This is a genomic window from Niveispirillum sp. GW835-FHT14G11 (assembly GCF_058793615.1).
The window spans coordinates 183,709-240,170 of record NZ_JBXAFZ010000005.1 but is presented as its reverse complement, the minus strand read 5'-3'; the positions used below and the strand labels follow the sequence as shown (position 1 = coordinate 240,170).

Here is a 56,462-nt window from a genome sequence, read left to right as displayed (position 1 = left end):
GGTCGGCAATCTCCAGCGGCAGGCGCAGCAGAATATAGCTGGCGGCCGTGGCCCCGGCATCGGCCGCCGCCTCCAGGATCGCTTCCAGTTCATGGTCGTTCAGTGCCGGGATCATCGGGCTGGTCAGTACGGCCACGGGCACGCCGGCAGCGGTCAGCGCCCGCACCGCCGCCAGCCGTTTGGGCGGGGTGCTGGCGCGCGGTTCCATGGTGCGGGCCAGATCGCGGTCCAGCGTGGTGATCGACATCGCTACCTGCACCAGCCCATCGGCCGCCATGGGTGCCAATATGTCCAGGTCGCGCAGGACATTGGCCGATTTGGTGATGATGCTGACCGGCTGGTTGAAGTCACGGCAGACGGCCAGGATGTCGCGCGTGATCCCCTCCTCCCGCTCAATCGGCTGATAGGGATCGGTATTGGCCCCCAGCGCCAGCGTGCGGCAGACATAGGAGCGGGAGCGTAGTTCGCGGGCCAGCAGCGCCGCCGCGTCACGCTTGGCGAACAGCTTGGTTTCGAAATCCAGTCCCGGCGACAGGCCCAGATAGGCATGGCTGGGCCGGGCGAAGCAATAAACGCACCCGTGCTCGCACCCACGATAGGGATTCACCGAACTGTCGAAGGGGATGTCGGGGCTGTCATTGCGGCTGATGATGCTGCGCGCCGCGTCGGCCATGACGATGGTGCGCAGTTTCTCCGGCAGGCCGCCATCACAGCCCCAGCCATCATCGACCCGCACCCGTTGTTCCCGGTTGAACCGGGAACCCAGGTTGCTGACGGCCGCGCGCCCCCTTGTCGGCTGTGGCGACAGTTCGTCCACCGATGCCGCCCCTATCTGAAATGGAACATATAGGGAACGTAGCAGGGACGCGCGGCCGGGCAAAGCGCTTTTATGAGATCAGGCGGCGGCTGATGTGATCGACGCCAGTGCCGCCTTGGCGCCGTCGATGGCGGCGGCGCGGGCGTCCGGGCCGTAGCCGATCTTCTCCGCATGCACGAAGGTGACGTCGGTGATGCCGATGAAGCCGAACAGCTGGCGCAGATACGGCTCCTGGAAGTCGATGGCCTTGGCCGGGCCCTCGCTGTACAGCCCGCCACGCGCCTCAATCACGATGGCGCGCTTGCCGTCCAACAGGCCCTTCGGCCCGGCTTCGGAATAGGTGAAGGTCAGGCCGGCGCGCAGCACGTGGTCGAACCAGGAACGCAGGACGGTCGAAACGCCGAAATTATACATGGGCGCGCCGACCAGGATGACATCGGCCGCCTTCAGCTCCGCCACCAGACCGTCGGACAGGGCGCGGGTGGCCTTCTCCGCCGCCGTTACCGGCTCGCCCCGCAGGCCGGCCAGGGTTTCCGCCGTCACATGCGGCACAGGGGTCACGCCCAGATCATGGCGGGTGACGTTGGCACCGGGGTTGGCGGCCAGCAGGCCGGTCAGCGCCTCGCCCACCAGCAGCTTGGTGACCGACGCGTCGCCGCTGGCCGAGCTTTCGATCACGAGAATATTGGTCATTTTGATTTCCGTTCGAAGGAAGGAAGCATGTGCGATAAGTTGGCGTTGCAGGATCGGAGACGCTAGTGGCCTTTTCTGGGAAAGACTGTTGCGGAATCGGGAACAGACATGGTCGAGCTGGATGATGTGCGGGCCTTCGTGGAGGTGGTGGAGGCCGGGGGCTTCAGCCGGGCGGGCGAGCGGCTGGGCATTTCCAAGTCACTGCTGAGCCGGCGGCTGGCACGGCTGGAGGCGCAGCTGGGCGTGCCGCTGCTGGCCCGCACCACGCGCGGCGTGTCGATCACCGATGCCGGTTCCCGGTTCAAGCCGCATGCCGACCGTATGGTGGCGGAGATGCAGGCCGGTATGGATGCCATCACCGATGGCTGCGGCGCATCCGGCCTGCTGCGCATCGCCGCCCCGCTCAGCTTCGGGTTGACGCATCTGGCGCCACTGCTGGTCGAACTGGCGCTGGCCCATCCCAAGCTGGAGATCCGCACCAATTACAGCGACCGACATGTCGATATCGTGGCCGAGGGCTATGACGTGGCGGTCCGCCTGGGCCATCTGGCCGACAGTTCGCTGGTGGCGCGGCGCATCGGGCCGGTGCATGGCGTGTTCGTGGCCAGCCCCGCCTATCTGGCCAAGGCCCCGCCCCTGGAACGGCCCGAGGACCTGGAGCGGCACGAGGCCGTGCATCAAGGCGACGAGGTCTGGCGGCTGATGGATGGGGAGCGGGAGATCGCCGTGCGCCCACGCGGGCGGTTCGTGGCCGATAATGGCCAGGCGCTGCTGACCGCCGTGGTGGCGGGCCTGGGCGTCGGCCGCCTGCCGGCCTTCCTGGCGGGCCCCGCCATCGGGCGGGGGGAACTGGTCTATCTGCTGGGAGCCTATCCGATCCCGGAAGCCAGCCTCTATCTGCTGCGCCCACCGCCGGCCGCCCAGATGCCCACCAAGATCAGAGTGCTGATGGACGCGCTGGTCGAACGGTTCGGCCGCGACCGGAGTTGGGAGGGGTGCCCCAATACGCGGTGATTAGTTGTTGATCCGCGCGAACTCGCGGAAGGTGACAGCGATCTTGTCTTCCACGATCGTCACTTCACCGCGGGCCACCATGCGACCGGATACGACAATGTCGGACAGGTCGTCGATCTTGCGGTCCAGCTCCACGATGGCGCCGCGGCCCAGCTTCAGCAGGTCGCGCACGCGGATGAAGGAGGTGCCGAGCACGACGCTCATCTCCACCTCCGTGTCATAGACGGCGGAAATCTCCTGTTGTTCGGGAAGCGAGCGCACGGAACCGTTGCCGGCCATCTCGCCGAACATGGCATCGATATCGTCCTGATCGGGCATGTCGCTCCACCCCGCTAAACCTCATACTGGCGTTCACCCTAGCACGTGTTTGGTCCGTCTTGCAGCGACAAAGGCGGCCGCCTCCTGCCACGGTGCCAGGGAGAAGCTGCCCCGCGCCTGGCCCGACGGCGACGGCAGGACGAACAGGGCGATCCCTTCCCAATCCGCCGCCTGCCGCCCCCAGGGCAGGGGTGCCTTGGGACCCCGGAACAGCCGGGCACCGTTCTTGCTGGTAAAGGCGATGGCGGCCGGACGGTGGGCGCGCATCTTGGCGGCAAAGCCGGGAATGTCGAACCCGTCTGCGGTCAGGTCGACATCATTGCCGATCTCCACCTTGTTCAAATCGGTCAGGCCCAGGCCCAGTTCGTTCATGCGGGTGAAGTCGGCGGCCCGCCATCCGTCCGGCACCAGGCCGGTGCGTACAAGCGTCGGCCAGAAGGCGTTGCCGGGATTGGCATAGTACGCCCCCTTGGCCGCGGAGATGCGGGACGGGGCCGTGCCGCAGAAGACGAGGTGAAGGCCGGGGGCCAGGACATCGGGCAGGATCATGGTGGGCGGCATTATTTGCCCCCTTCGCGGCAGACGCAACGGAAAACGGCTGGATTCCGCCATTCCCCCAAAGTTGGCACGCCCTTTGCTTTTAGTTCCGGCAAGCAACGGCCCACCGGCCAGCATGAGGAAGTCACCGCGATGGAAAATTCACTCTACATCACCCTGTCCCGCCAGGAAGCCCTGCGCCGGCAGATGGAAGTGGTGTCGAACAACATCGCCAACATGAACACCACCGGCTTCAAGTCGCAGCGCATGCTGTTCCTGGAATATATGGAGCGCCCCGACAAGCAGGGCGACCGGATGAGCTTCGTCCAGGATTACGGCCTGCTGCGCAACACCGAGGCCGGTCCGCTGACCGTCACCAATAACGAGCTGGATGTCGCCTTGCGCGGCGACGGTTATTTCGCTGTCGAAACGCTGAGCGGCACCCGCTATACCCGTGGCGGCGCCTTCCAGATGAACAGCAACCGCGAGATCGTCGACCATTCCGGCCTGCCGCTGATGGATACCAACAACCAGCGCATCGTGGTGCCGGCCGACGCCAAGGACATCCACATCGCCGGTGACGGCTCGGTCAGCACCGAAGCCGGCCCGCTGGGCCAGCTGAAAGTCGTCACCTTCGCCGACCAGCAGCGGATGATGGAACTGGGTGGTGGCCTGTACGAGGCCAACCAGGAAGAAATTGCCGTCGAACAGCCCGAAGTCACCCAGGGCACGATCGAAGGCAGCAATGTGCAGAGCGTGGTGGAGATGACGCAGATGATCGACGTGCTGCGCACCTACCAGAGCGTTCAGAAGATGATCGATACCGAGCACGAACGCATCCGCGGCGCCATCGGCAAGCTCGCCCGCGTTCAGTAATCAAGCCAGCAAGAAGGATCAAGACCATGCGCAGCCTCTCCATCGGCGCCACCGGCATGCTGGCTCAGCAGCTGAATGTCGAAACCATCTCCAACAACATCGCCAACATGACGACGACCGGTTACAAGCGTCAGCGGGCCGAATTCCAGGACTTGCTGTACCAGAACCAGCGCCGCGTGGGCTCCACCTCGTCCGATGCCGGCACCATCGTGCCGTCGGGCATCCAGGTGGGCCTGGGTGTGAAGGCCGCCGCCATCTATCGCATCAACGAGCAGGGCAATATCAACCCCACCGGCAACACGCTGGATGTGGCCATCAACGGTCAGGGCTACCTGCAGATCCAGCTGCCGAATGGCGAGACCGCCTATACCCGTGACGGCTCCCTGTCGCTGAATGCCGAAGGCACCATCGTCACGGCCGACGGTTACCAGGTGATGCCCGGCGTCGTGGTCCCGCAGAACACGATCGACATCACCATCAACCCCAATGGCGAGGTCCTGGCCAAGATCGACGGCCAGATCGAGCCGCAGAATGTCGGCCAGATCCAGCTGGCAACCTTCCCCAACACCGCCGGCCTGGAAGCCATCGGCGATAATTTGCTGCTGGAAACCCCGGCGTCGGGTGCCGCTATCGAAGGCCCGCCGGGCGCCCCCGGCTTCGGCCGCATCATGCAGGGCGCGGTGGAGACGTCCAACGTCAACATCGTGGCCGAGATCACCCAGCTGATCACCGCCCAGCGCGCCTATGAAATGAATTCCCGCGTCATCTCCACCACCGACCAGATGATGCAGTCGGTCAGCCAGCTGCGCTGATCGGTTTTAGGTTCCTGAAGCGTCGCCGCCGGGGCCTGACGGCCCTGCTAGGACATTCTTGCCCACCTGACACCCGGAGTCCGTCCCATGACCCGCTTCGCCGCCCTGATGCTCGCCGCCGCCCTGCTGACCGGTACCGCCGCCGGGGCCGCCACGCTGAAGCCGGCCGCCTCGGTGATGGATGGGCAAATTCTGCTGGGCGACCTGTTCGACGGTCTGTCCCCGGAAAAGGCGGTGCATCCGATCCTGACCGCACCGGAACCCGGCCGCCGCATCAATCTGGATGCACCCGCCCTGCAGCGCATCGCGTCGTCCAACGGCATCGACTGGCATGCCGCCGGTGGGGCCGACCGCATCACTGTGGAACGCGCGTCGGTGCAGGTGACCACCGACGCCATCGTCGCCAGCCTGCGCCAGGCCTTGCGAGACGGCGGGGCCGGCGAGGGGGTGGATGTGCTGCTGGACAACCGCACGCTCAGCCTTTTTCTGCCGGCCGGCAACGATGCCTCCGTGCGCGTGGAAAATCTTGCCTATGATGCCCAGCGCGGCCGGCTGTCGGCGGAGATCGTTGCGCCGGCCACGGGCCCGGAACTGCTGCGCCAGTCGGTGGGCGGCCGTGCGGTGGACATGGTCGACCTGCCGGTCCTGGCCCGTCGCCTGACCATGGGCGAGGTGATCGGCGAAGGCGACATCACCTGGATCCGCCAGCCGCGTGACCGCGTACAGGCAGGGGCCGTCACCGATACCTCTGAAATGATTGGGAAAACTGTTCGCCGCGCCGTCGCCCCGAACCAGGCGGTCTATGTGCGGGACGTGCGGGAACCGGTGGTCGTGGCCAAGGGGCAGGCCGTCACCATCCTTCTCCAGAGCGATGTCATGACCCTGACGGCGTCGGGCAAGGCGCTTTCCGACGGGGCCCAGGGTGAGTTGGTACGGATTGTGAATACGTCCTCCAGCAGAGTGATCGAGGCCGTCGTGGCCGGTCCCAATCTGGTGACCGTCCGCCCCGCCGGCCAGGGGATCGCCCCTGTCAGCCATGTGTCGGGTACGTCCAAGAAGGCGGCCCGGTAAGGAGAACCGAGATGTCCGTCCGTACCCTGTCCACCCGCACCATTCGTTCCGCCCTGCTGCTGTCGCTGACCGTCCTGCCCCTGACCGGTTGCGTCACGGACAAGCTGGCCGCCATCGGCCAGACCCCGGCCTTGTCGGGTATCGAGGACCCCTCGCGCGATCCCAACTATCGCCCCGTGCGCCTGCCCATGCCGGACGCGCCGGTGCAGGACCGTCAGGCCAATTCGCTGTGGCGCGCCGGGGCCCGCGCCTTCTTCAAGGATCAGCGCGCCGCCCGCATGGGCGACATCCTGACCGTCGATATCCAGATCAATGACCGTGCCCAGCTGCAGAACAACACCACCCGGGCGCGCGACGGCAGCGACAGCATGGGCATCCCCAACCTGTTCGGCCTGGAGGCCAGCACCAACAACATCCTGCCCAACAGCGTCGATCCGGCCAGCCTGTTGAGCGCAACGGGCAGCAGCACCAGCAACGGCACCGGCGCCATCCAGCGCCAGGAGCAGATCAACATGCAGGTGGCGGCCCTGATCGTGCAGGTCCTGCCCAACGGCAACATGGTGGTGCAGGGCAAGCAGGAGGTCCGGGTTAATAACGAGGTGCGCGAACTGACCCTGACCGGCATCATTCGGCCGGAGGACATCACGTCGGCCAACACCATTTCGTATGAGAAGATCGCCGAAGCCCGCATCTCCTACGGCGGCCGGGGCAACATCACCGATGTGCAGGCGCCGCGCTGGGGCCAGCAGGTGCTTGAGGCCATCAGCCCGTTCTGATCCCCCTGACCATGGCATGACAGCAAGAACCCCCGGACGTGTGAGCGTCCGGGGGTTTTTCGATATACCGGTGGTCGAGAATTCAGACCGTCGGGGTTACACGTTCAGCAGCAGATTCTCCCGCTCCCAGCTGCTGATCACCCGCTGATAGGCGTCATATTCGGCCTGTTTCACGGCGCTGACGGCTGACACGAACCGGTCGCCCAGGATCTCCTTCAACGGCTTGCAGGCGTTGAACTTGTTCAGCGCGTCGCCCTGGTGGCGGGGCAGCGAGAAGGCAAGACGGTGGGCGGAGCCCTTGACCGGGTCGGATGGCTCCAGTTCCTGGGTCATGCCGATATAGCCGCAGGCCAGCGAGGCGGCGAAGGCCAGATAGGGGTTGGCATCGGCACCGGCCACCCGGTTCTCCACGCGTCGCGCCTCCGGCGGGCTGACCGGCACGCGGAAGCCCGTGGTGCGGTTGTCACGCCCCCAATGCACATTGATGGGCGCATCCGACCCCTGCACCAGCCGGCGGTAGGAATTCACGTTGGGCGCCAGCAGAGGCATCGCGTAGGGCAGGTATTTCTGCAAACCGGCGATGAAGCTCAAGAACAGGGCGGTGTCGCTGCCATCGGCATTGGCGAACAGGTTGGTGCCTGTCTTGGCATCCACCAGCGACTGGTGGACATGCATGGCACTGCCCGGCTCGTTCTGCATGGGCTTGGCCATGAAGGTGGCGTAGACCTGATGGCGGATCGCCGCCTCGCGCACCGTGCGCTTGAACAGGAAGACCTGATCGGCCAGTTCCAGCGCCTCACCATGGTTGAAATTAAGCTCGATCTGGGCGGCACCGGCCTCATGGCTCATCGTGTCGACGTCGATTTCCTGCTTTTCGCAGAAATCGTACACATCCTCGAAGATCGGGTCGAATTCGTTGACGGCGTCGATGCCATAGGCCTGGCGACCACTTTCCTGCCGGCCGGACCGGCCCACGGGCGGCACCAGCGGATAGTCCGGGTCCTTGTTGACGGCGACCAGGAAGAATTCCAGTTCCGGCGCCACGATGGGCTTCCAGCCGCGCTCGTCATAAAGCGCCAGGACGCGCTTCAGCACGGAACGCGGAGAGATATCGACAGTGGAACCGTCGGCATAGAAACAGTCGCAGATGACCTGGGCGGTGGGTTCGCTGTACCAGGGCACGACGCGGACAGTGGCCGGATCGGGCGTCATATAGACGTCCCAGTTCTCCACGCTCGTCACATCCTCGTCTTCCGGGTATTCGCCCGTGACGGTCTGGATGAAGATGGATTCCGGCAGGCGCAGACCGCGGTCGCGCAGGATGCGCAGGAATTTCTCCGCAGGCACGATCTTGCCACGCGCGATGCCGGCCATGTCGGGCACCAGGCATTCCACCTCGGTGATGCGCCGCGAACGGATGAATTCTTCCAATGTACTCATGACGATGCCGCGGGTTGGCGGCCCAGATGCACCCGTCGCAGCCGGAAAGCCGGCCTTCGGGGCTGGGAAATGAAGCTACGCCCGCAGCCCTCCACGTTGTTTCGGATGGTTGACAGTATAGGCAGAGGAAAGGGGGGGCAGGCAAGCGGCGGCTCCGCCTGCTGAGGAGATTGGATCACATTTCTCTCTTGTTGATGTTCTTGCCGGCTTCCCCGGTTTCCAGAAAGTCCAGCACCTGCTTCAGCATCACCTCGACCTTGGATACGGTTCTGATCGCGGAATGGTCCGTCCAGGTGAAATAAGGGCGCCACCATGGCTTCCCCCAGAAATGAGTGAACTCCTTCGAATTCCCGACCAGATACCCGCTTTTCAACCAGTCGTGCGGTGCTGTAATCTTTCTCGTTCCGAAGAAAACCTGAAATCGAGGCGCACCGGAATTGAGAAAATGTATGATAACGAAATCATACTCCTCTCCACAGATCCTCTCCAATGTTAATTGATATGCATCGACCTTACAGGTCGGATCCGTCAGATCCGCGTTGACTCTGACGAATCCCTCTTGAGTAAGGGGTGGCAACAAGCGCTCTTCAACCAATTCCGCAAGGAGACGGGTGGGCTTTCTTTGGCGTTTTACCCATCTGTCAAAGCGCAACTTATGTTTTTTGCTGCCACTCATTCATTTCGCTCCACATTGATAGAATATTAAAATTCTACCATGTTTATTTTTCGCTTTATGACTTTCCTGTGCCGATATTTCGATGCACACTTCCAGCCTTCGCTGGCCGACTTGGGAGAAAAGCACCCGAGTATGAAAGGATAGACGCTTGCCTGTTGGTGGCAAAGCCTACTGATCGGGAACCATCACCGCGACGCGACATAAGAGCACCAAGGACCGATACCCATGGTCTCGATACGGAAGGCCCGACGGCGGACATCTTGTGCGTCAACCCTTGCCGTGGTGGGCTTGGCATCCTACCCTTTCCTTTGAAGGGGGGGGGCCATGGCCAATTCGCTTGATCAGGTGGAGGACCTGCTGCGGCAGCGGATGGCAGCGACCGGGTGGCGGCCCTTCGTGCTGGGCATTTGCGGCGCACAGGGCAGCGGCAAGTCCACGCTGGCCGACGGGCTGGCGGCGCGGCTGTCGGCGTCGGGGCTGCGGGTGGCCGTGCTGTCGCTGGACGATCTCTATCTGACCCGGCCGGAGCGCCAGGCGCTGGCCCGCGATATCCACCCGCTGCTGGCCACGCGCGGCGTACCCGGCACACATGACGTGGCGCTGGGCCTGTCGGTCCTGGACGGGCTGGCGCAGGCGGGCCCGACCTTGTTGCCGCGCTTCGACAAGGCACTGGACACCCGTGCGGCGGCGGGGGTGCGGGTCGAGGGACCGGTGGATGTGGTGCTGTTCGAGGGCTGGTGCGTGGGGGCGGTGCCGCAGGACGATGCGGCGCTGGCGGTGCCGGTGAACACCCTGGAACGGGAAAGCGATGCGGACGGGCGTTGGCGCCGTCATGTCAATGAATGCCTGGGCGGGGATTACCAGCGGCTGTTCGGCCGCATCGACGCCCTGGTCCTGCTGGCGGCACCCGATTTCGCCATCGTCCGCGACTGGCGCATCCAGCAGGAGGAAGGGTTGCGGGCCCGGCTGCGGCGGGAGGGCAAGGCGACCGATGGCGCCATGAGCGATGCGCAGGTGGCCGCCTTCATCCAGTTCTATGAACGGCTGACCCGCCATATCCTGGACGAAATGCCGGGCCGGGCCGATCTGGTATTGCGGCTGGATCGGGCGCGCGGGCTGCCGGGCGATTGATCAGGGCGCGGCCGTCACCACGCCGGTCATGGGAAAATCCGCCCCGCGGGAGAAGGCCACGGGGATCGGCGGCTTGAAGGTGCGCAGTTCCTCGATGAATTTCGGGTCGGGGCTGCGGCTGCGTATCTCCTCGCGCAGCAGTTTCTGCGCCTCTTCCAGCGCGAAGGTGGGGGCGGAACGCTCGGCATAGGTGATCAGCCGGGTGGTCAGCACCTGTGGCTGGCCGGGATCAGCCTCCCCCCCGATACCGCGCAGCAGGGCATAGGTGAAGGCCCCGTGCTGGAGCTGCGTGAATTCCACCGCATCCTCATCATGGCGGGTGGCGGCCAGGACATGGATGCCGGCCGCGTCGGCCACCCCGGTCAGGGCGCGGCGCCCGCCGGCATCGTCGAAGGCCCGGACGGCCTCGCCCGACTGGCAGGTATCGATCAGCAGCACGATACGCTGGGCCGGCACCGCCATCAGGGCCTGCCTCAACTCACGGCCGCCAATACTGGCCCGTCGGACCTCCTCCTCCGTGGCGCCCGCCGTATTTGGAATGTCGGCTGGCAGGAAATACCAGTCCCGCTGCGAGGCGAAATGCTTGCCATGGCCGGCCAGGTACAAGATCACCACATCTTCCGGCCGGGTGGCCGACAGGCCGGCGATGGCCTCCAGGATGGCGGCACGGCTGGCCAGCGCATCCTTCAGGACGGTGGGCCGGAACCGGCGATAGAGCGTGCCCGCCCCGCGGTTCAGCCGATCAGTCAGGGCCAGCGCGTCGGGCACCGCATAGTCCAGCGAGAACTTGTCGCGCCGGTTATGGGTGTAGAGGTTGATGCCAACGGCCACCAGGTGCAGGTCGGGCAGGGACGGCGGGGCCGCATAGGGCAGGGTAAGCCCGGATGCCTGCCCCTCGATCCCGTCACGGCTGAGGCCGGTGGCCTGCACGATGTTGTCCCCCGCCACCAGCGCCAAGCGATAGCGCTCTGTCAGGGTGGACAGCCCGTCGGCCCCCGTGCCGGCCGTGCTGTCCAGGCGTCGGGTGGGGTCGACGGCCTTGCCGTTGTGACGCAGACGGATTTCCGCGATGCCGCCGCCCCGGTCCTGGGCGGTGACGGTAATGTCGACGCTGCCGGGATCGGTCGATGCCGTGCTGTCCAGCCGCACGCCGGGCGGGGTGGGAAAGGCATCCTCCACCGCCGGCGGGGCCGCTGTCTGGAACGGGGTCTGCGGGTTCAGGATGGTGGCCAGCAGGCGCGGTTCGTAATGGCTGGCGCTGAAGCCGGCCAGGCCCAGCCGGCCGGCCGATGTGGTCCAGCCGCTGCCCTCCAGCGTACCGGCCGTGCCGTCATAGCGGCCCCGATCATCCACCGCGATCCAGCCGTCGCGCGCCGGGATCAGCCGCAGCAGCCGTTGGGCCGCCGGCCCGTCCCAGATGGACAGGTCGCCATCCGCCGTGGCCAACAGCACGCGCCCGCTCGGATGGCTAGCCCCGCTTCGCACCGTCCCGTCCAGTCGCCAGGCCTCCCGCCCGTCGGCCACATCCAGCATCCGGGTCTGCCCCCGCGCATCGGCCAGCAGCAGCCGGTCGGCCATGGGATCGGCGGAAAGCAGGGTGGGGGCGCTGCGCAGCCGGGCCAGCATTCGTGCGGGTGCGCCGCCCGGCCGGGGGTCCCAGGTGACGATCCGTCCGTCGCCATCCGCCGCCACGGCCAGACCCGAAGCCAGGGGGACCAGCCGGGCCACGGTATCCCCCAGCGCAGCCTGTCCGGCTGAACTGCCCGTGGCCGCATCCCAGCCTGTCAGGCTGCCATCACGCCCGCCGGTCAACACCAGGGCGCCATCGGCCGACCAGGCCAGCGCCTGAACGCCGCCAGCCGCCAGTCTGGACAAGGTGGCGCCGGTGGCGGTATCGGTCACGCGCACCCCACCATCGGCATCGGCCAGGACCAGGCGTTGCCCGTCGGGCGACAATGCCGCCGCCGCCACCTGTCCCCGGGAGGACGGTGCTGCCATCGAACCTGGGGTCCAGAGCAGGGCCTCGCCGCCTTGCGTGATGCCCAGGGCGGCCAGTCCGTCGCGTGCCACGGACAGGCTGGCCAGGGGCGCGGTGCGCAGGCTGCCATCGCCAGCCTCCACCCCCTCATCCAGCCACCAGCTGCGGATGGTGCCATCGGCCAGTTGGGCCAGCAGCAGACGCCCGTCCGGCGACAGGGCCGTCAGGCGCACCCCACCCGCCACCCGCGCCGGCACGTCCAGCGCACCGCGCAGGGAGCGGGCGACAGTGTCACGCAGAGAGTTGGTCAGAACCTGGGTGCGGTTGCGCAGGATGTCGCGCGTCTGGGCCCAGGCATTGTCCACGGGCCCGATGGTTGCCAGCAGCAGGCCGATGGCAGCGGCAAGGCTCAGCGCCCGGTTTGCGCGCGGGGCCGGGCGGGATGCAGGGCGGCTTCCATTTGCTGGCGCACAACCTGCACCTGCTGCTGGGTACGGGTCTTTGCCACCATGCTGGTGGGGGAGGCGGCCTGCGCCGGCAATGCCGGCAGCAGCAGAGACAGGGCCAGCAAAAGCATCACATGGCGCATCGGAGAGTTTCCTTTCAGGACAGGAGGGGGAAGGGGTCATGGGGCATCGCTCCCCATCAAGGGAACGGCCGGCCAGCGCAAACGGCTATCATCGACCATCGGCTTGTCACGCGGTCGGCCCAGCCAGCTATCCAGGCCCAGCCGGGCGGGTGGGGCCAGCGTCTCGGGGATGTCATCGGCCCGGACGCGTATCCGCAGCTCGATATCATAGCCGTCGCCCAGATAGAGGCGGACCAGGCTGTGGAGGGTTTCCAGAAGCGGTGGCGTCAGGTTGCGCAGCCAGTCCATGCCGGTGGGGCCGATGGTGATGGAAAGCCGGGTCTGCACCTCCCACCGCCGCGTCCCACAGGCGGGGCCATCGCCCAGGGTGGTGGGCGCACCCAGCCGGGCGCGGGCCGGGGTAGGCAGGGCGACCCAGCCGCCATGGAATGGCGCCACCGTCACCGGCTGCGACAGTTGGGCGGATAGAAGACGCGCCAATCCGTCGGCGGAACGCGGCCATGTACCCAGCAGGGATGCGAAATAGGCGGCACCATCGGCGTCGATGCCGCCATCGCCCGCCGCCACGCGCGGGGGCAGCCCATCCGTGACCAGACCGGCCAATGCCGCCAGGGGTGCGCGTGCGCGTTCGGTGTCATAGGGGCGGGCTTGCTGGATGTCCCGTTCGCGGGCGGCGGCGATGTCACCCCGCAACCAGGCCTCATGCAGCAGGTCGGCCAAGCGGCTGGACAGCAGGTCCAGGAATTCCGCCAGGGTGCTGTCACCCTCCCGCGCGGTTTCCACCAGCCTGGCGGTCAAGTGGCGGGGCAGGATGCCGGCGGGGCCCGTCAGGCCGAAGGCACCCAGCACCACCGTGCCCTCCTCCATCGCCACCACATCGCCACCGGCAAAGCCCAGCCCGGCCATGGCGGACAGGTCCGGTCGCACCATCCCGGCCAGCGGCAGCAGGCGCAGGAACTGGTGCAGCTCGAATTGGGCGGGATCGTCCCGCAGGGACCGCATCAGATCAGCGGCCGCGTGCCCGTCCGGGGAGGCCATTGCGCTATCCTGTGTTTGCGTTGCTGCGAAAGGGCCGTCAGGGCGGTGAAGCTGTTGGCTGCCGCATGCAGCGCCAGAAAACGCTCCAGCACCGCGGCAAACAAATAGCGGCTGCCCGTGGCGTCGCCTTCGTCGAAGGTCAGCGTCACCTCGCTGCCCATGCACCAGGCGGCCCGGTTTGGCGTGCCGACCCGGTGCATGGCGGGCAGGACGGCCAGCGTCGCCAGGCTGTCGATCTGCTGCTGGGTCTCCTTGAACAGCAGGGGGTCCTTCTCCGGATGGGCCAGGTTATGGACCGACAGCAGCCCACGCAGGGCGGCATCCCCGCCCTGGGACAGGCTGAGCCGATTGAAGGAAAGCTGGGAGATCAGCTGCCAGTGCAGCCGGCCCGACGTGGCAGGGCGCAGGGGGCGGGCGGGGCGGCTCAGGGCATGGGCCGCGCCGATGCGGCTGGGGTCGCGCACCAGGGAGAAGGACAGGGCCGTCAGCCGGCCGGGCAGGTCCCGGTTTCCGCACAGGGCCCGGACATTCACCACCCCGTCGCCGGCATCCAGCAGGGACCCGGCCGGATCGGACAGCGACAGCAATGTCTCCTGTGCCCCGTCGGGGGCGGCCTCCACCGCGTGGTGCCAGTAAAGCCCATCGTCGCCACCTTCGCGGTGATGGCGGGCGAACAAGGGTGTGATGCGCTGGCGCACCACCTGGTTCTGGCGCATGACCAGCGTCACCTCCTCCAGCGCATGCACCTCATAGGCCAGCGGGCGGCGCGTGTCGGGCAGCAGCGGATAGCGGGCCACCCGCTGGGTCAGGCGCACGGGTTCCAGTTCCATGGTGAACTGGTTGATGGCCGGCACGCAGCCCAGGCGCAGCAGTTCCGGCCCCGCTTCGCGCAGGGCGTCGATGGTACCGCCGGGGATGTCGGTGGCATTCAGGACAAAGCACAGCTCTGCCTCGCGCCCCGTCAGGGCACCTTGCAGGCCGGTTACGTCGGCGAACAGGAACTTGTCGGGGAAGCTGAGATATTCCAGCAGCAGCCGGTACCCCATGGGCGTGCACGGGTCATAGGCGTAAAGCGCCTCATCCTCTGTGAACCCGACGGGCTGGATACGCGCATCGGGCAGGGGGACATGGTCCATCCGCGTGCGGCCGTGCGGGGTTCGTCCCACGGCCACGGCCTTCAGGCGCGCGAACAGCAGTTCGTACAGGCCGCCGCGTGCGGCAGCAGGTCCGTCCAGGAACAGGCGCAGCCTGTCGATGGGCATCTCATCCAGGGCAGCCTCTCCCGTGGCGCGCAACTGGCAGCGGATGACCAGGTTGCCGCCCGGCCCCACGCCGCGCAGGGGGGAGATGGAAACCGGCTCCACCACCAGATCCGCGATCTCCAGCGGCCAGAGCGTGACATCCGCCCCCGTGGTAAAGCGGCAGGCCACCTGATCGGAGCCGGGTCCGTGCCGCAGAGGCAGGGATTGCAACTCGCTGCCGCGTACGATCACCACCCCCTTGCCGGCCTCCGCACTGTCGGCATTGGCCTGCATCTGGATGATGGTGCGGGCCGGGACCGGCCGGATCAGGTGCGGATAGGTGTTGTGCAACAGGGACTGGGTGATTTCCGGCACGCCGTCCTGGATGCGGGCCTGGACGCGGGCGGCCAGCAGGGCCGTCGCCTCGATCAGCCGCTCGACATGCGGGTCGGGGGAGATATCGGCCGTCAGGTGCAGCCGGCCGGCGATGCGCGGGTGCCGCTCGGCAAAGGCGCGCCCCGTCTGGCGCAGGAAGGCCAGCTCGCGTTGATAGAAGGACAGCAGTTCCTCGTTCATGTCCTGTCGCTCCCGTCCAGCGAACGCACCAGCAACTGGTTGGTCAGGGGGGCCAGCCGCGTTTCGAACGACAGCGGCAGCCGTACTGTATCGATGCGCAGGTCGGCGCGGATGCGCAGGGCCATGCGGCTGCCGCCGGGTCTTTGCTCCGTCATGTCCTCCACCAGGATATCGGTCAGGCGCGGTTCGAAGGCGGCGATGGCGTCGCGCACCCGCTCGCACACCTCTTGCCGGTCGGACAGGCTGCGCAGGCTGGCCGATCCCATGTCCGGCAATCCATAGGCGATGACGGTGCAGGCGGCATCGGGCGGCAGGGCGGCATCGGCACGCCAGGGCTGGCGGGTGTTCAGCAGCAGTTCCAGGTCGTCCAGCAGCAGGCGTACGAAGCCGGCCGCCGCCTGGCGGGGCGACAGGCCCGCCATGTCCGGATCGGGCCGGAACCGGTCGAACAAGGGTGCCTCGGGAACGGCGTAAAGCTCCATGGTCCGCCCCCCCTTCAGCCGCCGCGATTCTGGGCGGTGTCCCAGAAATGGTCGACGCTGCCAATGGGGCCGTCGGCATTGTTCAGTGTGTAGATCCATTCGATGCGGGCATATTGCAGCCCAATCTCCTCCCACAGGGTCGCGCCACTCTCCTTGACGCGCACGCTGGGCAGTTGCACCCGGCTGGACCGGACCAGCACGTCGGTCAGCAGATATTCCATGAATTTGTGCCGGCCGGCGCCGGCATCCCAGACTTCCAGCGTGGCCTGGGGGATGACGCGACCGGAGCAGCAATGCAGGGCCAGCAGCGGGGACGTGTCGTCCAGCAGCTTTTCCAGCAGCAGGTCGCCATGGCGGGCGCGGGCGGGCGCCCCCTGGCCGCCGGTGCCGGCACTGCCCGTCATCGGCTGTTCCAGCCCATGCTGGAAGGACAGCAGCCGGATCCAGCCCGGCCGTTCGCTATCCGGATTGCGCGAGGATATGCCTTCAAATCGGATGTAAGCATCATGGGCCACGGGCGGTCTCCTCAAGACGGTCGGGCGTCTGCCCGGTCGACAGGCCGCTGACTTCCAGGCGGCTGGTCAGGCTGATGGAGCAGTCCAGCTCGTCGAACTGGAAATGCGGCTGGATGGTGATGGCCAGATTGAACACACCGGGTTCGCCCTCGCGCTGTTCCACCCGCACCGACCCGTGGCGCAGGGGCCGGCGGGCGCGGATTTCCGGTGCGGTGTCGTCCTGGAAGGCGACATAGCCCGCGATCCAGCGGTTCAGCCGCGCCTCCAGGTCACGGGCGGCGGCCAGGGTGCCCACCGTTTCCCGCGTCAGCACCTTCAGATAATGCGCGATGCGGCAGATGGCGAAGACCAGTGACAGGCGGACCTGCATCCGCTCCTCCAGCCCCGGCCGTGCCCCGGCCCGGTGCGGCAGGTGTACCGACTGCACCCGGAAGAAGGCGGCATAGGGCTGACCCTGGCAGTGCAGCAGGGGCAGCAGGCCGGCATCGGCCAGCAGGTTCTCCTGCGCCTCGGTCAGCAGCGCCTCCAGCCCTGGCCGGGTCGCACGACCGCGCTCTCCCGTGGAGAAGCAGGCGGCGGGCAGCCCGTCGACCCGCCCGCCGCCATCGATGCCGGTGATGGCCACGCTCCAGCCATTGCGGATGAAGGATGCGGCCGCCACCTGGGCGAACGGGTAGATGGCGCCCATCCACAGGGGTGGTGCCGCCCCCGCACCCCGGGCGCCGGCCACGAAGCCCCGCCCCTGGCCGAACGGGGCCGGCCCAATATCGGCGGCCAGCACACGGGGCAGGGCCAGGGCCAGATAACGGCTGTGATCGGCACGGCGCAGCTGCGCCCAGGCCTGCTGCTGTTCCAGCTGTTGCAGGCCCAGGGACAGGTCGCGGCGCCCGTCGGCGATCTCCGCCATCTCCGCCGCGCAGCCCAGCAGGCCGGGGGCGGCGTTGGCGATGACGGGGGCGTGAATGTGGCTGCCCAGCAGCGACAGCCGGTCCAGCAGCCAGCAATCCTGCCGTCCCGACCCGAATTCCATATCCAGGCAGATCAGGCCGAAGGGCCGTCCGCCCAGGATGCCGTATTCACGCGTGTAGGTCAGGCGGTACAGCTCGGTCCGCTCCAGCGTGGATGCGCCTTCCAGGTCGTCCACGATGTTCTCGCGCGTCAGGGCCAGGACCCGGACCACCACCTCGCGCGATGACACGGTGCGGGCCAGGAAGTCGACACCGCGCCAGGATGCCTCCAGCTGCCGGAAGGAAGGCTGCAGGCGGATGGCGGCCGTGCGCCGTTCCAGGATCAGGTCCAGGGCCGCGATGCGGGCGGCCATCTCTGCCGCCGGGTCCGCCGCCGCCGCCATTTCCGTCAGCAGGGGCACCAGCATCGCCGCCAGCACCGGCACCTCTTCCTGTGCCAGGCGCGGCAGGGACGGCAGGGCCGCCATTTCCGCGCGGCGCGCGATCAGGGCGGGGTTGGGCGGGGTGGTCCATGCACGCCGCGCATCCGCCAGCAGGCTGCGTTCGATCAGCAGGCGCCGCAGCCCTGGCACCTGCGCGGCGATGCCGTCCGGGGAGAAGTCGTTCAGGGAGCGGAAATACAGGGTGACCGGCGGGAAGCCGGCATCTGGCAGGATCAGGCACGGCACCAGCTCGGCCAGGGCGGAATCCACCCCACCACCCTGGATGTCGATGAAGGAAAGGTGGCGCTGGGTGGTTTCACCCTCCGGCGGGTGAGGCGCCAGGTCACCGATGATACCGATGACAAAGGGCAACTCCACCTCGTCCGGACCCAGGCCGGTATCGACCTTGTAGGTCAGCCGCACGCGGGGCATCGTGCGGGCGGTGGCCGCCTGGAAATCGACGGGGGTGGACAGAGGGATCATCGGCCCGCCCCGCCGCAGATCTGGCAGAAGGCGGCCCCGGACCGGGCGGCATCCTGCAGGGCCTGGATCTGGGTGACGCGTTGCCGCTGGCCTGACGGGCGCGTCAGGGTCCGGGGCTTGGCATTGCCGGCGGTCCCACCTTCGGCCGTGGGCGGGGCCTCCGGTTTGTCCGGCGCGTCGGGGGAAGCCGACAGGCTGCCGGCCGATCCGCCGCTGTTGATCAGCACCGTGGGCCCGGAAATGGCCACGCCGGAGGGGCCCAGGGTGATGAAGCTGCCGCCCACCTTCAGCGACAGCAGGCTTCCCGCCTCCAGCACCAGCTGCATGCCGGCCTTCACGGCGATGTTGGTACCGGCCTTCTGGTCGATGTCGGTGCCGACATCCAGCGACAGGGCGGCCTCCACCTTGGTCTTCATGTCGCGGGCGACGGTCAGGCTGTCGGCCCCCTTGACCTCCGCCCGCCGGTCGCCGCCTACGGTCAGGTGGTCGGTGGCGCCGATCAGGGCGCGGCGGCGGGTCAGGACGCGCAGATCCAGGTCGCGCTGGGCCTGGATGAAGATCTGCTCCGCCCCGGCCTTGTCCTCGAACCGCAGCTCGTTGAAACCGGATGCCTTGGGGGAGGATTTGGTCTTGATCACGCTGCGCGTGCGATTGCCGGGCAGCGGATAGGGGGGCATGGTGTCGGCATTATAGACGCAGCCGGTGACGATGGGGCAGTCGGGGTCGCCCTCCAGGAACTCCACGATCACCTCCATCCCCACCCGTGGGATGAAGATGCCGCCCCAGCGGGCCCCGGCCAGCGCCTGACCCACCCGCACCCAGCAGGAGCTGGCCTCATCCGCCTTGGACCGGCGGTCCCAATGGAAGCTGACCTTGATGCGCCCATACTTGTCGGTATGGATCTCCTCCCCCTGCGGGCCCACGACGGTGGCGGTCTGCGGCCCTTCCACCAGCACCTTCTGTGACCGCACGGGGGGCCGATAGGGGGTGTCGTGGGGGATGGCGGTGAAGCTGTTGGCATATCCCGCCCCGCCGCCATCCAGGTCGTTGGTCGCCTGATGGATGACCGAGAGCAGCGTGTAGCGGCGGTTATACTCGCGGATTTCATGCTTTGCGACCTGCATGGCGGTGCCCGACGCCATCCTTGTCAGGTTGGACCGCCCCTCATAAACCCGGTATGTCGCTTCCACCTGCTGCATGCGCAGCTTGGCCCGCCTGTCGCCCTCGCCCCGGTCGGTATGGCCGCCGGGATAGTCGAACTGTTCCAGGTCGGTATTGAAAGGCTGGGCCTGGACCGTGGTGGCGGTCACGGCCAAGTCGGCCTTCGGCGTCTCGAAATTGTAGTCGGACAGGGCATGGCGGCCGGAGCGGGCCTGCAGCCGTTCCGACATATGGTCGATGCCGGGCTTGGCATCCACGGTGTCGGCGCGCTTCACCTCCACCTTGGCACCGCCGGGCAGGTCGGCATGCACGGCCGGCGCGTCGCCCAGCACCAGGATATGGCGGTCCTTCTCGTGCCGGAAGAAATAGAAAATCCCCTCCTCCTCGAACAGGCGGGACAGGAAATTCAGGTCGCTCTCCCGGTATTGCACGCAATAGGGGCGGGGCTTGCCGGGATCGACCAGCTGGACCTCATAATCGTTGAAGCCCAGCTCCTTGAAAATCTCCTCTGCGATCTGCGGCACGGTCTTGTTCTGAAAGATGCGGCAGTCGGCGCGCTTTGACAGGAACCACAGCCAGGGCACCAGCTGCATCTGATAGCGATAGCGGCGGGATGCGAAATCCAGCCCCAGATAGGTTGCCGTGGCGATATAGCCGTGGAAATGCCGGTCGTCGCTGCGGCCGCTGCGCATGCTGATCACCGCCGGCCGGCCGATCAACTGCGTCAGGTCCACGGGCGCATCGGGACTGAACGCCTCCACCCGGAAGGTGAAGGGCACGGACAGCGCGTCTTCCCCCGACAATCCGGTCACCACCAGCCGGTCGGGGCCCAGCGGCGTGTTCATCCGGAGGAAGCGTGTGTCCTGTCGCATGGCGGCCTTCACTTCCTGCGCTGATGCCGATGGCGGTCGTCCGTGGACCTGGTTCAGATGACGGGTAGCGGGTGGTTGCTTAGCTTTCCTCAGGCACCGGCCCGCCGCCCTGCTCGTGATCTCCGGGGGAGGGGCGGTGACTTTCGGCAATGCATTCCTGCCAGTCCGACCAGAGCGCGGGATCGGCGGGCTTTCCGTCAGGCAGCGGGGTCAGCGATCCTAACAGCATGGCTATCTCCGCCGATTGGGACCTTTCCCAATACATTTCCAGAAATCGGACCATGGCCTGAAAGGATTCCTCGACGGTCAGACGGGTGTCGGCATGTGTCATGGTTTCGTCCGTGTTGGTTTAGAAAGACCGGTTTCCTGATTGTAATTCCGGGGAGTGGCGTTCATTCCCCCGTTTATGATCTCATTTCCGCGGGTCTGTACCCAGATTTGTCTTCCATCGGCAGTATTCTTCGCGTACCAGGCATTTCCATATTTGTCATGGCCCTGAAAATACTTGGGATCACCGGCCGCGTCGGTCAGCATCTTCCGGTTTGCCGGCGTGTCCGGGAGATGTCCGGGCGCATCCCGGAAGATATGCCCTGTCCGGCCATCCGGTATTGTCTTGGGGGGCGGCCCGGTGGGCTTCGCTTGGACATCGCTCGACCGTGCGGTATCTTGCCCGGCATTGGAAGCGGGTGAGGGAGTTCTGTCCTGCCTCTTCTCGATAGCCTTTTTCGTAACCGACTTGGCGCCCCGCAGAAGCAGGTTCTGGATAAGGGAAACGCCGGCAATCGCCACAGCATCGGCGAAAGCCATGGCGGCTTCGGTCAAGTCCTTCTTCGTCTACGCACGGAATAAATTGTCCAGGAACTCCGCCAGCTTGCCCAGGAATTTGGGGGTCGCCCAGCCCAGGACGGCAAAGGTGGCCGCCGCCGATGCGGCTATGACCACAGCCCCGATGCCAGCGGCCGTCGCGGCGGCCATCGCGGCCATCATGACTGCTGCCCATAGAATCGCCTCGAGGGTCAGCCGCCGTTCCAGTTCCTCCCTGATTGCGGGGCCTACATGCTGCATGGCCTCCCCGACCACGAAATGGAATCGTTGGGCCAAAGTCCATTCGGGTACAGGAAGGTTCAGGTAGATAGCCGGGTTCAGGCTGTCCTCGGACCCCTGTCCGACAGAGGCTGTTACCGGATCGGACAGCAGATCGATGGTTTGTGGAACATGGGCCATGATCATGGGCCAGGACAGGACCTTGCCAGCCATCAGTTCCAGAAGGTTGGTGTCGGGAACCGATTGCAGCTGTCCGATACCATGTTCCGCCGCTAGGCCCCGCAGCGCCGACATCTCCCAATCTTCGTTGATATAATACCTGAGCAGCCATCGTGCCTGTTCCTTGTCCCGCACCCGATACAGTTCGGCCGCCCCCGTCATCAGATGCGACGGCCCGATCAGCAGCCGACTGCCGCCATCTTCAAGCACGACAACTCCAATGGGGCTGACGAAGCGGGGTTGCATCGATGGCGCGGATTGTGATGGGGACAGGAAATGGTCGGGCGAACATTTCCATTTGCGAGTAATGAACAATAATCGGTGCGCTGTCGAGTCCTGCTAAACTTGTATTCATCAAGTTGAATAGAGTATTTATAATCGAGATTATATTGTCAGATATGATCCCTATGATAGCATGCAAGCCTATCCGGAATAATCCCCGAGGGTTGTGCGCATGGTCACGCTGGATTTCCGTCGCCTGCTGGGTCGCCTCAATCCCGTGACCCGCAAGGCGCTGGAGGCGGGGGCGACGAATGCGGTCACGCGTGGCCATTACGAACTGGCGGCCGAGCATCTGCTGATCCATCTGCTGGACGACCCCCACAATGATCTGCCGCTGGCCCTGCGCCAGGCCGACCTGGATGCGGGACGGCTGGCGCAGCTGCTGAACCGGGCGCTGGACGGCATGCGCAAGGGCAATCCCGACCGGCCGGCCTATTCCCCGCATCTGCGCGACTGGTTCGGCGATGCCTGGCTGATCAGTTCCGTGGACCTGGGGGAGGGGCAGATCAGGTCGGGCGCCCTGCTGGCGGCCCTGCTGGCCGCCCCCATGCGCCATGGCGATAGCGCCTGGTTTGAGTATCTGTCGGTGATCGGGCCCGATCGGCTGCGCGCCGACCTGCCCAAGCTGTTCGCCTTTTCCAAGGAGACGGACACGGCCCCGGCGGCCCCCGCCGAGGGTGGTGCACCGGCTGGCGGGGCCGCACCGGTGGGGGACAGTGCGCTGGCCCGCTTTACGGTGGATTTCACCGAACAGGCCCGCCAGGGCCGCATCGACCCGGTCTTTTGCCGCGACCGGGAGATCAAGCAGATGATCGACGTGCTGGGACGGCGGCGGAAGAATAATCCGATCTGCGTGGGCGATCCCGGCGTGGGCAAGACGGCGGTGGTGGAGGGGCTGGCGCTGCGCATCATTCAGGGCGAGGTGCCGGAGTTCCTGAAGAACGTCTCCCTGCGCGGTCTGGACATGGGCCTGCTGCAGGCCGGTGCCGGCATGAAAGGGGAGTTCGAGAACCGGCTGAAGAAGGTGATCGAGGAGGTCAAGGCGTCAGTGAAGCCGGTGATCCTGTTCATCGACGAAGCGCACACGCTGGTGGGTGCCGGCGGGCAGGCCGGCAGCGGGGACGCCGCCAACCTGCTGAAGCCGGCCCTGGCGCGGGGCGAGTTGCGCACCATCGCCGCCACCACCTGGAGCGAATACAAGAAGTATTTCGAGAAGGATCCGGCCCTGACAAGGCGGTTCGAGCTGGTGAAGCTGGACGAGCCGTCGGTGGACGATGCCGTCACCATCATCCGCGGCCTGCGCCCGGCCTATGAGAAGGCGCATGGGGTGCATATCAGGGACGAGGCGGTGGTGGCCGCCGCCCGGCTGTCCGCCCGCTATCTCTCCGGTCGGCAATTGCCCGACAAGGCCGTGGACCTGCTGGACACGGCGGGCGCGCGGGTGAAGCTGAGCCTGGGCACCAAGCCGACGGCATTGGAGGACCAGGAACGCCGCATCGCCGTGCTGGAGCGGGAGAAGGCGGGGCTGCTGCGCGACCTGCATCTGGGTGAGGACCCGCCGCCCCGTATCGCGGAGATCGACGCGGAGATCGCCGACGCCAAGGACAAGGCCGATGGCGTGGCCGAACGCTGGCAGCAGGAGAAGGCGTTGGCCGAGCGGCTGGTGACCCTGCGCGCCACGCTGGCCGAAGCGGGGGGCGAGGTGGCCGGGGAGACGGCGGCGGAACTGCGCCGGCTGGACAAGGAGCTGAAGGAGATACGCGGGCGGGAGCCGCTGGTGCATTATGAGGTTACGCCCGAGGTGGTGGGTCAGGTGGTGGCCGACTGGACCGGCATTCCCGTCGGCAGCATGGTGCGCGACGAGGCGGCATCCATCCTGGCGCTGGAACCCAATCTACTGAAGCGCATCAAGGGGCAGGAACCGGCCATCGCTGCCGTTGCCCAGGGTATCCGGTCGGCCAAGGCCGGGGTGGGCAACCCCGACGCGCCCATGGGCGTGTTCCTGCTGGTGGGACCCAGCGGCGTGGGCAAGACGGAGACGGCGACGGCCGTGGCCGACCTGCTGTTCGGCGGCGACCGCTTCATGTGTTCCATCAACATGTCAGAGTATCAGGAGAAGCACACGATCTCCCGCCTTGTCGGCTCGCCCCCCGGCTATGTCGGCTGTGGCGAGGGCGGGGTGCTGACCGAGGCCATTCGCCAGCGGCCCTATTCGGTGGTGTTGCTGGACGAGGTGGAGAAGGCCGATCTGGAGGTGCTGAACCTGTTCTACCAGGTGTTCGACAAGGGCACCCTGTCGGACGGTGAGGGGCGGGTGATCGATTGCCGCAACATCGCCCTGTTCCTGACCAGCAACCTGGCCACCGACGCCCTGACCCGCATCGGGCAGCTGCCGGAGCGGCCGGACACGGACGAGATCGTGGAGGCCATCCGCCCCATCCTGTCGCGGCATTTCAAGCCGGCCCTGCTGGCCCGCATGACCATCGTGCCCTATCTGCCGCTGCTGGGCGACAGTCTGGTGGAGATCACGCGACTGAAGCTGGACCGGGTGGGCCGTCGTCTGGCGCAGAGCCACCGTGTCCGCTTCGCCTATGACGATGATGTGGTGGCGGAGATCGCGCGCCGCTGTACGGAGGTGGAGACGGGGGCCCGCAACATCGATCATATCATTGGCCGCACCCTCCTGCCCCGCATCTCCGCCGAGATACTGGAAAGGCTGACCGATGGCGGGTTGCCGGAGGCGTTGCATATCGGCCTGGACGGCGATGGCGGCTTCAACGTCGGTTTCGGCTGATCCCCAGCCATGGACGGCGAGGCACCCCTGGACGCGGCCGCCACGGTCGATCTGTTCGTGGAACTGAGCGCGGCCCTGTCGGCGGAGCGCAGCCTGCCGTCATTGCTGGGCCGTATCCTGTCGGCGGCCCTGCGCCTGACCGGGGCGCGTGACGGGCGCATCTACGGGCTGGACGTGACCAAGCAGAACCTGCTGCCCCTGGCGCAGGGGGAGGAGGGGCAGGGACAGACGGGGCCGGTGCCGATCTATGTCGCGGGCGCGCCCAACCTGACCAACCCCTATGCCTACACGGCGGCCATGGGGCGCATCCTGAAGGTGCCCGACATCTATGCCTATAGCGGCTTCGATTTCGAGGAGGAGTACGCGCGGGACCGGCGGCTGGGCCGGCGCACGGGGGCCGTGCTGGCCACGCCGCTGCGTGATCATGAAGGGGTGACGGTGGGCGTGCTGCTGATGGCCGACCTGCCGGATGGGCTGCTGCCGGACCGGCTGCTGTCAGCGTTTGCCTCGCAGGCGGCCGTGATCCTGTCCAACCGGCGGCTGATCGACCAGAACCGGTCCCTGATCAGTGCCTTGGGCCGGCGCAACCGCGAACTGGACGCGGAGAACCAGCGCCTGCGCGATGCGATCGCCACAAGCATGGGCCAAGGTGGCATCGTGGGTGACAGCCCGCCGCTGCGCGCGGCCCTGTCGCTGGTGGAGAAGGTAGCGGGGACGCGGGTGACGGTGCTGGTGCTGGGGGAGACGGGCACCGGCAAGGAAGTGTTCGCCCATGCCATCCACCGCGCCAGCCCGCGTGCCAAGGGTCCGTTCATCGCCCAGAACTGTGCCGCCCTGCCGGAGAATCTGCTGGAAAGTGAGCTGTTCGGCCATCGCCGCGGCGCGTTCACCGGGGCCGTGGCCGACAAGCAGGGACTGGCCCAGGCGGCCCATGGCGGCACCCTGTTCCTGGACGAGATCGGGGACATGCCCCTGGCGCTGCAGGCCAAGCTGCTGCGGCTGTTGCAGGAGAATGAGGTTCGGGCCGTGGGCGCCACGAAGACGGAAAAGGTGGATGTGCGGGTCATCGCCGCCACCAATGTCGATCTGCGCGAGCGGATCGCGCGCGGGGAGTTCCGCGAGGATCTCTATTACCGGCTGAACGTCTTTCCCATCCGCCTGCCGCCGCTCCGGGAACGGGGTGGGGACATTCCGCGTCTGGCGGAGCATTTCCTGGCCGAGGCCGCCCGCCTGCATGGCCGCCCCGCCCCCGGTCTGACGCCCGACGCCATGGAGGCGCTGACCCACCATGCCTTTCCCGGCAATGTCCGGGAACTGCGCAACATCATGGAGCGGGCCCTGCTGCTGTGCGAGGAGGGGCAGCGGATCGGGCCGGACCTGTTCCCGGCAGAGCTGCGCCGGCCCATCCCGTCTGTGCCGACCGGCCCCGCCGTGCCCGAAGGGCCCTTGAAGGAAGCGGTGGAACGGTTCGAGGCCTGGATGATCGCGGCCCGGCTGGAGGAGACGGGCGGCAACCAGACGGTTGCCGCCGGCCTGCTGGGCATTTCCCGGCGCAGTCTGGTGGAGAAGCTGGGCCGGTATGGGTTCGGGGGGCGGCGGGCCACGGCCGGCCGCCCCACCTGACGGCGATTACGCCGTCATCGGCTTGCGCCAATCGTCCGAACCGGTGGTGCCGGCCTTCTCATGCGTCCATTCCACCTTGCGGTAGACGAAGGACCAGTCCTCCATATGGGTGAAGTTGCTGTTGGCCGGGTCCAGGCAGTTGGGGAAGAAGCCCTGGCCGTCGACCAGGGTGCAGTCCGTCCATTTGATGGTGAAATAATGTTCCTGCTGGCCGGTCTGGGCGGTGCGGTAGAATTTCAGCTCCAGCTGCAAGATCTCGCCCGCGCACAGCGCCTGCCACAGCAGCGGTGACGCCTTGTCGAACACTTTGGTGAAGGTGGCGGGCTTGTGGACGCGCGTGCCGGTGGGCTGGCCGCTCTGCGGATCGCGCGGCTGCACGACGCCGTTGGTGAAGGCCTGGACCAAGCATTCATCCTCATGGCCCTCGACCCAGATATTGCCGACGCTGTCGGCCGTGAAGGCGCCCTGGGAAATATTCCCCTGTTTGGTGCCGGTGATGGTCAGGTAACCGGGTACAGGCATGCTCTAGTCCTCCTGGTTGAAAATGCTGAAATTTGCTTCCGAAACCAGATAGGCAAATGCCGTGCCAGTAACGATTCTTCGGTATTTATGTTCAATTTCGGCAAATATCAGGCATATCCCTATTCATCGATATAACTATATTGAGCGGAAAGATGCGCAATTTTTGAATCCGCGCAGCTTCCCGCTCAACCGCCGATGATCACGGTGGGGCAGCCCATGACGATGACGCCGCCATGGGCGGTGCGGTCGCCCATGCGGGCGGCGGGCTTGTTGCCGATCAGCACGGTGGCGGATCCGGCGGTGATCGTATCGGGCGGACCCACGCAGACGCAGGTGTCGCCAACCACGGCCGCCGGCAGGAAGCCGATCAGCACATTGGGCACGCAGGGCGCCAGCACCGGGCCGCCCACATGGGGAACGGTGCCCGTGACCATGGGGCAGGTGTGCATGTCGGTCATTCGTGCGGCCAGCGGCATGGTGGTCCTCCGATTGGTCAGTCGAGCGGAATGGTTCCCGCCTCCAACCGCCCGTCGCGGAAGTCGAAGCAGGCAGCGCGGGCGGGGTCCTGGGATTCGGTGACGATGCGGCTGGCCGGACCGAAGAAGCGGGCCAACTGTGCCCCGTCGCAGGTGGGCAGGAAGATGCGGGTGACACGCGGGTCGTAGAAGCGGAACAGCACCGCCTCGCCATCCGGCATCTGGGCGAAGGTCAGCTTACGCAAATGCTGGCGCATATCGTCGAACCCCACTGCCGTGCACAGCAGGATGAAGCGGTGGTGACCCCATCCTTCCGCGACGAACTTCCGGGCCGGCCCCTCGCCTTCGTCCAGCGCCAGCAGATAGGGCGCCACTTCCGCCAGTTCCGTCGCTGCCTCTCCCTTGTAAAGCGACTGGACCGTCAGTTCGTCCTGATGCGCGAAGAGGAAGGGGAAGATCGACGGGTCGGATGCGGCATCCACGACCAGGAAGCAGCGTTCCGGCGGGTCCAGCGCGGCATTGCGCGCCCGCATGATGTCCAGAAGCCGTTCCGTCCGCTCCATGATAGCCACCTTCGTCATCTGTTCACCCGGCGGTGGTGCGGATCAGCTTCACGTTGGTCTCGTCCGGCCGCAGCGCCGTGAAATAGAGGGCGAGGTTCTGTTCCTCGCGCACCTGTGCCCATTGCGGCGTGGCGGTGTTGATGCGGAAATAGGCATAGCGCAGGGAGCGCAGCGGCAGGTCGGGCGGGGCCACCCGCAGATATTCGATGGGCAGGCCGAACAGGGCCAGCTTGCGGACCTTGGCCATCTCGGCGCGGCTGGTCAGCTTGCCGTTGTTCATCAGCTCCGTTTCCAGCTTCTCGCCGCTGAAATTGCTTTCGATCATCAGGTAGTATTGGTTCTCGCGACCTTCGAAGAAGCGGGAAGGGATGTCGGCGGTATAGAATTCACCGTTGAATTCCAGCGGGATGCTGGTTTCCGACCCCAACGACAGGCGCTTGACCATGGCGCGGATGCGCGATGCGGCTTCGGCAAAGCACAGGCCGATCCGTTCATGGTCATAGGCGGGCAGGCCGTTACCGTCGCCTGTCTCCGGCGCGCCATCCAGGCCATATTCGTCGGAGAAGCTCGACAGTTCCGCCACGATGGTCAGCAGGGTGCGGTAGGCCTCGGTCGGATGCGTCCAAGGTGCCTCGGCCAGACCGCGCAGCGTACCGGCCTGGCGGTTCAGAACCTGGAGGATCAGGGTGCGATAGACGTCCTGCGGGTTGGCCGCCGTGCCGCGCAGCACCCGCTCACGCTTCAGTTCGGCGAATTCCAGGGCGCGGTGGCGCAACAGGTGATGCAGCCGTACCGCCTGGTCCAGCAGGCCGGAAACGGCGTCCAACGCCAGACAGGGCGGTATCTGTTCCGCCGACAGGTTGAAACCGCCCTCCTGTGGGTTCAACTCCCCCAGGCGCAGCAATTCATGCCCGTCAGCCAGCGACTGGAAGCCCGGATCGGTGTCCAGCACGATTTCCGGGTTCAGGTTGAGGAAGGGGATGTCCACGTCCAGGCCCTGCGGGTCCAACTGGTCGCGCTGGCTTTCATGGGTGACGTGGAAGCGGCGGCGGGGCTCGCCCGCCCGCACCGCGCCGTCGACATTGGCGCCGGTGCCGGCCGGTGCCGGCACGGCCAGGAACAGGCGCAAAGGCCGCGTGGCACTGCGCGCCAGCTGCTGGCAGTCACGGGGTTTCAAGGTTGCGTTGACGGGACCGTCGGGGCCGGTGCGCAGATAGGTGCCGGAACGGAACAGGGCCTCGCATGCCACGATATCGATCGTGCCATGGGCCAGAGCATCGGCATTCAGCGACAGACGGCGCAGGCCCCAGCCATGCGGGCCCGCCAGCGTGTGGAAATGCTGGCGCAACGCATCCTGGCGTCCATCCAGCAGCTGGAAATGCTGCGGTGTCAGGAACAGGCCCTGGTTCCAGTGAAGGGGGCGTATTTCCGGCCGGATCATCCTGGTTCTCCTAATCGGGGCGACAGGCCGTCTCGGGCCCGTCCGTCCGGCTCCTGGCCACGCTGGTCAGGAAGATGTGGTTGGCGAACAGCCCCCGCCCCGCCGCGTCGCGCCTCAGCAGCGCCTCACGCAGGTCGGGCAGGCTGATATTGGTCTTCACCGCCTGGTCGCTGCTGACCGCAAACAGCGGTTCGGGGCTGAGAATGGCCACCACCATCTCCTCCCCGAAGGGGCAGCTGACCGTGAAGGTCCGGGGCGGGGGCAGGATTTCGGCCTGTTCCAGTACAAAGCCTGCCGCCCGCGGCCGGGCCTGACCGGCCATGTTGGGATAGATCTGCTGGATGGTGCCCGTGGCGCTGACATAGATCAGCGAGGGGAAGCCCGACATTTCCGGCAGCACCGCGCGCAGTTCCAGACTATCGCCCTCATAGAGGCGGCGCTGGCCGTTGGCAGTATCGATGGTCACAGGCTTGCGGCCGGGCGATGCTGAGGGGCCGTAGGGCTTTATGATGCGCAACACCTCGCAGAAGGGCCAGGCATGCACGTCGACCCGGCCCGTCACCTCGCCCACGCCTGGCACCTGAGCTGCCTCCCGGAGCAGCCGCTCCCGATCCTCGTTGGAACGGACATAGCCGGTCAGGGTGGCGGCCGGCCGTTCACCCGGTTCCACCTGCAATGTCAGGTCGGCGCAATCGAACGCGGCGGCCAGACGCTGCAGCGACGGACGCGGGTCTTGCGCCACCTCGATCGCCGGTATCGCCGGTGCCTGCAAGGCCCAGAGCAGGGACGCGGCCGGCAGCAGCAGGGACACGACCAGCAGGACGGCCAGCAGCGCCCTGGGACTGCCGCGCAGGGTGGCGGGTGGCGGTGCCGCCATCTCATAGGGCTGCGGGGTCAATCGTGCCTTGATGAAGGTGGCGGGGGCCGCCGGTGGCGTCTTCAGCGCCTGTTCCACCCTGCCCAGCAGGCGGCCGAATTCACCCTGCCGGTCTGCATGTCCCTCATACTGCCCCTCGAAACCCAGGGACAGCATCAGGAAATGGATCTCGCGCAGCTCGTCCGCGTCGGGCAGCAGCTCCTCCAGATGGGTATAGAAACGGTTGCCGGCGGTATGGGTGCCGAAGCGGCGGGTCTGGAGCGCCGTGCCGGCCCGCCACATGCCGCGCTTGGCCAGTCTTTCATCGATCCAGGCGGTGACGGCATGGGCAGCCAGCTCCACCTCGCGGGGCAGGTATCCAGCCCTGATCGCTGCATCCTCCGCCTGCGACAGCAGACGTGCCAGCTCGCCTACCACCTCGCTGTAGGGCGGGGGTTGGCCGGGCTGTTCGAAACTGCCGTCGATGGCAAGGCCATAGCTGATGAAATCCGAGAAATAATGCCTGAGCCGCATGGCGAGGGCCTCCGTCACAGGACCGGTTGGATGACGCGGGTCGGCACGGCCGGGGGGCCGGGCCGTTCCTTGTTGAAGCCGGGCTCCAGCTGGATTTCGGCGGCGACGGTGACGGTGGCGTCGGGGCCCGCCGTTTCATGCAGCCGCTGCCGGACCTCCGCCGTCAGCCCGCCCTGGTCGAAGGCGGAGAGGGGGAAGGACCGGCGCCCGCCTGTGAAATCCCGGGCGAACCGTTCCAGCAGGTCGTCGCCCCCCGTCCAGGATCTTGAGATCAGCAGCGGTTCGCCGCGGCCCAGTTCGGTCGGCAGCGATACGGTGATCCGGATTTCCTTGCAGTCGTCGCGCTTCCAGGAAAGGTTGACGCGCCGCGGCATCGTCATGCCGGGGGAGGTGGCGGTGAAGATGGAATGGTTGCACAGCATCTCCACCTGCGTGCCCTGCGGCCCCTCCGTGATCTGGCCGATGCGAGTGGCGGCGGTCACCGACAGGGTGCCGGCGGGAACGGGTCCCGGCACCTCGCCCGGCTGCCGCACCCGCTCGGCGAAGGCGGTGAAGACAGGGTCGATGGGCATTTCCGTTTCCATGATGGTTTTCGGGCGCGTGCTGTCCTCGACCAGAAAACCGGACAGCCAGTCCTTGATGAAGCGGGCCAGATCGCCCTGGTCGCCGCTCAACTGTGCTAGGGCCTGCGCCGGCGGCTGGGACCGGGTTTTGGAGAGGATCTGGGCTGACCATTCCTCATTCACCCTCACCGACGCGTCCTGCATGGCCAGACGCAGCAATGTCCGCGGCGCGGCCTCCAGCACGGTCAGCGCCTTGAAATCATCCTGTTCTCCGCCCTCCAGCTTCTGATGAAGCGCGCTGAACTGTTCGGCGGCCTGCCAGAGGGGGGCGCTTGCCTTGGCACTGGGCGCGCCGCCCGCCTTGAAGGCATCGACCGCCAGCTCGTACCCGGCCTGGCCGTCTTTGGCCTGGGCCAACTGGTTGGCCAGCGCGAACAGACGCGTCGATGCATTGGGCCATTGGCTGACCAGTGCCTCTTTCAGCGCGCGGGCCCAGGGGCGGAACTGGTCTTCAGGTGTGGTGGCGAACACAGCCGCCTGCAGGTCGCGCCACAAGGTTTCGAAAGGGTGGCGGTTGCGGTTGGCCAGCAGGTTCTTCAGGCCGGCCGGGTCCTTGACCCACAGGGCCGCCCCCTCCCCGAACCGGGCCAGGAAGTCGCCCCACGCTTCCTGCCGCGCACGGTGGAAATCGCGGGCCAACTGGTCGGCCAGGGCCGGGTTGCCGGCGCTGGCGCGGACGAGGTCCAGGGCCGGACCGATGCCACCGGTCCAGGCCTCGGCCGTGAAGGCGCCGCCCAGGGGCTGGCTGTCCTCCACCATCGGCTGATCCCAGAAGCTGGACAAGGGACGCGGCTTGCCCAGGCCGCCGGCCCAGGCCAGCAGGTCGGCGACGGATGGTGGCGCCGTCGTCCATCCCTGATCGCGCAGGCTGACCAGACGGGCCCGGTCGGCGACAAGGTCAGCCTCGGGCCGCCAGGAGAGGTAGGAGAGGTGGGCCTTCAGCAACCGGCCGGGATCCAGGCCCAGATAGGTCAGGCGGGTGCGCAGTTCCGCCGTTCCGGGGGCATCATGGGTGCAGCCGTTACCCGTACCAGCGCAATTCTCCAGCAGCGACAGGCTTTCCAGTACGGCCAGGCGCACACCGAAACCAGTGCCGTGATCGATATCCTGCTTCATGGCATTATAGAGCCCTTCGGCCACCGATGCGTGCCAGGCCGTGACCCAGGCCTGGCGCAGGGCGGCCATCTGCGTGCGGGCTGGCCGGCTGCCCAACGGCATGGCGGCGGCGGCCGCATCGAAGGCCGCGATGCTTTCCGCGCAGTGGGTCAGCCCGGCCAGTCCGCCGGTGCCGGCCCGATCCAGGCAGGCTTGTGATGCCTGCTGGCGTGCCGCCTCCAGCGCTGGCACGGGCCAGAGGATGGCAGCGGTGGCCAGGATGGAAAGGGCGAGCGCTGCGACGCCGGTGATCAGGGCCAGACGGCGGCGGCGCTGACGACGACCACCGGTGGACCGGGCCAAGGACGCATCGCGCGGCACAAGTGTGGCGAACAGGTCATGGGCAAAGGCCGGGATGTCCGCCCCGCCAACCAGATAGACGCCACGCAGCCGGGCCGTGCGCTGCAACTGCACCGGTCCGGCTTCGAACAGGCTTTTCAACAGGCTGCCCAGCGGCTCGCGCAGCCGTTCCACCTGTCCTGTGAAGGCATGGATGGCCTGGCGCGCGGTGGGCGTGTCGGTCTTGGCCAGCAACCCCAGCTGCAGGCGATACAGGGTTGTGGTCAAGGCATCGAAGGCGCCGGTCCAGACGGCCAGCGCGGCATCCGGCGTCACCCCTTCCGCGAAGGCGTGGCCGACGGCCTGACTGCGCACCTCTTCGGGCAGCAGGGTCAGGAAGGTCTCCGCCCCCTCCAGTCTGTCGGCGCCGGAGACCAGCACATAGACGGGGATGTCGATGACCAGCGTGCGCAGCAGCTCATCGATCATTCGGCGCAGGTTGACGACCAGGTCCTGGCGCGTCTCCTCCGCCGCTGGCGACAGGCTTTCCACGGGTATCAGCAGCAACAGCCCATGCAGGGGCATGTCAGGGCGCAGCCGGTCGCTGGTCAGCAGCGCTTCCAGCCACAGACGGCGGGTGGCGGCATCCGTGCGGGCACAGATGAACCGGTCGGCAAGCTCCACCACCACGCCCGCTCCAGGAAACCAATGGTGCCACAGCCGGCCCGGATGGGCGCCATGGTCGGGCGATGGCAGGGGCGACTTGCGTGCGGCATGTGCCAGCAACGCTCGGCCCGCCCGGCCATCGCCCAGCATGAACAGCCAGGGCAGGCGTTGCAGGGCCGTAGGGTCCAGCCCTTTCAGGGTGGACAGCGCGTCGGCTGCTGCAAGCCGCAGGTCGCGCCGCGGCTCCGGATCGGCGGCACCCGCCTCACCGAATTCCTGCTTGTAGTGCCGCAGGAAACGCCATTCCCGCCACAGCGGCCAGCCGCGCAGCACCAACCACAGGAGGACACTCACCAACAGGATGGCCATGATGGCCCAGAGCAGGGCCGGCGGCAGTCGGTCGCCCCAGCGGATCAGGATGGCCGCCAGCGCCACGACCAGCAGCACGACACCGGCAATGGCCGCCACCTGCGACGGGGGCCGCAGGCCGGAGGCGATGGAGGGCAGGGAAGGCAGTTTCATCGTCGGCCTGGGGTCGGGAAGAGGGAAGGGGGCGGGGAAGGTGCGGCGGATCTCATCCGGCCATCCCCGCCAGGGTCAGCAGCGCGCGCCTTGCTTCGGCCGGCCCTGGCACAGGCGGCGCCGGTGCAGCACCGCCTGTGCAACTGGACCGCCTGACGGTGGCAGGTGCCGCCAGGAAGCGCTGCACCAGGTCATTGGCGCAAGCGGACGTGGACAGGACATCGTGCCCCGCCCCGGCCACCGGCACGAACAGGGCGCCCGGCAGGTGGCTTGCCACCCCGCCCGGATCGGGCGGGGTCACGGCGTCCCATGATCCGGCGAGGACCAGTACCGGCAGGCCTGACGGCATGGCGGGCTCCACCGCCGGTTCCGGTACGGCTCCCCAGGCGGCACACATCGCCATGTACGGCAGCCGGTGCGACAAGGATTGCGGCGCGTCGCCCGGTCCGGGCATGTCTTCGCGGCAGGTCAGCGCCAGATGGTGACCGAGTGCTATTCGTGTCGGCGCCTGCATCGCATCCAGGGCAGCGACCAGGGCGGGATCACCGCCATCAGCCAGCGCTGTTGCGGCGGCGGGCGCCAGATTGCGGGTGTCGGGTGCGCTCATCAGCGCCGTGACGGCGCCGGCCTGCACCGGGGGAGAGGTGCGGGGCCAGTCCGGGAACAGGATTGCCAGCGCCATACCCAGCCGTGGGTAATGGCGCTGGCAATCGGCAGAACGGCGGCAATCATCCACCAGTGCGGCCATGATCGCGGCGCGCCCCGCCGCCAGCCTGTCGTCATAGAAGGGGCGCCAGGGTGGGCGCAAACTGTCCAGCACCAGTCCCGCAACATGGTCGGGATCATCCTGCGCCGCCAGCAGCGCCAGGCGGGTGCCGTGGGAGATGCCGTAAAGGAACCAGTGCTCGATCCCCAAAGCCTTCCGCAGCCGGGTGATGTCGCGGGCCAGCACCGCACTGGACAGGGCAGCGGGGGCGGCGCCGGCCTGATCCAGCCGCTTGCGGCAATCGTCGATCCGCTCACGGTCCAGGTCCAGGGCGCTGCGGATGGCGGGGCAATCCAGCGATGGCAGGGACAGGCCGGTGCCGCGCGGGTCGAAAAGGATGATGGTGCGGGCCAGCCGCCAGCGGGCCAGCCGGTCGCGCCAGACCGCGAGATCCACCGATGCGGACATGCCCGGTCCGCCCGGGATCAGCAGCATCGGCGCCCCTGGTCCGCCCTCCAGCCGGGCAAAGAATATCTCCTGCGCCGGCGCCGGCCCATCGGTGCCGGCCGGCAGGCGCACGATGCCGCAGCTGGCCTGCCCGTCGCCGGCCAGGGCCGGCGGGCATTGCAGCGGCTCCGGCGCGTCGGGGGCGGCGGCAATGCCCGGGCCGACCGGGAACAACGATCCCGACAGCACCAGCAGGCAGATGAAAAGGGGGCAGCGCATCGGCGGATCAGGGCAACAGCGTGCGGACCTCCACACGCCGGTTGCCCGCGGCGTACGGGTCCCCCGGATTGAGCAGTTCGTTGAAGCCCTTGCCGACAGGCCGCAGGCGGCTGCGGTCGACCGAATGACCGGTCAGATAGGCGACCACGCTATCGGCCCGCCGCTGGGACAGGCTTTGATTGTATGCGGCGCTGCCCCCCATGTTGGTATGGCCGGAGATTTCGAAACTGTATTGCTGGAGCTGATTGTTATTCAGCGCCTTGACCAGGGCGTCCAGTTGCTGGCGCGCCGGGCCGGTCAACCGGTCGCTATTATGCTCGAACGCCACCTGCAGGACGATCTTGGCGGCGGCGGCCGCTTCCGGTCGGGGCGTGGCCGGCCCGGTGATCTCCACCCCCCGTTTGCGGATGCCCGACATTTTGGCGGGCGCGTCCGCTGGTGGCGGCAGCAGTCCCTGGACGATATCGTCCGTCTCCATGATCTTGTCCTGCTGCGCATGGGATGGAGCGCCCACACAGAGAATCGCGGTAGCCATGGCCATGGCCATGGACAGGATCGCCAATCGGTTCATCGGGATGGCCCTCCGGCATTTGTGACGAGTTTGATTTCAGAAAATCTCTCTAAAACTGTGGCTGGCGTCCAGCTTGACCAGAATTCTATGATCAACCACGCCATAAGCGTGTGCAGATGGCGAGGCCTGATTCCTAAGGTTCGCGAATTGGCGAGTCAACAGCATTCAGGGCAAATGTTCTATATGCGATGAACAGCAGCGGATCATGAATATAAGTGTCATCGGAAGATTAGTAGAATAAATTGATATGGTTGTGTATTAACAATGTAAATTGCCGAGAATAGGAGGATTCAACATTTTGTATATATTTTATATTCAATGACAGCATTTAAATTCATTGAATACAAGATTAATGTAGTTTTAACTACGACAATGATCAAGATTTTCATGGTAAGATTTAAAATTTATATTATATGTACAAGTTTCATATACTTGATGATTTACTAACAAAATATTCCGCGTATTATTGAATACAATTATAGGAACGAAACTTAGAAATACATGAAATTTTTAACTTATTATTGACTGATATCGATTCCGACCTTTAAGAAACCTGCAATGCCAAAATGGCCGCCTGCTCATGGCGGACCTGGATTCAAGAAAAGCGATATTCCGGACCTTCATTGGAGGGATAGATGGGGCAGTGCTGGATGCGGTCCGCCTTGTGCGCGGGCCTGTTGGCAGGGGGATGGGCGACGGGCGCGCAGGCGCAGCTGATCCCGCCCCTGCCGGAAATTCCCCGCAACAATGTCAGCGATCAGACGGTCACGCAGAACAGCCTGACCACGACGATCCAGGTGGTGACCACGACCATCAGTGCCCGCGTTTCTGATGCTATCCGCCCGTCGCGGCCGCGCGTCGGGGGGCAGACGCCGAAGCAGACAGCGATGATCCCGATCCAGCTGGCTTCGTTGGAAGTGACGCCCGACATGCTGTTCGCGGAAGCGACCGGGAGCGCTGGCGGAACGGTTGGCACGGCCGGTGCCGCGCAATGGACCGGCTGGGCCAATGCCTCGCTGTCCTGGCTGGAGGATGATTTCGCAGCCTCGCGCTATGATGGCCGGGTCTATGCCCCTCTGCTGGGCGTGGACCGGGTGCAGGACGGCGTCGTCACGGGTGTGTCCTTTGGTTACGAGCGGATCGACCTGGACACGGATTTCAACAACGGTTCCCTGATCGGCGACGGGTTGTCCATCACACCCTATGTTGGCGTGCTGTTGAACGACGATGTCACCCTGGATGCGGGCCTGGGCTATACGCGGCTGAATTATGACCGGGCGGAGCGGGTGCGGGCGGGCGCCGCCGCCATCCGCCGCGATTTCGATGCCAATCGTTTCACCGCCTTCACCAACCTGACCGGTTATGCCCCTGCAAGCTGGACGGGAGACAGCGTCAGCGTTGCGGCCGTTGGCGGCCTGTCATGGACCGTGGAGAAGCAGAAGGCGTCGGTGGACAGTGCCGGCCAGCGCATCGACAGCGGCACCAACAAGGTGGGCCGCGTAACGGCAGGTCTGAGGGTCAATGGCAACCCGACCCTTGCGGCCGACGGCACGGCGGGGTTCGAGCCCATGGCCAGCCTGACCTATCAGTATGACTTCCATCTGTCCGACGACACCCAGACGGGGGAGCGGATCCGGCCGCGCGAGCGGTCCGACCTGCTGGCCTCGGCCGGTTTCGGCTTCGGCCTGACGCCGGGTGCCAGGATGACGGTGGAATATAGCCGCCTGTTCGCCCGCAGCGAATTCGACAGCCAGACCGTGCTGGTCAGCGCCCGGATGGAATTCTGATCCCTCTCCGGCGTTCGCACCGCACCCGTTAAGCCGTTTCAGCGTGGGGAGACCCCGACCATGTCCACTGTCACCATCTCGTCCGGTTCCATCAACATGGCCGCTGTCCAGCCGGCCCCGGCTGCCTTCGTGTCCTTTGAAAGGGGGCGGCTGGTCACGCAGTTGCCGGACGGCACGACCCATGTCTTCACCGGCGATTTCGACTTTACCAGTTCCGGGGCCCCCACGGGCAGCATTACCCAGATCGAGGTGTTTGCCGGCAGCGCCACGGGAACCCTGCTGCACCGCATGGCGGGACTGACACTGGATTTCGGCCAGGCCATCGCCCTGTCCGCGCCGGGTGCTGATCCGTTCGGTCTGGACCGCGCCGCCTTTGCAGGCAGCGACAGTTTCACCGGCGGGTCGGGCCGCGACGTGATCCTGGCCGGGGCCGGCAATGACACGCTGAACCTGACGGCCGGCGGCGATGATCTGCGGGGCGAAGGGGGGGATGACAGCTTTGTCGGGCGCGAACAGGCGGTGCTGGCGGGTGCCAGCCTGTCGGGCGGGGATGGCACCGACGCGCTGCGCCTGGAGGCGGCGGGCCTGTCCCTGACGGCGACCAGCCTGACGGGCATCGAGCGTCTGGTACAGACGGTGGCGGGCGGGGGCGTCACCCTGACCGCCGATCAGGCTGCCGCCCTTGTCGCCTTTATGGGTGTGGCGGGTTCGGGCGAAGGCTTTACCATCCAGATGGGCGGGCGCACCGTGCTGGATCTGGGCCGGGCCGGCTTCATCGGGGACGGGCTGGCCGATGCCGGTGACCGGATCACCGTGAATGGCGGGTCGGCCACCGCCGCCCTGTCGATCACGGGCAGTGCCATCGACGATGTCATCACAGGCGGCGGCGGCGGTGACACCTTGGCCGGCGGGCCGGGCAACGACCTGTTCATCATCGCCGCCGCGGGGCATGAGACGGGTGACTGGTACAATGGCGGGGCCGGCGCCGACACGGTGCGGGTGGATGGAAACCGCCTTGCCCTGGCTGGTGGACAGTTGGCCGGCATCGAAAGGCTGGTCCTGACGCAGGCGGGTACCTCGGCTGGCCTGGATGCATCCCTGCTGAACGGCCAGTTGCTGGCCATCGAGGGCACGGAGGCCGGCAGCGAGACGATCCGGACTTCGCTGTCGTCAGGTCGCCTGGATTTGTCTTCACTGACATTCGGGGCAGGTTTCCAGCAAAGAGGCGATATTATCGGGGTCGACATCCTTCCCACGGCGTCGGGTGTTGAAGTGGTGGGCAGTTCCATTCGCGACTTTGTGCTGGGTGCCGCCGGAAATGACACGCTGTCCGGCGGGGCTGGCGATGACGATCTGTCCGGCGGGGCCGGCAATGACAGCCTGACCGGGGGTAACGGTAACGATGCGCTGACCGGCGGCGCCGGAGCTGACAGCTTGTCCGGCGGTGCCGGGCGTGATCTGTTCTTCATCGCTGCAGCCGGTGACGAGACGGGTGATCGCATCGATGGCGGGGAGGACAGGGACCAGCTTTACCTGGACGTGTCAGGGATAAGGCTGGGCGCGGGTCAGCTGACGGCGGTCGAGGAACTGATACTGCGTTTTGCCAGCGGCGATCTCTGGATTGACAGCAGCCTTCTGGAGCAGCAATCCCTTAGTATTTCGGGCACGCAGGCTGGTGCCTACAATGTGCGGACCAGTCTTTCCGCCGGGACGCTGGATTTGCAGCAGGTCGGATTTGGCGGCAGTTTTCTTGAGGCGGGCGGCCTGATTACCGTCGATGCCATCGCCGCCACCGAGGGCGTGCAGGTGCTGGGCAGCTTCATCGATGACCATGTCACCGGCGGCCGCTTCGCCGACACGCTGTCGGGCGGCAGCGGCAACGACCTGTTGCGCGGCGATCCGGGGCGCGAGCCGGGGGAGGTTGGCAATGACGGGTCCCGGCAGCTGACGACGACGAGCCAGGCCTATCTGACGACGGCGGGCAGCAGCCTGGTCAACGGCCTGGGCGGGACTGCCGGGTTCGGGGAGGCCGGATTGAGTCCCAACGACGACGGCTCCTCCACCTCCATCGACATCCGGTCGATCTTTGGCGATGGCGGCCTGAACTTCTTCGGGGCGCAGCGCCAGTCGCTCTACGTCAATACCAATGGCAACATCACCTTTACCCAGCCGCTGTCGACATTCACGCCGTTGCCGATCGGTACCAATCTGAGCTTCCCCATCATCGCGCCCTTCTGGGCCGACGTGGATACGGAGGGAGGGGTGGGCGCGACGGTGACGCCGGGCGGCACCTCCACCGGATCGAACAGCGTCTATTACGATCTGGACACCGCCAATGGGGTCTTGACCGTCACCTGGGACGATGTCGGGGCCTTTCCCGCCGGGCGCAACCCGACCAATGCTTTCCAGCTGCAGCTGGTTGACCGCGGCAGCGGTGATTTCGACATCATCTTCCGTTACGAGGCGGTGAACTGGTCCTATGGCAGCCTCAGCAATGGGCTGCACGCGCGGGCCGGGTTCTCGTCTGGTACCGGCACTTCCTATGAGATTCCGGTTTCGTCGACCGCCGGCATCCTGGATATCGACAGTGTGGCGGCAACCCCGGGAACCCAGGGTGCGACTGATCGGGTCGGCGTCTATATCTTCAATGTGCGCAACGGTCAGGTGGTGGCCAGCGGTGCCGCCGACAGTCTGGATGGTGGTGGGGGCGATGACACGCTGCAAGGCGGCGTGGCCGGCGACACGCTGACGGGCGGGGACGGCAACGACACGTTCCTGTACGCCACGGGCGACAGCTACGCCGCGTCCGCCGACCTGATCACCGACTTTGCCGTCGGCGATGTGATCCGCGTACAGGATCTGGTGATGACGGGTGCCGTCACGGCCGGAAACGGCACAGGGCTGATGGCGGGGCAGGTGCAGGTCGCCGCGGCGAACGGCTTCACCCTCGTGCATCTGGGGGTCGACCAGACCGGCGGCGCCGACCTTGTCATCCGTCTGACGGGTGAATTCGCCGCTGAGCGCTTCACCACGGCCAATGGCGTGCTGGGGCTGACCGCACCCGCCGCGGCACCCCCGCCGGAGCCGGAGCCCGTTTCCCTCGGGGCGCTGGCCGGCGTCTTGCTGTCGGCATCCATCGATCCGTTCCTGCTGTTCTGACCAGGAGGGTGTCCGATGCCTGGTCCGGTTGACGACAAGCGCCTCGCCGCTGCCCTGATCCCGATCCCGCCCAACGGGACGGGGGAGGATTGCCGCAGCGATCCCCTGTACGAGGCCGTACAGGCCGAAATCGATCGCCTGGGGTCGGTCGGGGCCGGGGCTATCGACTGGCGGCTGGTGCGGACCAACAGCCTGAGGCTGCTGGAAAAGAAGTCGAAGGACCTGCGGCTGGCCAGCTATCTGGCCCTGGCCCTGCTCTATACGGAGCGCCATCGCGGGCTGGCCGTAGGACTAGCCATCCTTGAGGGGCTGGTCCGCGATTTCTGGGACGGGCTTTATCCCAAGCGCGTGCCGCCCCGCCTGTCCGCCATTTCCATGGTGGGCGAGCGGGCGGCCCTGGTCATCCAGCATGCCACCCTGTCGGCGGATGATATCACCGCCGCCGCCGAATTGTCCGACCAGCTGGCCAGCCTGCGCGCGCAACTGGAGGCGAAGGCCGGCGACGCGCTGCGGGAACGGGCACGCGATGGCGATGGCGGGCTGGACCCGCTCTGGAGCCAGCTGCGCGAATACCGGGCCAAGCTGGCCGTGCTGGCGCCGACCAAGCCGGCGGAGAAGGCAGCCGAAACCCAAGCCGCCGAGACGGAGGAGATCGTCAGCAGTGAGCCCGCTGCCGACACGCAGGCGGCGAAGAAGGCGGACCCGGTTGCGGAGGTGCAATCCACGCCATCGACGGTGGCAGCGGTGGTCCAGCAATCTCCACCCCCACCGCCGCCCCCGCCGCGCCCGGTGGACCTGTCCAGCCTGACGGGTTGGGTGCGGGAGGAGACCGCGAAGCTGCGCGCCGCCAATCTATCCGATGCCCGCTCCTACTTGCTGCTGCGGTTTTCCGAGTGGCTCAGCTATGACCAGCTTGTGCTGAAGGATGGCAAGCTGGATGTGACCGGACCTGCGGCGGCCACCAGGGCGACATTCGCCACCCTGGTGGCCGCCGGCCAGTTTGCCGAACTGGTGAACCAGGCGGAAACGACCCTGGTGCAACGCCATCTCTGGCTGGACCTGCACCGCTATACCGACCTGGGCCTGCGCGGGCTGGGGGAAAAGCATGAGGCGGCGCGCCGGGCCGTGCGCGGTGCTGTGGCCGCCTTGCTGGTGCGCCTGCCCGACCTGCCCAAGGCGCGCTTTTCCGATGGCGCGCCGGTGGCGGACGCGGAGACCCAGGCCTGGCTGGCGGAATTCATGGGCGGCACGTCGTCTGCGGCGGCGGCCGATCCCGTGGCCGATCTGCTGTCGGCTGCTGCCCAGCTTCGTGCCAAGGGCGATGTCAAGGGGGCTCTGGCCCTGTTTACGGCCGGAACGGGAGGCGGTGGGGGGCGCGAGCGGTTCCGCCGCCAGCTGGCCCAGGCCCGCTTCGGGTTCGAGAACGGCATGATCGGGCCCGTCCTGCCCATGGTGGAGGAGATGGCGGCGGAGGCGGCGCGGCTGGACCTGGCCGAATGGGAACCGGCCTTGGTCGCCGAACTGCACCGGCTGGCCTGCCAGTGCCTGACCCATGCCGACGCCGCCAAGGTCCGGTCCGACCTGGACCGCCGGGCGGGGCTGCTGTCGCATCGCGGCCGCTTGTTCCGGGTCGATCCGGCGGCAGCCCTGGAGTTCGGGAAGATCTGATCATTCTTTGCCAAGAGAGGAGACGCAGCCATGTCATCGGATGTCACCGTCACACCCAAGGAACGCGTCAACATCACCTACAAGGCGGCCACCGGCGATGCGGTGGAGGAACAGGAACTGCCGCTGAAACTGCTGGTCCTGGGCGATTTCAAGCGGCGGGAGGACGAGGTACCCCTGAACCGCCGCGTGCCGGAGAATGTCAACAAGGACAATTTCAACCATGTCCTGGCCGCCATGGAGCTGTCGCTGGATCTCAAGGTCACCAACAAGCTGGTCGAGGGCGGATCGCAGGACGAACTGCCCGTGGGCCTGAAGTTCGAGACGATCCGCGATTTCGAACCCGACCGCATCGCCGAGAACGTGCCGGAACTGCGCCAGTTGCTGGAGCTGCGCAAGGCGCTGTTGATGCTGAAGGGCCCGCTGGGTGATGTGCCCGCCTTCCGCAAGGCCATCCAGGAAGTCATCGGCAATCCCGGCAAGCGCGAAAGCCTGCTGAAGGAACTGGAGCTGTTTTCCGGCCCCGCCAATTCCTGAGCCCCCGCCAGCTTGAAGGACGCATACCATGACCGATCTGCAAGAATCCCCGTCGGCCGGCACCGCGCTTGTCGGGGAGACCTCCATCCTCGACAGCATCCTGGACCCGATCAAGCCGCGCCTGGAGGATGACCTGGTGGGCAAGGCCCGCCAGGGCGTGGCTGCCTTCATCGCCGAGATGCTGAAGCCCACCAAGGAGGAGCCGAAGATCAACGGCAAGGCCATCGACGCGCTGATCGCCGGCATCGATGCCAAGATCAGCGCCCAGATGAACGAGATCCTGCATCACCAGGATTTTCAGTCCCTGGAATCGGCCTGGCGCAGCCTGAAGTTCCTGGTCGACCGCACTGACTTTCGTCAGAATATCTGTATCGAGGTGCTGAACGCTACCAAGGAGGAACTGGCCGACGATTTCGAGGACGCGCCGGAATTCACCAAATCCACCCTATACCGTCGCATCTACAGCGCCGATCTGGGGACGCTGGGTGGCAAGCCCTACGGTGCCATTGTCGGCAATTTCGACTTCTCGCATAAGTCGAATGATATCAAGCTGCTCCAGGATATGGCCCGCGTTGCCGCCGTATCGCACGCCCCCTTCATCGCCGCGGCCGCGCCGCAGATGTTCGGTCTGGACAGTTATACGGAGCTGGAGCACCGGCAGGATGTGAAGGACATCATGTCCGGCGCACCCTTCGACAAGTGGAACGCCTTCCGCGAGAGCGAGGATGCGCGCTATGTCGCGCTGACGGCGCCGCGTTTCATGCTGCGCCTGCCCTATGGGCCGGAGACGCTGCCGGTCAAGAGCTTCGCCTTCACCGAGGCGGCGGCGGGCAAGAGCGAAGATTATCTGTGGGGCAATACGGCCTTCGCATTTGCCTCGCGCATGACCGACAGTTTTGCCAAGTCCGGCTGGTGTTCCAACATCATCGGCCCGCGCGCCGGCGGCACGGTCGATAATCTGCCGCTGCACACCTATCAGCATGCCGGGCGGCACCGGAACATGGTGCCCACGGAAATCCTGCTGTCCGAGCGCCGGGAGCTGGAACTGGCCGAGGCCGGCTTTGCCGCCCTGGTCATGCGCAAGGACAGCGACAATGCCGTGTTCTTCTCCGCCCAGTCGGTGCAGAAGCCGAAATTCTTCGGCATCTCAGACGAGGGCAAGCAGGCGGAATTCAATTACAAGCTCTCCACCCAGCTGCCCTATATGCTGATCATCAACCGGCTGGCCCATTACATCAAGGTCATCCAGCGCGAGGCGGTGGGCAAGGTGACCGATCGCACGGCGCTGGAGAACGAGTTGAAGAAATGGCTGATGCAGTATGTATCGGCGCATGACAATCCGTCGGCCGAGATTGTGGCCCGCCGCCCGCTGCGCAATGCCCGCATCGATGTGACGGATGTGGAGGGCGAACCCGGCTGGTTCCGCGTGCAGATGAGCGTGACACCCCATTACAAGTATCAGGGTGCCTATTTCACCCTGTCGCTGTCCGGCAAGCTGGATGCGCGGAAGTAGGAACCGATAAGGGGGGCGGTCCCTGCGGCCGCCCCCCTATCGCTGTGCGGTGGCCAGCTTCACGGCCAGGCCCACAAAGACCAGGGCGGCGATACGGTTCAGCAGCACCTGCCCCCGGTCCGACGCGCGCAGCCAGCGGCTGATGCCGCCCGCGGCAAAGGCGATGGAGGAGAAGGCCACCAGGGCGCAGGCCATGAACACCCCGCCCAGCACGAACATCTGCACCACCAGACTGCCGCGCCCCGGATCGGTGAATTGCGGCAGGAAGGCCAGGAAGAAGATGGCCACCTTAGGGTTGGTGACATTCATGATGATGCCGCGCAGATAGAGCTTGCCATACGCGCCGCGCGCATCCGCCCCGTCCGACAGGTTCTCTGGCCCCGCGCGCCAGGCGCCCCAGGCCAGATAGAGCAGATAGAGGGCGCCAACCACTTTCAGGGCGGTGAAGGCCAGGTGCGATGTCTGGAAGATCACGGCCACGCCCAGGGCCACGGCGGTGGTGTGGGCGATCAGGCCGGTACAGAGGCCCAGTGTCACCATCACGCCCTTCCACGGTCCCTTCAGGGCCGACTGGGTCAGCACGAAGAGATTGTCCGGCCCCGGCGCGAAGGCCAGCAGCACGGCCGTGACGATGAAGGCGGCCAGCGTGTCCAAGGCGATGGGCATCGCGCACCTGCGGGTAAATGGGGCGGGGGGTATGTCCCCGCCCCGGATGGTCAGCGCGGCGCCAGACGGATGGCACCGTCCAGGCGGAAGCTTTCGGCGTTCAGATAGGAATTGCGGCAGATCTCCAACGCCAGGCTGGCATATTCGGCCGGGCGGCCCAGACGCTTGGGGAAGGGGACGGAGGCGGACAGGCTGGCCCGGACATTGTCGGCCATGCCGGCCATCATCGGGGTTTCCATGATGCCGGGCAGAATGGCATTGATGCGGATGCCTTCGGCCGCCAGATCGCGGGCCACGGGCAGGCTGATGCCCAGGATGCCGGCCTTGGATGCCGTATAGGCAGCCTGACCCATCTGCCCGTCGGTGGCGGCCACCGACGCGGTGTTGATGATCACCCCGCGCTCTCCATCCTCCAGCGGTTCCGCCCCGGCCATGCCGGTGGCGGCGGCCACGATGCAGCGGAAAGTGCCGATCAGGTTGACCTGGATCACCTTTTCGAACAGGGCCAGGGAATGGCCGATCGCGGCACCCGTCTCGCGGTTGCGGCCCACGGTCTTGGCCCCGGCCACGATGCCGGCGCAGTTGACCAGGATGCGCTCCTGGCCATGGGCGGCGCGTGCGGTGGCAAAGGCCGTGGCCACGCTCTCCTCGCTGGTCACGTCCACGGGCACAAACAGGCCGCCAATCTCTGCCGCCACCTGTGTGCCGCGCTCGGCATTCAGGTCGAATAGTGCCACGCGCACGCCCGTGGCGGCCAGGGCGCGGGCCGTCGCCTCGCCCAGGCCGGAGGCGGCGCCGGTCACGATGGCGGCGATATCCTTGTTCAAATTCATGGTTCTCTTCCCGTCCGGTCGGTCTGTCGTTGATGGCTTGTCCGGCTTGGCCGTCGCCATCTTCTGCATAACCGCTTCCGGTCCACGGCCAAAGCGCCGTGATGTCCCACCCCTGGCGGACGGGGTGGCGGGCGGGCAAAAGAAAACCCCCGTAGCTGGATGCGCCTACGGGGGTTCCCTTAAATACCGAAACCACAAGGACCTATGTCAAGCTGTGGGTTCGGGATGGTTGCTGCGATATTTCAAGTAATCGCAAAATCCTGCTGCGGTGGGTCCATGTTTCTACACACCCTCCCAGGCTACGGAACGCAGTCGATCGCCTTTTCTACTGGGCCGCCCACTGCGAAGGAGGCGTTTGGATCTTCAAAATCACCCTCCGTATCTTTGTTACGATTTGATGTTGCTCCGATCACACATGGGCGTCAAGCGTTTTTGTGAGGGGTATTTGGGCACTATCCAGAAGGTCATGGCATGGATATCGCCCCGACCCGAAGGGGGTGTCCGATTTGTGTCTGTTACAATTCAGCTTTTTCCGAACCGTTGCGGCCTGGGTTACCTTGTCACGCATGCAGCCGGGTTGCCGGCCGTTTTGCGTGAAGGAGCGCGTGCCTTGAAGCGTTTCGGTTTCCTGTTGGCCGCCGGTGTGGCGCTGCTGGCCCTGGGTAGGCCAGCCCTTGCCGCCGATACCCCCGTGCTGCCCCCCGCCGCCGTAAAGATCGCCACGGACATCCAGGGCAAGGCCCTGGCCGGTTCGGGTGCTTTCGGTTTCGTCGAATCGCTGACGGTGCGGGTGGGGCCGCGTCTGGCCGGATCGCCCGCTGCCAAGCTCAGCCACCAATGGGCGGAGGCGCGGTTCAAGGAACTGGGCCTGACCAACATCAAGGTGGAGCCCTTCACCGTTGATGGCTGGGAGCGTGGGGTGGAGATGGCGTCCATCACCAAGCCCGTCGCCCATCACCTGCATGTCAGCGCCCTGGGCCACAGCGTCACCACGCCGCCCGACGGTATCGAGGCGCCCATTGTGCGCTTCGACACGCTGGAGGACCTGGAAGCAGCGCCCGAGGGCAGCCTGAAGGGCAAGATCGCCTTCGTCGACAAGAAGATGAGCCGGTTGCAGGATGGCGGCGGCTATGGCGAGGCCGTGGGCGTGCGCGGCAAGGGGCCGGAGGCGGCAGCCCGCAAGGGTGCGGTGGCCCTGCTGATCCGGTCCATCGGCACCGACAGCCACCGGTTCCCGCACACCGGCATCACCCGTTATGCCGAGGGCGTGACGGCCATCCCGGCGGGAGCACTGTCCAATCCCGATGCCGACCAACTGAACCGGGTTTTGGCGCTGGGCCAGCCGGTATCCGTGAAGCTGGTCCTGTCCAGCCAGGCCATGGGCACGCTGAACGACGCCAATGTCATGGCGGAGATCAAGGGTCGCGAACTGCCGGACGAGATCGTCGTCATCGGTGCGCACCTGGACAGTTGGGACCTGGGCACCGGCGCCCTGGATGACGGGGCTGGCGTGGGCATCGTGCTGGCCACCGCCAGGATCCTGAAATCCTTGCCTCAGGCCCCGCGCCGCACCATCCGCTTCGTCCTGTTCGGGGCGGAGGAGGTGGGGCTGGTGGGCGCCGAAGCCTATGCCAAGCAGCATGCGGCCGAGTTGTCCAGGCATCAGGTGGGGACGGAGGCAGATTTCGGGGCCGGCCCCGTCATCACCTTCAATGCCAATGTCCGGGCCGACGCCAAGCCGGTGATTACGGCCATCGGCAAGATCCTGTCGCCGCTGGGCATCGTGCCGGGCCGCGGCTCCAGCGGCGGCGGGCCCGATATCGGCCCGATGGCGGCAGAGGGCGTGCCGACGGCCGGGCTGGGCCTGGATGGCACCGACTATTTCGATTACCACCACACGGCCGACGATACGCTGGACAAGGTCGATCCCAAGAAGCTGGATCAGGCGGTTGCCGCCTATGCCAGCTTCGTCTGGCTGGCGGCGGAGTCGCCGGTGGCCTTCGGGCCGGTAGAGAAGAAAGATCATTGATAGTCGAAGGGGCGGAGCCGAACAGGTCCGCCCCTTTTCAATTCACGACCGCCGCGCCCTCATGGCCCAGGCGATGGCGGCCACCGGCACGCCCAGGGTCAGCCAGGACAGCATATCGTGCCAGCCATCCCCCGCCAGGGCCACGACCAGACCGATGGTGCTGAGGATGGCGATGATGATGGGCACCGCGAACACGGCCCATAGCGACTGCCGGTCCCGGCTGGTCCTGTTCTGCCGTCTCATTCCGCGGCCTCCGGCACCGGGGATGCCGTTGCCAGACCCGGCTCCCGCGCCGTGCTGCGCCGGCCCAACCACAGATACAGGCCGGAACCCAGGATGACGATGGTGATGATGTCCAGGAGGGCCCACAGGATCTTCATGGGCAGCCCGCCATAATCCCCGAAATGCAGGGGCTGCGACATCAGCAGCGCCTGCACATACCAGGGCAGGGGTCGCATCGCCGTCAGCTCGCCCGTCTGCGCATCGACCAGGGCCGGGGTCAGCAGCTTTTCCGTCAGCGGCGTGTCGCCCTGCAGGAAGACAGCGTAATGGTGCTTGCTGCTGAAGGCGCCGCCGGGGAAGCCCACGAACTGCACCCGGTTGCCGGGGGCCGCCTGTTGTGCCGCCGCTACGGCCTTGTGAATGGAGCCCAGCTTGTCGGGCGCCACAGCATCCTGGCCGTGATAAGCGGCGGTCATCTCCGCCAGATCATTGGCCTGCCACAGCTGCACGATGGGGGTGGCGAGTGTGTTGATGACACCGGTCAGGCCCACGACGCTGACCCAGGCCAGGGTCACGATGCCCAGAAGATTGTGATAGTCCAGCCACTTGACCCGCGTGCTGCGCGTGGTCCGCAGGGTGCCGAAGGCCAGCTTGCGCATGAAGGGGGCATAGAGCACGACGCCCGACACGGTGGCCACGAAGAACAGCAGACCCATCAGCCCCAGGAACAGCATGCCCGGCAGGCCCAGGAACATGTCGACATGCAGCTGGAACATGAAATGCATGAACCCGTCATCGGTGAAGACCCCCACCACCTCGCCCGTGCGCATATCGAAGGATTGCGTGGTCATCAACTCACCGGGCGCGTCGGGGCGCGGGCCGGTGGTGATGTTGGCGACGGGGCGATCCTCATCGAAACTGAAGAACAACCCCACCTCGCCGGGGCGCGACGCCAGCGCGATGGCCATCAACTCGTCCAGGGACTTGTTGGGCGCGTCGGTTTCGACCAGGGCCGGGTGATCATCGGTCAGATGATCGATCTCCTCATGGAAGATCAGCGGCAGCCCGGTGATGCACAGCATCAGCAGGAAGGCCGTGCAGATCAGACTGGACCATTTATGGACCAGGAACCAGACGCGGATCGTCCGGGGCGTCATGGGATGGCTGCCACATGTTATTGCGATTAATTCGCAATTGTATAGATACCGACCATCAATGTCGCAAGGGATAGTTCGGCGAGGCCCGGTGACGACAGATGTTGGCCCAGCCCCGATGCCGGCGGTCAGACCAGCATGGTCGGGTAATCGTCGGGCAGATCGACCACGGTGGGGGCGGGAATAGGCCCGATATCGGCCAGGATGGTGCCCCAGGACCAGCCGACGCCGAACCCGGCCATCAGCAGCTTCTTACGGCCACCCTCCAGCTCCGCGCCCAGGCGGGAACAGATGGCCAGCGGCACAGAGGCGCTGCTGGTATTGCCGTATTTCTCCATATCGATGATGTATTTGGCCGGGTCGCAGCCGATCTTCTTGCGGATATGGTCCAGCATCATCTTGTTGGCCTGATGCGGGACGACATAGTCCAGGCTATCCACCGTGACCCCGCCATCGGCCATCGCCTCCTTCAGCAGGGTGGGCACGGCGCGCAGGGTGAAGGTGAAGACCTCCGCCCCGTTCAGGTGCAGGCGGGCGTCGCGGTAGAGCCGCGCCATCTCCGCCTCCGACCGGGGCGGGTCGGTGGGGATCAGGCAGTCGCGCTTGCCACCGGCCTTCACGAAGATATGCTTGGCCCCGCCGCCATCGGTGCCCATGCTGACATGCATGGGCGGGGCGGCCGGGTCGATCTCCAGCGCCGTGGCCGACCCGGCATCGCCGAACAAGGGCAGGGTGGCCTTGTCGTCGGGGCGCAGCCAGCGGGTGGAATTGTCGCCGCACAGAACCAGCGCCCGCCTGGCACTGGACCCGCCTAGCAGACGCGCGGCCGTCCAGACGCCATAGACGAAGCCGGAGCAGCCCAGCGTCACATCGAAACAGGCGGCCGATGTCGGCAGGCCCAGATGCTGCTGCAGCACCACCGCCGTGGCGGGCAGGACGTAATCGACATCCTGGCTGACGAAGATCAGCACATCGACGCTGGCCGGGTCCCAGCCCAGCTGGGCCAGAAGCCCCTCCGCCGCCGCGCGGCACATGTCGGACGCGCAATAGGGGCGCGGCAGGACGCGGCGTTCATAGACGCCGATGCCGGCATGCAGCTTGCGCGCCTCATCCGGCGTGAAGATGCCGGGTTCTTCGACAAAGGAATGGCGCTGGCGCGGCACCACGGCCCGCACACCGGCGATCCGCACCCCTTCGATGATGGCCTTCATGGCTGCACTGTCCTGACCTTCATGTCTTGCCCCCCACTAGAGCATAAAGCGCGGCCCCGATCCAAGCTGGACGGAGGCGGGGGCGGGTGTTAGGCATTTTCCCTGAAGAGTTTACAGCCCCCTGGCAGGAGCCGCCTTGATGTCGCGCAACGCGGCGCCGCCCCTGATCCTGATCCGCGCCGATGCCAGCCCGGCCAAGGGCACGGGTCATGTCATGCGCTGCCTGGCCCTGGCCGAGGCGTTGCGGGAGCAGCGGGCGGTTGTGGTCTTCGTCACGGCGGAGATCACGCCGGCGCTGGCGGCACGGCTGACAGATGAGGGTTTCGACCATCGCGGGCTGGCGGGCGACGATCCGGCGGAACTGCTGGATCTTGCCCGGCGGCTGGGGGCATCGGGACTGGTGGTGGACAGCTACTGGCTGGATGCGGGCTGGCGGGCGGCGGTGCGGCCGGGATTCCGCGCCGTGCTGGCGCTGGATGATCTGGCCGACCGGATGCTGCATGCCGATCTGGTCTGGAACCCGGCACCGGCGGCGGCCTTGTTGCCCTATGCGACCCTGGCGCCGGGGGCGGAACTGCTGGCGGGGGAGCCTTATTTGCTGCTGCGGCGGGAGATCAGGCGGGCGGCGGCGGGGCTGCGCGCGGCGCTGGCGGATCGTGACAGCATGCTGCTGACCTTCGGCGGGTCGGACCCGGCAGGGCTGACCGTGCCGGTGGTCAAGCGGCTGGCACCGCTGCTGCCGGGCGGGGTGCGGCTGGATGTGGTGGCGGGGGGCAGCAACCCGGCGCTGGATTGCATCCGGGCCGCCTGTGGGCGCTTCCCCGGCAATGTCCGGCTGCATATCGACAGCCGGGATATGGGGACACTGATGGCGGCGGCCGGGCTGGCCGTGACGGCGGGCGGCGGCACTGTGGCGGAACTGGCTGCCCTGGGTGTGCCCAGCCTGCTGGCCGTGGTGGCGGACAATCAGGGGCCGGCGGCGGATAATGCCAGGACCAGGGGCTGGGCAGCCGTGATCGACGCGCGGGGAGACCGGGCGGATGCCGCGGATGGTATCAGCGCCAAGGCCTTGGCGCTGTGGGGCGACCTGCCGACGCGTGAGGACCTGTCACGGCGCATCGCGGCCGGCGGCATCGACGGGCAGGGGGCGGAACGGGTGGCCAAGGCGTTGTTGGAACGCCTCAGCTGAACGCCTTGAAGGTGATGATGGTGAACGTGTCCTTGACGCCATCCAGCGTCTGCAGCTGCCCCGTGACGAAATGGCCGATATCCTGGCCATCCTCCAGAAAGCATTTCATCATCAGGTCGTACTGGCCGGAAATGGAATGCACTTCCGATACTTCCGGCACCGTCTGCACCGCCAGGTCGGCCACGTCATAGGCGCGACCCAGTTCGCATTTCACCTGGACGAAGATCGTCTGCATGCGCCTCAGGCCTCCAGGCTCTCCACCTCGACCGCCGGCGCCTTGGGCGGGCGGGCGGCGCGCAGGATGAAGGCCGGCACGTCGTCGCCGAAACCGAGCACGGGCGGGCCGCGATCATCATCCTCATCCCGGCGGGGACGGCGGTCGCCCCGGTCGCGGCGATGTTCGTCCCGGCGGTACTCATCACGCCGGAACTCGCCACGGCCTTCCGGACGCGCCTCAGGCCGACCCTCGGCGCGAGGCTCCAGCCGGCTTTCCGACCGGTCGCGGTTACGGTCGCCCCGCGGCTCACCCCGGTGTTCATTGCGGGGGCGCTCCTGGCGTTCCGGACGCTCCTGCTTGTGCTGGTGCGCCTCGATGGCGGCCTCGGCCGCCTCCGGCTCGACATGCACATGCACGGGGCGTTCGGCGCGCGGGGCACGGTCCCCACGCTCACGCCCGCCACGGCGGCCCTCTTCCTTCTTCGGCGCGGCGCGGCCACGACGGCGCGGGTCGGCGTCGAAGGACAGTTCGGCGGGGGCCAGCCCCTCCACGGTGAAGCGCGGGATTTCGTTGCCGATCAGCTTTTCGATGGCCTGCACCAGCTTGCCGTCTTCCGGCGTGGCGATGGTGAAGGCGCGACCCAGCTTGCCGGCGCGGCCCGTGCGGCCGATGCGGTGCACGTAATCTTCGGAATGGTGCGGCGTGTCGAAATTGAATACGTGGCTGACATTGGAAATGTCGATGCCGCGCGCCGCTACGTCGGAACAGACCAGCAGGTCGATGCTGCCGGCCTTGAACGCTTCCAGCGTCTCCGTCCGCTTGGACTGCACCATGTCGCCATGCAGCGCACCGGCATTGAAGCCATGCTTGACCAGCGAGCCGTGGACGGTGGCGATGTCCTTCTTGCGATTGCAGAAGATGAAGGCGTTCTTCACCTCGTCGCTGGACAGCACGCGGCGCAGCGCCTCGCGCTTGTCCGCCTCGTTCACGACCAGCAGATGCTGGGCCACGGTGATGGCGGTGCTGGCCGGGGCGCTGACCGTCACCTCTTCCGGGGTGGTCAGGAACTTGTCGGCCAGACGCTTGATCTCCGGCGGCATGGTGGCGCTGAAGAACAGGGTCTGGCGCTTGCGCGGCAGCAGACTGACGATGCGTTCGATATCGGGGATGAACCCCATGTCGAGCATGCGGTCGGCCTCGTCGATCACCAGGATCTTGATGTCGGTCAGCAGGATGTTGCCGCGGTCGAACAGGTCCATCATGCGGCCGGGCGTGGCGATCAGCACATCGACGCCGCGTTCCAGCTTCTTGATCTGGTCGCCGAAGCTTTCGCCGCCGATCAGCAGCGCCATGTTCAGCTTGTGGTACTTGCCATACAGCTCGAAATTCTCAGCCACCTGGGCGGCGAGTTCGCGCGTCGGCTCCAGGATCAGCGAGCGGGGCATGCGGGCCTTGGCCCGGCCGCGCCCCAGAATCTCGATCATGGGCAGGGTGAAAGAAGCGGTCTTTCCGGTGCCCGTCTGGGCGCAGCCCAGCACATCCCGGCCCTGAAGGACCCACGGGATGGCTTTTTCCTGGATCGGCGTCGGCGTGGTATAACCGACTTCGTCAACGGCGCGAAGGACTTCGGACCCGAGTCCAAGTTCCGAGAACAGCATTAGGCCTTCATCATTCTGGAGGCGACGTCGAACACAAACACCGTGACGTCGGCGGCGATAATCGATCGACCGCTGGCAATTCCGCGCCCCTTGGCATTGGCGATTGGGGGCACGATGCATTACGGTCGCGCCTTCGATATCAATTTCGGCCTTTGAGAGCAAGGATTTCGGGCGATGACGCACCCCACGCCGCACGCAGGGCAGCCCCTCCTCCTGTTGCCGGGCCTGTTGTGCGACCGGGCGCTATGGGCCCATCAGATCGAAAACCTGTCGGATATCGCCGATATAAGGGTGCCCGACCTGACGGGACAGGACACGATCGAAGGCCTGGCGGCGTCGGTGCTGGACCATGCGCCTTCCCGCTTCGCCCTGGCCGGCCTTTCCATGGGCGGTTATGTGGCGTTCGAGATTCTGCGCCGGGCGCCGGACCGGGTGACGCGGCTGTGCCTGATCGACAGTTCGGCCCGGGCCGATACGTCGGAGCAACGCCGGCGGCGCGAAGCCATGCTGAAGCTGGCGCACATGGGCAAGTTCCGGGGCATGTCGCCGCGCCTGCTGGCCACGCAGGTGCATCCCGACCATGTGGATGTGCCGGAGATTGGCGGCGTGGTGCTGGCCATGACGGCGCGGGTCGGGCGCGATGCCTTCTGCCGCCAGCAATCCGCCATCCTGTCGCGCCCCGACAGCCGGCCCGACCTGCCCCATATCAAGGTCCCCACCCTGATCATCGTCGGTGCCGACGACGCCCAGACCCCGCCCGACCGGTCGCGGGAGATATTGGCGGCGGTGACGGGGGCGCATCTGCACATCCTGCCCCGCTGTGGCCATCTGGCGCCGCTGGAACAGCCCAAGGCGGTGACGGCCCTGATGCGCGACTGGCTGAACGCGGTGGTGTGATGGTTGCGCCGCGTGCGGCCCACGGTTAGGGTGCGGCGGAATTCGGTTCGGAGGAATGATCATGAGCTTCGCGGGTATCGGCCTGTTCATCGCCGCCAGCGTCCTGGCCGCCCTGTGCATCGCCGCCATCAAGGCGCCGGAGGGTGACGGTGGTCACGGCCATGGCCATCATGGCGGCCACGGGCATCATTGATCGCATCGGCGGCCTGTCGCGCCGCCGGCTGCTGTGTCTTCTGGCGGTTCCGGCCCTGGCCGGAGCCGCCCCGCCCGCGCATGCCCTGCAAGGTGAGCTGACGGCCCGGCCGCCGGTTGCGCCACCCGTCGATCCGGTCGCGCACGGCCTGCGGCGGATGAGCGACATGGGCGTGCTGTACATTCCATCGACAGTGCCGGCCGGGCGGCCGGCGCCACTGCTGCTGGCCCTGCATGGGGCGGGGCAGGGCGGCGGGTGGTTTGCACATGGGTTGCTGGGGCTGGCCGACGCGCTGGGTTTCGTCCTGCTGGCGCCCGATTCCGCGGGGCGTACCTGGGATTGGCTGAACCCGATCCGGCAGCAGGCCGGGTCACGGCTGAAGCCGGGCATGGGCCCCGACCTGGGCCGCATCAACCGGCTGCTGGCGCAGACATTCACCCTGTTGCCCATCGATCCGGCGCGCATCGCCCTGATGGGCTTTTCCGACGGGGCCACCTTCGGGCTGGACCTGGGCATCCGTAATCCCGCCCTGTTCGCCCGCCTGTTCATCGTGGCACCCAGCACCATCCCGAAGATCGTCCGTGGGCCGGGTGCGGAGATTTATATCACCCATGGCCGGGACGACGGCGTGCTGCCGGAGAAGGCGACGGCAGAGAGGACGGTGCCCGACCTGCGGCGGCGCGGGTTCACGGTCACCTATGAGCCGTTCGAGGGCGGACATATGATCCCGCTGCCGTTGCTGCACCGGGCGATACGCGCATGGCTGGGGCAGGGCCATGGCGGGCATTCGGAGTAGCCGGCAGGGCAACTCCGGCCTTGTGCAACATCATGCAACGGAAATTCGGTTTCATTCGGAGTGTGCAGGATGCCGGCTCCGAACGGCCGGCCGCTGCATCGGGTCACGGTTATGGCGTGACTGATGCTGTATAGCAGGAAATGACGGGGAAGTCTGCAATGGTGCTCCTGGGGCACGCCTGGCCTCTCGTACAAGAGGCTACCAAAGCCCTGGACCCGCCGCGTGCGCTGCCGTACACCTGTCTCTCGGCCACCTTATCTGGTGGCTCCACACATTCGTAACCGCAAGCCATAGCGCCCATGCCCGACGCCCTCGCCAATGATCTTGCCATGCCGCCGCTTGACGCGGCGCAGGATGTGTTGCGGAAGGTCTGGGGCTATCCGGTGTTCCGGGGCATGCAGGCCGACATTGTCGAACATGTCGTGGCTGGCGGCGATGCCCTGGTGCTGATGCCCACGGGCGGGGGCAAGTCGCTCTGCTATCAGATCCCGGCCCTGGTGCGGCCGGGCGTCGGCATCGTCGTCTCCCCCTTGATCGCCCTGATGCGCGACCAGGTGGATGCGCTGCGCCAGTTGGGCGTGCGGGCGGCCTATCTGAACTCCACGCTGGACTGGCGGGAGGCGCAGGAGGTGGAGCGCGCGTGCGAGC

General features: G+C 66.5%; 51 protein-coding genes (2 of these 51 only partly in view). 19 read left to right on the top strand and 32 right to left on the bottom strand.

All coding sequences use genetic code 11. The features are described 5' to 3' along the window. On the bottom strand, positions 1–817 hold the 5' portion of the coding sequence (locus AC1Q7F_RS11730) for a PA0069 family radical SAM protein (RefSeq protein ID WP_492506927.1). 260 nt of this gene lie to the left of the window's left edge; only the first 817 of its 1,077 coding nucleotides appear in the window; its start codon is at positions 815–817; its stop codon lies beyond the left edge, outside the window. A 78-nt stretch (positions 818–895) separates the two neighbouring features. Beyond that, positions 896–1,510 (bottom strand): FMN-dependent NADH-azoreductase, encoded by a 615-nt coding sequence (locus AC1Q7F_RS11725; protein ID WP_492506925.1) that lies wholly within the window; start codon positions 1,508–1,510, stop codon positions 896–898. 108 nt (positions 1,511–1,618) lie between these two features. On the opposite strand from AC1Q7F_RS11725, the gene AC1Q7F_RS11720 reads away from it, so the two are divergent. Continuing rightward, the gene (locus AC1Q7F_RS11720) at positions 1,619–2,524 is read left to right on the top strand and encodes a LysR family transcriptional regulator (RefSeq protein WP_492506923.1); all 906 of its coding nucleotides are present in this window, start codon (positions 1,619–1,621) and stop codon (positions 2,522–2,524) included. Here the strand turns inward: AC1Q7F_RS11720 and fliN are convergent, their stop codons facing one another. Beyond that, positions 2,525–2,842: a flagellar motor switch protein FliN gene (fliN, locus tag AC1Q7F_RS11715; RefSeq protein ID WP_492506921.1), complete on the bottom strand. Its 318-nt coding sequence runs from the start codon at positions 2,840–2,842 to the stop codon at positions 2,525–2,527. Positions 2,843–2,875: 33 nt separating this feature from the next. Then, positions 2,876–3,403, bottom strand: a complete 528-nt coding sequence (locus tag AC1Q7F_RS11710; protein ID WP_492506919.1) for a mismatch-specific DNA-glycosylase — start codon at positions 3,401–3,403, stop codon at positions 2,876–2,878. A gap of 129 nt (positions 3,404–3,532) precedes the next feature. Between AC1Q7F_RS11710 and flgF the strand changes: the two genes are divergently transcribed. The 4 genes from flgF (at position 3,533) to flgH (ending at position 6,914) form a co-directional block, all read left to right on the top strand. Further along, the gene (flgF, locus tag AC1Q7F_RS11705) at positions 3,533–4,255 is read left to right on the top strand and encodes a flagellar basal-body rod protein FlgF (protein WP_492506917.1); all 723 of its coding nucleotides are present in this window, start codon (positions 3,533–3,535) and stop codon (positions 4,253–4,255) included. Positions 4,256–4,281: 26 nt separating this feature from the next. Further along, on the top strand, positions 4,282–5,067 hold the full coding sequence (gene flgG / locus AC1Q7F_RS11700) for a flagellar basal-body rod protein FlgG (protein ID WP_416572949.1): 786 nt from the start codon (positions 4,282–4,284) through the stop codon (positions 5,065–5,067). Between the two features lie 87 nt (positions 5,068–5,154). Continuing rightward, entirely contained in the window at positions 5,155–6,138 is a 984-nt protein-coding gene (flgA, locus tag AC1Q7F_RS11695; protein ID WP_492506914.1) for a flagellar basal body P-ring formation chaperone FlgA, read from the top strand. Between the two features lie 11 nt (positions 6,139–6,149). Then, positions 6,150–6,914, top strand: coding sequence for a flagellar basal body L-ring protein FlgH (gene flgH / locus AC1Q7F_RS11690; RefSeq protein WP_492506912.1), 765 nt, complete (start codon positions 6,150–6,152; stop codon positions 6,912–6,914). A 96-nt stretch (positions 6,915–7,010) separates the two neighbouring features. On the opposite strand, the gene AC1Q7F_RS11685 is transcribed toward flgH, so the two are convergent. Both AC1Q7F_RS11685 and AC1Q7F_RS11680 read right to left on the bottom strand, forming a co-directional pair. Beyond that, the gene (locus AC1Q7F_RS11685) at positions 7,011–8,354 is read right to left on the bottom strand and encodes a glutamine synthetase family protein (RefSeq protein WP_492506910.1); all 1,344 of its coding nucleotides are present in this window, start codon (positions 8,352–8,354) and stop codon (positions 7,011–7,013) included. 175 nt (positions 8,355–8,529) lie between these two features. Then, positions 8,530–9,030: a hypothetical protein gene (locus AC1Q7F_RS11680; protein ID WP_492506908.1), complete on the bottom strand. Its 501-nt coding sequence runs from the start codon at positions 9,028–9,030 to the stop codon at positions 8,530–8,532. A 324-nt stretch (positions 9,031–9,354) separates the two neighbouring features. Between AC1Q7F_RS11680 and AC1Q7F_RS11675 the strand changes: the two genes are divergently transcribed. Beyond that, positions 9,355–10,161, top strand: a complete 807-nt coding sequence (locus AC1Q7F_RS11675; RefSeq protein ID WP_492506906.1) for a hypothetical protein — start codon at positions 9,355–9,357, stop codon at positions 10,159–10,161. Here AC1Q7F_RS11675 and AC1Q7F_RS11670 read toward each other — a convergent pair whose 3' ends face one another. The 11 genes from AC1Q7F_RS11670 to AC1Q7F_RS11620 form a co-directional block, all read right to left on the bottom strand. After that, positions 10,162–12,504 (bottom strand): caspase family protein, encoded by a 2,343-nt coding sequence (locus AC1Q7F_RS11670; protein ID WP_492506905.1) that lies wholly within the window; start codon positions 12,502–12,504, stop codon positions 10,162–10,164. Positions 12,505–12,548: 44 nt separating this feature from the next. Beyond that, a complete protein-coding gene (locus AC1Q7F_RS11665) occupies positions 12,549–12,728 on the bottom strand; it encodes a hypothetical protein (RefSeq protein ID WP_492506903.1) in 180 nt (59 codons plus the stop codon). Positions 12,729–12,764: 36 nt separating this feature from the next. Further along, positions 12,765–13,766, bottom strand: coding sequence for a type VI secretion system baseplate subunit TssG (gene tssG / locus AC1Q7F_RS11660; RefSeq protein ID WP_492506901.1), 1,002 nt, complete (start codon positions 13,764–13,766; stop codon positions 12,765–12,767). Further along, entirely contained in the window at positions 13,730–15,583 is a 1,854-nt protein-coding gene (gene tssF / locus AC1Q7F_RS11655; protein WP_492506900.1) for a type VI secretion system baseplate subunit TssF, read from the bottom strand. The genes tssG and tssF overlap by 37 nt, the downstream gene beginning before the upstream one ends. Next, entirely contained in the window at positions 15,580–16,065 is a 486-nt protein-coding gene (gene tssE, locus AC1Q7F_RS11650; protein ID WP_492506898.1) for a type VI secretion system baseplate subunit TssE, read from the bottom strand. The genes tssF and tssE overlap by 4 nt, the downstream gene beginning before the upstream one ends. 14 nt (positions 16,066–16,079) lie before the next feature. Further along, the gene (locus tag AC1Q7F_RS11645) at positions 16,080–16,580 is read right to left on the bottom strand and encodes an Hcp family type VI secretion system effector (protein ID WP_492506896.1); all 501 of its coding nucleotides are present in this window, start codon (positions 16,578–16,580) and stop codon (positions 16,080–16,082) included. Beyond that, complete coding sequence (gene tssC, locus AC1Q7F_RS11640; protein ID WP_492506894.1) at positions 16,570–18,453, bottom strand: type VI secretion system contractile sheath large subunit; 1,884 nt, start codon at positions 18,451–18,453, stop codon at positions 16,570–16,572. The genes AC1Q7F_RS11645 and tssC (AC1Q7F_RS11640) overlap by 11 nt, the downstream gene beginning before the upstream one ends. Beyond that, positions 18,450–20,486 carry a type VI secretion system Vgr family protein gene (locus AC1Q7F_RS11635; RefSeq protein ID WP_492506892.1) on the bottom strand — a complete coding sequence of 679 codons (2,037 nt, stop codon included), beginning with the start codon at positions 20,484–20,486 and terminating at the stop codon, positions 18,450–18,452. The genes tssC (AC1Q7F_RS11640) and AC1Q7F_RS11635 overlap by 4 nt, the downstream gene beginning before the upstream one ends. A 79-nt stretch (positions 20,487–20,565) precedes the next feature. Then, positions 20,566–20,817 carry a hypothetical protein gene (locus tag AC1Q7F_RS11630; RefSeq protein ID WP_492506890.1) on the bottom strand — a complete coding sequence of 84 codons (252 nt, stop codon included), beginning with the start codon at positions 20,815–20,817 and terminating at the stop codon, positions 20,566–20,568. Continuing rightward, positions 20,814–21,308: a hypothetical protein gene (locus tag AC1Q7F_RS11625; RefSeq protein WP_492506888.1), complete on the bottom strand. Its 495-nt coding sequence runs from the start codon at positions 21,306–21,308 to the stop codon at positions 20,814–20,816. Before AC1Q7F_RS11625 ends, AC1Q7F_RS11630 begins: the two co-directional genes overlap by 4 nt. Before the next feature lie 12 nt (positions 21,309–21,320). Continuing rightward, positions 21,321–21,959, bottom strand: a complete 639-nt coding sequence (locus AC1Q7F_RS11620) for a hypothetical protein (RefSeq protein ID WP_492506886.1) — start codon at positions 21,957–21,959, stop codon at positions 21,321–21,323. 244 nt (positions 21,960–22,203) lie between these two features. Here AC1Q7F_RS11620 and tssH point away from each other — a divergent pair, with 244 nt between their 5' ends. Continuing rightward, positions 22,204–24,825, top strand: coding sequence for a type VI secretion system ATPase TssH (gene tssH, locus AC1Q7F_RS11615; RefSeq protein WP_492506884.1), 2,622 nt, complete (start codon positions 22,204–22,206; stop codon positions 24,823–24,825). A gap of 9 nt (positions 24,826–24,834) precedes the next feature. Continuing rightward, positions 24,835–26,448, top strand: a complete 1,614-nt coding sequence (locus AC1Q7F_RS11610) for a sigma 54-interacting transcriptional regulator (protein ID WP_492506881.1) — start codon at positions 24,835–24,837, stop codon at positions 26,446–26,448. Between the two features lie 6 nt (positions 26,449–26,454). Here the strand turns inward: AC1Q7F_RS11610 and AC1Q7F_RS11605 are convergent, their stop codons facing one another. From AC1Q7F_RS11605 to AC1Q7F_RS11570, 8 genes are all read right to left on the bottom strand, one after another. Next, positions 26,455–26,970: an Hcp family type VI secretion system effector gene (locus AC1Q7F_RS11605; RefSeq protein ID WP_492506879.1), complete on the bottom strand. Its 516-nt coding sequence runs from the start codon at positions 26,968–26,970 to the stop codon at positions 26,455–26,457. Between the two features lie 185 nt (positions 26,971–27,155). Then, positions 27,156–27,446 (bottom strand): PAAR domain-containing protein, encoded by a 291-nt coding sequence (locus tag AC1Q7F_RS11600; protein ID WP_492506877.1) that lies wholly within the window; start codon positions 27,444–27,446, stop codon positions 27,156–27,158. Between the two features lie 17 nt (positions 27,447–27,463). Continuing rightward, positions 27,464–28,027: a DUF4123 domain-containing protein gene (locus AC1Q7F_RS11595; protein ID WP_492506875.1), complete on the bottom strand. Its 564-nt coding sequence runs from the start codon at positions 28,025–28,027 to the stop codon at positions 27,464–27,466. 4 nt (positions 28,028–28,031) lie between these two features. Further along, complete coding sequence (gene tssK / locus AC1Q7F_RS11590; RefSeq protein ID WP_492506873.1) at positions 28,032–29,450, bottom strand: type VI secretion system baseplate subunit TssK; 1,419 nt, start codon at positions 29,448–29,450, stop codon at positions 28,032–28,034. A gap of 10 nt (positions 29,451–29,460) precedes the next feature. Next, positions 29,461–30,840: a DotU family type IV/VI secretion system protein gene (locus AC1Q7F_RS11585; protein WP_492506871.1), complete on the bottom strand. Its 1,380-nt coding sequence runs from the start codon at positions 30,838–30,840 to the stop codon at positions 29,461–29,463. Positions 30,841–30,854: 14 nt separating this feature from the next. Then, positions 30,855–34,085 carry a type VI secretion protein IcmF/TssM N-terminal domain-containing protein gene (locus AC1Q7F_RS11580; RefSeq protein WP_492506869.1) on the bottom strand — a complete coding sequence of 1,077 codons (3,231 nt, stop codon included), beginning with the start codon at positions 34,083–34,085 and terminating at the stop codon, positions 30,855–30,857. A gap of 52 nt (positions 34,086–34,137) precedes the next feature. After that, positions 34,138–35,517 (bottom strand): alpha/beta hydrolase, encoded by a 1,380-nt coding sequence (locus tag AC1Q7F_RS11575; RefSeq protein ID WP_492506867.1) that lies wholly within the window; start codon positions 35,515–35,517, stop codon positions 34,138–34,140. A 7-nt stretch (positions 35,518–35,524) separates the two neighbouring features. Continuing rightward, complete coding sequence (locus tag AC1Q7F_RS11570) at positions 35,525–36,088, bottom strand: OmpA family protein (RefSeq protein WP_492506865.1); 564 nt, start codon at positions 36,086–36,088, stop codon at positions 35,525–35,527. 635 nt (positions 36,089–36,723) lie between these two features. On the opposite strand from AC1Q7F_RS11570, the gene AC1Q7F_RS11565 reads away from it, so the two are divergent. Genes AC1Q7F_RS11565 through tssC (AC1Q7F_RS11545) form a run of 5 tightly spaced genes read left to right on the top strand, consistent with a single transcriptional unit; the run spans position 36,724 to position 44,749 of the window. After that, positions 36,724–37,875: an autotransporter outer membrane beta-barrel domain-containing protein gene (locus tag AC1Q7F_RS11565; protein ID WP_492506863.1), complete on the top strand. Its 1,152-nt coding sequence runs from the start codon at positions 36,724–36,726 to the stop codon at positions 37,873–37,875. Positions 37,876–37,935: 60 nt separating this feature from the next. After that, positions 37,936–41,034 (top strand): beta strand repeat-containing protein, encoded by a 3,099-nt coding sequence (locus AC1Q7F_RS11560; protein WP_492506861.1) that lies wholly within the window; start codon positions 37,936–37,938, stop codon positions 41,032–41,034. A 15-nt stretch (positions 41,035–41,049) separates the two neighbouring features. Then, positions 41,050–42,702, top strand: a complete 1,653-nt coding sequence (gene tssA / locus AC1Q7F_RS11555) for a type VI secretion system protein TssA (protein WP_492506859.1) — start codon at positions 41,050–41,052, stop codon at positions 42,700–42,702. 30 nt (positions 42,703–42,732) lie between these two features. Continuing rightward, complete coding sequence (gene tssB / locus AC1Q7F_RS11550) at positions 42,733–43,236, top strand: type VI secretion system contractile sheath small subunit (protein WP_492506857.1); 504 nt, start codon at positions 42,733–42,735, stop codon at positions 43,234–43,236. A gap of 28 nt (positions 43,237–43,264) precedes the next feature. Next, positions 43,265–44,749 (top strand): type VI secretion system contractile sheath large subunit, encoded by a 1,485-nt coding sequence (gene tssC, locus AC1Q7F_RS11545; RefSeq protein ID WP_492506855.1) that lies wholly within the window; start codon positions 43,265–43,267, stop codon positions 44,747–44,749. A 36-nt stretch (positions 44,750–44,785) separates the two neighbouring features. On the opposite strand, the gene AC1Q7F_RS11540 is transcribed toward tssC (AC1Q7F_RS11545), so the two are convergent. Together AC1Q7F_RS11540 and AC1Q7F_RS11535 are read right to left on the bottom strand one after the other, a co-directional pair. Next, positions 44,786–45,415 (bottom strand): LysE family translocator, encoded by a 630-nt coding sequence (locus AC1Q7F_RS11540; RefSeq protein WP_492506853.1) that lies wholly within the window; start codon positions 45,413–45,415, stop codon positions 44,786–44,788. A 50-nt stretch (positions 45,416–45,465) separates the two neighbouring features. Next, the gene (locus AC1Q7F_RS11535) at positions 45,466–46,248 is read right to left on the bottom strand and encodes an SDR family NAD(P)-dependent oxidoreductase (protein WP_492506851.1); all 783 of its coding nucleotides are present in this window, start codon (positions 46,246–46,248) and stop codon (positions 45,466–45,468) included. A 610-nt stretch (positions 46,249–46,858) separates the two neighbouring features. Here AC1Q7F_RS11535 and AC1Q7F_RS11530 point away from each other — a divergent pair. Next, positions 46,859–48,277 carry a M20/M25/M40 family metallo-hydrolase gene (locus AC1Q7F_RS11530; protein WP_492506849.1) on the top strand — a complete coding sequence of 473 codons (1,419 nt, stop codon included), beginning with the start codon at positions 46,859–46,861 and terminating at the stop codon, positions 48,275–48,277. A 42-nt stretch (positions 48,278–48,319) separates the two neighbouring features. Here AC1Q7F_RS11530 and AC1Q7F_RS11525 read toward each other — a convergent pair whose 3' ends face one another. The 3 genes from AC1Q7F_RS11525 to AC1Q7F_RS11515 all read right to left on the bottom strand — a co-directional run bounded on the left by AC1Q7F_RS11525 (position 48,320) and on the right by AC1Q7F_RS11515 (position 50,864). Then, positions 48,320–48,520, bottom strand: a complete 201-nt coding sequence (locus AC1Q7F_RS11525) for a hypothetical protein (protein WP_492506847.1) — start codon at positions 48,518–48,520, stop codon at positions 48,320–48,322. Beyond that, positions 48,517–49,656, bottom strand: coding sequence for a PepSY-associated TM helix domain-containing protein (locus AC1Q7F_RS11520; protein ID WP_492506845.1), 1,140 nt, complete (start codon positions 49,654–49,656; stop codon positions 48,517–48,519). Before AC1Q7F_RS11520 ends, AC1Q7F_RS11525 begins: the two co-directional genes overlap by 4 nt. Positions 49,657–49,781: 125 nt before the next feature. Next, complete coding sequence (locus AC1Q7F_RS11515) at positions 49,782–50,864, bottom strand: 3-oxoacyl-ACP synthase III family protein (protein ID WP_492506843.1); 1,083 nt, start codon at positions 50,862–50,864, stop codon at positions 49,782–49,784. Positions 50,865–51,003: 139 nt separating this feature from the next. Here AC1Q7F_RS11515 and pseG point away from each other — a divergent pair, with 139 nt between their 5' ends. After that, entirely contained in the window at positions 51,004–52,053 is a 1,050-nt protein-coding gene (gene pseG / locus AC1Q7F_RS11510) for a UDP-2,4-diacetamido-2,4,6-trideoxy-beta-L-altropyranose hydrolase (protein ID WP_492506841.1), read from the top strand. Here pseG and AC1Q7F_RS11505 read toward each other — a convergent pair. Next, positions 52,046–52,288, bottom strand: a complete 243-nt coding sequence (locus AC1Q7F_RS11505) for an Lrp/AsnC ligand binding domain-containing protein (RefSeq protein WP_492506839.1) — start codon at positions 52,286–52,288, stop codon at positions 52,046–52,048. The two genes, pseG and AC1Q7F_RS11505, sit on opposite strands and share 8 nt — an antisense overlap. 5 nt (positions 52,289–52,293) lie before the next feature. Beyond that, positions 52,294–53,928 (bottom strand): DEAD/DEAH box helicase, encoded by a 1,635-nt coding sequence (locus AC1Q7F_RS11500; protein WP_492506837.1) that lies wholly within the window; start codon positions 53,926–53,928, stop codon positions 52,294–52,296. A gap of 174 nt (positions 53,929–54,102) precedes the next feature. Between AC1Q7F_RS11500 and AC1Q7F_RS11495 the strand changes: the two genes are divergently transcribed. The 4 genes from AC1Q7F_RS11495 to recQ all read left to right on the top strand — a co-directional run. Then, positions 54,103–54,825 (top strand): alpha/beta fold hydrolase, encoded by a 723-nt coding sequence (locus tag AC1Q7F_RS11495; protein WP_492506835.1) that lies wholly within the window; start codon positions 54,103–54,105, stop codon positions 54,823–54,825. A 61-nt stretch (positions 54,826–54,886) separates the two neighbouring features. Further along, complete coding sequence (locus AC1Q7F_RS11490; RefSeq protein WP_492506833.1) at positions 54,887–55,018, top strand: hypothetical protein; 132 nt, start codon at positions 54,887–54,889, stop codon at positions 55,016–55,018. Then, a complete protein-coding gene (locus AC1Q7F_RS11485) occupies positions 54,975–55,814 on the top strand; it encodes an alpha/beta hydrolase (protein WP_492506831.1) in 840 nt (279 codons plus the stop codon). Before AC1Q7F_RS11490 ends, AC1Q7F_RS11485 begins: the two co-directional genes overlap by 44 nt. A 299-nt stretch (positions 55,815–56,113) precedes the next feature. Next, on the top strand, positions 56,114–56,462 hold the 5' portion of the coding sequence (recQ, locus tag AC1Q7F_RS11480; RefSeq protein WP_492506829.1) for a DNA helicase RecQ. It continues 1,520 nt past the right edge of the window; only the first 349 of its 1,869 coding nucleotides appear in the window; its start codon is at positions 56,114–56,116; its stop codon lies off the right edge, out of view.

Excerpts from the sequence above, each read along its gene's own strand:
- AC1Q7F_RS11725 (WP_492506925.1), bottom strand. The coding sequence starts at position 1,510 with ATGACCAATATTCTCGTGATCGAAAGCTCGGCCAGCGGCGACGCGTCG.
- AC1Q7F_RS11720 (WP_492506923.1), top strand. The coding sequence starts at position 1,619 with ATGGTCGAGCTGGATGATGTGCGGGCCTTCGTGGAGGTGGTGGAGGCC.
- fliN (WP_492506921.1), bottom strand. The coding sequence starts at position 2,842 with ATGCCCGATCAGGACGATATCGATGCCATGTTCGGCGAGATGGCCGGC.
- AC1Q7F_RS11710 (WP_492506919.1), bottom strand. The coding sequence starts at position 3,403 with ATGCCGCCCACCATGATCCTGCCCGATGTCCTGGCCCCCGGCCTTCAC.
- flgF (WP_492506917.1), top strand. The coding sequence starts at position 3,533 with ATGGAAAATTCACTCTACATCACCCTGTCCCGCCAGGAAGCCCTGCGC.
- flgG (WP_416572949.1), top strand. The coding sequence starts at position 4,282 with ATGCGCAGCCTCTCCATCGGCGCCACCGGCATGCTGGCTCAGCAGCTG.
- flgA (WP_492506914.1), top strand. The coding sequence starts at position 5,155 with ATGACCCGCTTCGCCGCCCTGATGCTCGCCGCCGCCCTGCTGACCGGT.
- flgH (WP_492506912.1), top strand. The coding sequence starts at position 6,150 with ATGTCCGTCCGTACCCTGTCCACCCGCACCATTCGTTCCGCCCTGCTG.
- AC1Q7F_RS11685 (WP_492506910.1), bottom strand. The coding sequence starts at position 8,354 with ATGAGTACATTGGAAGAATTCATCCGTTCGCGGCGCATCACCGAGGTG.
- AC1Q7F_RS11680 (WP_492506908.1), bottom strand. The coding sequence starts at position 9,030 with ATGAGTGGCAGCAAAAAACATAAGTTGCGCTTTGACAGATGGGTAAAA.
- AC1Q7F_RS11675 (WP_492506906.1), top strand. The coding sequence starts at position 9,355 with ATGGCCAATTCGCTTGATCAGGTGGAGGACCTGCTGCGGCAGCGGATG.
- AC1Q7F_RS11665 (WP_492506903.1), bottom strand. The coding sequence starts at position 12,728 with ATGCGCCATGTGATGCTTTTGCTGGCCCTGTCTCTGCTGCTGCCGGCA.
- tssG (WP_492506901.1), bottom strand. The coding sequence starts at position 13,766 with ATGGCCTCCCCGGACGGGCACGCGGCCGCTGATCTGATGCGGTCCCTG.
- tssF (WP_492506900.1), bottom strand. The coding sequence starts at position 15,583 with ATGAACGAGGAACTGCTGTCCTTCTATCAACGCGAGCTGGCCTTCCTG.
- tssE (WP_492506898.1), bottom strand. The coding sequence starts at position 16,065 with ATGGAGCTTTACGCCGTTCCCGAGGCACCCTTGTTCGACCGGTTCCGG.
- tssC (WP_492506894.1), bottom strand. The coding sequence starts at position 18,453 with ATGATCCCTCTGTCCACCCCCGTCGATTTCCAGGCGGCCACCGCCCGC.
- AC1Q7F_RS11635 (WP_492506892.1), bottom strand. The coding sequence starts at position 20,486 with ATGCGACAGGACACACGCTTCCTCCGGATGAACACGCCGCTGGGCCCC.
- AC1Q7F_RS11630 (WP_492506890.1), bottom strand. The coding sequence starts at position 20,817 with ATGACACATGCCGACACCCGTCTGACCGTCGAGGAATCCTTTCAGGCC.
- tssH (WP_492506884.1), top strand. The coding sequence starts at position 22,204 with ATGGTCACGCTGGATTTCCGTCGCCTGCTGGGTCGCCTCAATCCCGTG.
- AC1Q7F_RS11610 (WP_492506881.1), top strand. The coding sequence starts at position 24,835 with ATGGACGGCGAGGCACCCCTGGACGCGGCCGCCACGGTCGATCTGTTC.
- AC1Q7F_RS11605 (WP_492506879.1), bottom strand. The coding sequence starts at position 26,970 with ATGCCTGTACCCGGTTACCTGACCATCACCGGCACCAAACAGGGGAAT.
- AC1Q7F_RS11600 (WP_492506877.1), bottom strand. The coding sequence starts at position 27,446 with ATGCCGCTGGCCGCACGAATGACCGACATGCACACCTGCCCCATGGTC.
- AC1Q7F_RS11595 (WP_492506875.1), bottom strand. The coding sequence starts at position 28,027 with ATGACGAAGGTGGCTATCATGGAGCGGACGGAACGGCTTCTGGACATC.
- tssK (WP_492506873.1), bottom strand. The coding sequence starts at position 29,450 with ATGATCCGGCCGGAAATACGCCCCCTTCACTGGAACCAGGGCCTGTTC.
- AC1Q7F_RS11585 (WP_492506871.1), bottom strand. The coding sequence starts at position 30,840 with ATGCGGCTCAGGCATTATTTCTCGGATTTCATCAGCTATGGCCTTGCC.
- AC1Q7F_RS11580 (WP_492506869.1), bottom strand. The coding sequence starts at position 34,085 with ATGAAACTGCCTTCCCTGCCCTCCATCGCCTCCGGCCTGCGGCCCCCG.
- AC1Q7F_RS11575 (WP_492506867.1), bottom strand. The coding sequence starts at position 35,517 with ATGCGCTGCCCCCTTTTCATCTGCCTGCTGGTGCTGTCGGGATCGTTG.
- AC1Q7F_RS11570 (WP_492506865.1), bottom strand. The coding sequence starts at position 36,088 with ATGAACCGATTGGCGATCCTGTCCATGGCCATGGCCATGGCTACCGCG.
- AC1Q7F_RS11565 (WP_492506863.1), top strand. The coding sequence starts at position 36,724 with ATGGGGCAGTGCTGGATGCGGTCCGCCTTGTGCGCGGGCCTGTTGGCA.
- AC1Q7F_RS11560 (WP_492506861.1), top strand. The coding sequence starts at position 37,936 with ATGTCCACTGTCACCATCTCGTCCGGTTCCATCAACATGGCCGCTGTC.
- tssA (WP_492506859.1), top strand. The coding sequence starts at position 41,050 with ATGCCTGGTCCGGTTGACGACAAGCGCCTCGCCGCTGCCCTGATCCCG.
- tssB (WP_492506857.1), top strand. The coding sequence starts at position 42,733 with ATGTCATCGGATGTCACCGTCACACCCAAGGAACGCGTCAACATCACC.
- tssC (WP_492506855.1), top strand. The coding sequence starts at position 43,265 with ATGACCGATCTGCAAGAATCCCCGTCGGCCGGCACCGCGCTTGTCGGG.
- AC1Q7F_RS11540 (WP_492506853.1), bottom strand. The coding sequence starts at position 45,415 with ATGCCCATCGCCTTGGACACGCTGGCCGCCTTCATCGTCACGGCCGTG.
- AC1Q7F_RS11535 (WP_492506851.1), bottom strand. The coding sequence starts at position 46,248 with ATGAATTTGAACAAGGATATCGCCGCCATCGTGACCGGCGCCGCCTCC.
- AC1Q7F_RS11525 (WP_492506847.1), bottom strand. The coding sequence starts at position 48,520 with ATGAGACGGCAGAACAGGACCAGCCGGGACCGGCAGTCGCTATGGGCC.
- AC1Q7F_RS11520 (WP_492506845.1), bottom strand. The coding sequence starts at position 49,656 with ATGACGCCCCGGACGATCCGCGTCTGGTTCCTGGTCCATAAATGGTCC.
- AC1Q7F_RS11515 (WP_492506843.1), bottom strand. The coding sequence starts at position 50,864 with ATGAAGGCCATCATCGAAGGGGTGCGGATCGCCGGTGTGCGGGCCGTG.
- pseG (WP_492506841.1), top strand. The coding sequence starts at position 51,004 with ATGTCGCGCAACGCGGCGCCGCCCCTGATCCTGATCCGCGCCGATGCC.
- AC1Q7F_RS11505 (WP_492506839.1), bottom strand. The coding sequence starts at position 52,288 with ATGCAGACGATCTTCGTCCAGGTGAAATGCGAACTGGGTCGCGCCTAT.
- AC1Q7F_RS11500 (WP_492506837.1), bottom strand. The coding sequence starts at position 53,928 with ATGCTGTTCTCGGAACTTGGACTCGGGTCCGAAGTCCTTCGCGCCGTT.
- AC1Q7F_RS11495 (WP_492506835.1), top strand. The coding sequence starts at position 54,103 with ATGACGCACCCCACGCCGCACGCAGGGCAGCCCCTCCTCCTGTTGCCG.
- AC1Q7F_RS11490 (WP_492506833.1), top strand. The coding sequence starts at position 54,887 with ATGAGCTTCGCGGGTATCGGCCTGTTCATCGCCGCCAGCGTCCTGGCC.